We start from the raw sequence: 46,302 nt of genomic DNA, 5'->3' as shown, positions 1-46,302 counted from the left end.
GGCGCCAACACCAAGCCCGCATCAGTCACTACAAACGACGGGGCCACAGTCCCTGAAAACTGCCCAGCAATCAGAACAAACACCGTTGCAGTACTAGGGCGCGGCGGACGGTTCCATCGCGCGCGTCGTGCCCTACGAGTCGACGCTCGTAGGGCACGACGCGCGTGTCAGGTCACGCCGATATCATTCCGGCGAGTGTCAGACGCCGAAGGGACATTCCCGACCGGGTGAGCCCGAATCACAGGTACGGGCGCGTGATCAGCTCGATCGCGTGACCGGCCGGGTCCTTGAAATACACCCCGCGGCCGCCGTGCTCGTCGTTGATCTCGCCCGGGCGCTGCATCTGCGGGTCGGCCCAGTGCTCGATGCCGTTGTCACACAGTCGTTGGTAAGCCCGGTCGAACAAGTCGTCATCGACCAGGAACGCGTAATGCTGCATCTGGATCTCGACCGGCGGCTCGGCGAACTGGAGCAGCACGCCGTCTGCGAGCTGGATGTTGGTGAAGGGACCCCAGGACGGTGCTTCCTGTACTTCCAGCAATTCGCGGAAGAAACGGGCCGACTCTTTCCGGTCCTTGGAGGCGATGATGGTGTGGTTGAACGTGGCTGTCATTCAGCTGACCTCATGGTAGTTCGGCAACACTGCGGATTCGTCGAGGTGCAAAAGCACTGGGAGGTCCGCGTGCCGAACTGTCGGGGTGCCTTCTCCGCACCCACTGCGCGGTCAGTCGGCCACCGGGTGGCCAATCCGTGAGTGGCGTATCGCCGGTCCGGTGTTCACACCCGTAACCGTACTTGTGCGAGGTTGCCGTGACAACACCGGCCTCGCCCCCGGTGCCCTCCGCCGCGTCGACCGACCCGGGCCGACACCGGCGTCGAGGGAGTGGGTCACAGCCGTGCGAGGAGATCGTCGAGCGGTGCCGGTACCTGTTCGGGGTCGAGGGCCTCGACGAGGAGGCGGCCGTAGCGGATCTTGCGGCCCTTCTTCGTGCCGAGGAAGCGTCGCAACTGTTGCTGCCGGGGCCGGCCGAGTTGCGCGGGCTGGTGCAGGAAGGTCTGCCAGGCGCGGAGGTCGTTCTCGGCCTGGATGATCTCCTCGACTCCCGCTGCGCCCAGCGCGCGGATGAGTTCGTCCTCCAGGTCCCGCCGGCACACGAAGACGTGGGGGTGCGGGGCCGGGTCCCGTACCCGCTGCAGAGCGCGGTCGTAGAAGCGTTTCTCGTTCTCGTCGCACAGTCCCACGAGACGCAGGCCCAGGCCGGGCGGTCCGAGGAGGTCGGCATAGCGGCCGACGCTCATGGCCCCGCCCATCGGTACGACGCACACTCCCTCCGCATCGAGGTCCCGGCCGCGCCGTGCGGCCAACGCCTCGACGGCAGCGAGGTCGCTCGGGCCTTCCAGCAACACCGCCGCCCGCACTCCCAGTTGGCCGGCCAAGTCACGCGCCGGCCCGCCGGGACCACCGGCCGCCCAGCCGGTGACCGCATCCCGGAACGCTCGCATATCCGCCATGGAGCGAGTGTGCCTCTTCGACGACGGCACGGCACCGGAATAATCGACGGCCCCATTCGACGTGCCCGATGCCCTCGTCACATGGGTGGTCCCTGTCCTCAGGACCGCCAGGTGCGGCGCCCGGTCACCGAGCCCCGGCCACGGTCGAGGTGTCGGGGCGGAACGGAATGACGACGGGGCGCCCGGCGCGGGAGGCGGCCGGTCGCCCCGTCGTCATCCGAAGTGCACGGCGTGCGGCCCCCGAGCGCGTGACGCATGGCCGACTCCGTGCAGGGCCCGTGTGCCCCTCGACGCCGGAATCAGATGCGCCCGACCGGGTGATTTGCCGCGTCTGCCGCACCCCGCTCGCTCATCCGACGGTCTTACGGGCCACTTGGATGATCGTGTCGCCTGTCAGTGGGTAGGGAGCGCCACGATCCATGTATCCGAGAAACGGAGTCCGTAGTGCCGACGCCCCACCCGCCTGCTCAGTCAGCTCCGGAAGCAGGTACAGCTCTGGCCGCCCCCTGGTCGGGCTGGATGCAGGAACACACCGCCGATCTGGTCGGCATACCGCTGCGCATCGTCCTCATCATCGCCGTCCTCGTGGTGATCCGATGGGTGGCCAGGCGGGCCATTTCCCGGATCGTGCAGCACGTTCTGCAACCTGCCGCCGACGACTCCGCCGCCCAGTCACCGCGCTCGTCGGGTCGCGGACCCCTGGTCCTGCACCGCGACCGCTCCCGCGCACCGCAACGCCGCGAACAGCGCGCCCGCACCATCGGCGCGGTACTCAGCAGCGCTGTCACCATCATCCTGTCCCTGCTCGGCGTCGCCATGGTCCTGGACCAGGTGGGCATCGCGCTCGGCCCGCTGCTGGCGAGTGCCGGCGTCGTCGGTCTGGCCATCGGCTTCGGCGCGCAGAGCCTCGTGGCCGACTACCTGTCCGGCCTCCTCATCATGATCGAAGACCAGTACGGCGTCGGCGACTCGGTGGACCTCGGTGAGGCGGTCGGCGAGGTGGAACACATCGGCCTCCGGCTGACGCACGTACGAGACCTCAACGGCGGCCTCTGGCACATCCGCAACGGTGAGATCCTGCGCGTCCGCAACGACAGTCAGGACTGGGCACGTGCCGTGCTGGACGTGCCCGTCGCCTACGAAGCCGATCTCGACGTCGTCCACCGTGTCCTGGCGGACACCGGAAAGGCGTTGCGTCAGGACCAGGCGTTCACCGACATGCTGCTCGAGGAACCCGCCGTGTGGGGCGTGCAGTCACTGGACGCCGATGGTGTCGTCGTGCGCATCGCGGTCAAGACGGTTCCGTTGCAGCAGTGGGCAGTCACCCGCGAGCTGCGCCGCCGGGTCAAGACGGCCCTCGACGAGGCCGGTATCGACATCCACTTCCCCCAACGCACCATCCGGCTGCGCACGGACGACACGGACCACGACCCGGTGCCGACGCGCGGCTGACCCGCTCGATACTGCCGACGGAGCTGCCTCTCCCCATGCCGGTGGACGGTGGGGAGAGGCGCCGAGCGCGTACTCGCCCGTGGAGACGCATGCCGGCGGTGTGATCGGGCAGGGGAGAGGCCGGAGACCAGTAGACGAGGGGAGACGTCATGAATGTGGGTAGCGGCCAGTGGGTGCGGACCCGGAGGCCCGAGGACGCCGAGAACTTCCTGGCGGAAAAGCGCATGGAGGAGGAGCGCGCCGGCAGCTTCGGAGTGGGCGGTGTCATCCTCGGGGTGATCGCGGTGCTGGCACTCGTGGCGTGGGGCGTCTGGGCCATCGCGAGCTGACTGGCGCCGCACGCCCAGCCGTTCACCCGGCGATCGGTACGGCGTGGCCCGTGACGCGTACGCGGGTGTCGTTCGGGGCCGCCTCGACCGTCAGGTCGCTGGGCCGCCCCATGTCCTCGCCTTGGCGAATGGTGATCTCGCCAGTGGTACCAGCGGTGGGGACCAGGCCGAGCGTACGCAGGTAACCTCCGAACGCGGCGGCCGCCGCTCCGGTGGCCGGGTCTTCCAGGACGCCGCCGACGGGGAACGGGTCGCGCGCGTGGAAGTGAGTGTCGCTCTCGCGCCAGACCAGATGCACCGTCGTCCAGCCGTGAGAGCGCATCACATCGGCAAGAGCCTCGAAGTCGTAGTCGAGGTCGGCCAGTCGGGCGCGGGAGCCGACGCCCAGGACCAGATGCTCGTTGCCGGCGAAGGCCACGTGCGGTGGCAGCGCCGGATCGAGGTCGGCCCGCTGCCACCGCAGAGCGGAAAGAGTGGCGTCCAGCTCGTCGGCCCGCGCCGGACGGGAACGGGTGGGAACGCTGGTGAGCGTCGCCCGTACGGCACCGTCGGCATCGGCCACGGTCGTTACGCCGATCTCGCCGGCCGGGGTGTCGAAGAACAGATCGCCGGGGCCGATGCGTTCGGCGAGAGCCACCGCCGTGGCGACGGTGGCATGTCCGCAGAAGGCGACCTCGGCGAGCGGGCTGAAGTAGCGGAGCGTGAAACGGCGTTGCCGGTCGCCCCGGGAGTCCTGCGAGTCCCGGGAGCCCTGGGAATCCTCGGAGCCGCGTGCGGTGACGAATGCGGTCTCCGAGTACCCGACCTCGGCGGCGATCGCCAGCATCTGCTGCTCGTCGAGTCCGGCGGCGTCGAGGACGACGCCGGCCGGGTTCCCGCCGGCAGGGTGGGAGGTGAACGCTGTGTAGCGCAGAACAGTGACATCCGTTGTGTGCGTCATGCCTTCATACTCCTGCCCAGGGCACATCAATACCAACGATAGTTATTCATCGAATCGATCGGATTGCGTGATGGCTTGCTAGTATCCGGTCATGGACACCCGACTCCTGCAGACCTTCACGGCGCTCGCCAGGACGGGAAGCTTCACCGGTGCCGCCGCTGAGCTGCTGCTCGCGCAGTCCACGGTCACGGCGCAGATCAAGGTGCTGGAGAAGGCGTTGGGGACCCGGCTCTTCGACCGGCTCGCCCGAGGCGCCGTACTCACCGACGCCGGCCGGCGCTTGCTCACGTCGGCCGAAGAGGTACTGGAGGCCGAGTCGCGCTTGCTCGCGGCGGCTGCCGAGGACGGTCCGATCGCCGGGACCGTGGTGGTGGGCGCGGGCGAGACCCTGTGCTCGGCCCACCTGCCGGGCGTGATCGCCGCGCTGCGCAGCCGCCACCCGGATGTGGAAGTGCACCTGCAGCCGTGCAGCACCGCTTCCGCCGTGGAAGGACTGCGGGCGGGCCGACTGGACTGCGCTCTCCTGCTGGAGGACCGGGTCGACCATCCGGAACTGACGGCCGAGCGCATCGCCGGCCAGCCGCTGGCCCTGCTGTGTGCACCCGACCACCCCCTCGCCGGCCGCGAACGTCCCGTCACGTGGCAGGAGTTGGCGCAGGAGAGCTTCTTCCTCCACGAGCAGGGCTGTTCCTACAGCGACTGGCTCGCCCAACGCCTGCTGGCGGTCGCGGGCGCTGAGCCCCGCCTGACGCGGTTCGGCAGCATCGAGGCCGCTCGCTCCTGCGTCGCAGCCGGGCTGGGGCTGACCGTTCTCCCGCGTGCCAACGTCGCCGAAGCCCTACGCGACGGCCGCCTCACGGCAGTACACGGCCCCTCCCTGCCCGACGTCTCCGTCCACCTGGCGCGCCATCGCCGCCGCCATCCCTCCCGCGCGGCCCGCACCGTCGCAGCCGAGGTCGTACGTCACTTCCGTGGGGAGCGAGAGGTCATATCTGAGGATCGTGGGAATCGTTAGACGTACCGGCGTCGGTCACTTAGCGTTCGGCGTATGACAGAGAGACGTGCGATCCTCAGTGGCTCGACCTTTGAGGAGCAGATAGGTTATGCCCGTGCCGTGGTCGACGGTGAGTGGGTGCATGTGTCCGGGACGACCGGCTTCGACTACGCCACCATGACCATTTCCGACGATGTGGTGGAGCAGGCTGAGCAGTGCCTGCGCAACATCGAGGCCGCACTGGCGGAGGCGGGGGCCGGCTTCGCCGACGTGGTGCGGGTGCGCTATCTGCTGCCCGACCGAGCGGACTTCGAGCCCTGCTGGCCGGTGCTGCGCCGCCGCTTCGGCGAGGTCCGGCCGGCCGCCACGATGCTCGTGTGCGGGCTCGCCGACCCGCGCATGAAGATCGAGATCGAGGTCTACGCGAGGCGGGTCACGGCGTAGCGACCGCGGGGGAGAGCGGGGCGTGGGTGGTCCGCCCCCGCCGGTCGGCGTGACAGCCGCCGTCGCTGTGCTCCTGCTGGCCGTGCAACTGGTCGTGATCCGTCCCGTGCTCAACCGCCGGTCCGACCGGGTGCTCGCGGGGGAGACGCTGCCGCGCTCCCGCACCCATCTGTTCTACGTGGCCGCCGAGGTGGCCAAGGCCGTAGCCTTGATCACCCTTGGCGTCAGTGCCCTCGGGGCCTGAGATCTCCGGGACGGAACGGCACTCGGGCCGAGCCCCGGCAGGGACCGGCCCGAGCAAGACGTCCTTGCGTGTCCGGCGGCTGTTACGGCCGGACGAGGAGGATCAAATTGATCGGTGTCAGGTCCTTGTCGACGTAGTAGCCGGGCTGGATGAAGCCCTGGCAGTCCCCGGTTCCGTTGTAGCCCGTGCAGGTGCGGGCCGTCGCGCCGCCCGTCTGGTTGTTCAGGACGTAGTGCTGCCCGAACTGGTTGCTGAGGTTGTGCGCCCCGTAGCTGTAGAAGACCAGCGACGGGCGGTCGCCGTTCCACCCGGCATTCTGCGGGTAGACGCAGACGGCCCCTGAGGGGCAGCCGTGCAGGCTGCCCGCCGCGGGCGCGGCGTTGGCGCTGGACATGCCGACCGTGGCGAGCGCGCTCACGGCGAACGTCAGCGCAGCAGCCTTGGCTATCTTTCGCATGTATTTCCCCCTTGTTCTCCCCATGGCACAACAAGCCGCATAGTTCCGTCGGAAAGGCGCGGCAGTTGCGTCACTGTCGTACCAAGAATGCTGTACGGGATACCGTGTTTACAACACTTATTCGACTTTCGGGGGAATCGGGGACATAGTGGTACTGGCCCTGGTATAAGCAGGCCGGGGCGTTGCGCGCGGTGGTGTTCACGACGGACGATGGGTGCCGAATCTGCGGGCCCCCGCAGGTCGACCGGTGGGAGTCGCTGTGGATCCGTTGGAGAACTGGCTGGAGGGTATGCAGCCTCGGCTGGCCGGCCTGGTGGACTTCGAGTGGCCGGAGGGCTCGCTGACGGACTACTCACCGGCATTGCTGGCTCAGCTGGAGGCGGAGCTCGTCGCCCGGATCGAGCCTGCGGAGGACTTCGTCGAGCGGGTCGCCGGGTACCTGGGCGAAGCTCTGCTCTCGGTGGCCGGCGGGCGCTGGGCCTGGGACGAGCGGCGTGGACTGCCGGTCGTGCAGCCGGACCCGGAGCTCGGCCTGCCGGCGGTCTGCCCGGCGGAGCTGGTCGAGCGGGCTCGGCGACACCGGGACGGTGACGAGTTCGGCCGGAGCCGGCGGGACCTGGCGCGAGCGGTCGCCGAGAAGCAGGCCGCGACACCCGGCTGGACGCCGAGCAAGCAGCCGACCCCCGGGCTCGATCGTGAGCTGACCGTTCCCGGCTCGGCGTACCTGGACGGATGGCTGGCCGAACGCGCGGCCGCCCTGCCGGCCTGGCTCGACACGTACGCGGAGCGACCCGAACTCTGGGACTTCTCCCGGAAGTCCCTGGACGAGCTGGAGACGACGGCCCGTCAGCTGGTGGACGAGCCAGAGGAGTTGGCAGCCCACTCGGCGTTCGCCGAGGGTGCGTCCTGGTACCTCGGCGAGGTGCTGCGGCCGGCGATGCGCGCGCACTGGTGCTACCACGCCGGTGAACCGGACGGCGACAACATGTTCATCGGGCGTCCCTTCCTGGACCAGCTGGTTCCGGAAGGCGCGGTGGCGGTGCCGTTCCTGCTGCTGCGGCTGGCGCTCGCCGACCGCAATCCCGGTGTGCTCCGTTACGCGTACGAACAACTCACCTGAGCCTGTCTTTCGGTGGACGAATGACGCAGGTTGGTCATCGCCTGTGTCTGTCTCCCGGTGCGCAAGTGCCGTAGGTTGGTCGCCGTATTCGACTGCCTGCCGGGGGAGTTGGTAGTGAGCGGACATCGACGAGTCTTGGCGTGGCTGGCCGCGTTGGTGCTGGCGGCACTGTGCGGGCCGTTCGGCTGGCCGGGCTCGGGCCTGGCCGCGCCGAAGCCGGTGCCGCTGCCCAACTTCGAGGGGCCCGCGCCGGATCCGGGCACCCTGCCGGGTGGGTCTCGGCCGGCTCCGCCCGGGCCTCGGCAGACGTACGAGTACAGGAATCCCGCCGAGTCGCTGCGCGACCGACCGGAACCGAAGATCGACGAGTTGCAGGCGGCGTTACTCAGCCCGAAGGCCAAGGTGCCGGGTACGTGGGAGCACTGCCTGAAACGATGGCAGGACTATCAGAAGCGGAAAGCCGAGGAGCTGACGAAGTACAACGAGAACCCGAAGGGCAAGAAGCCGAGCAAGGCGCTGCCCTGGAACAAATGGCTCGGGAGATACATCCCGAATCAGGGCAACGACAACCAGGGCAAGGCCTTCGTCCAGCACGTCGTGGAACGGCTCAAGCTCGGTGCCAACCACGGCTGGCAGACCGAGCTGTACGTGAAGGAGGCGAACCGCTACTACGACCTGGCCAACGTGGAACTCGGCCTGCTCTACGAGGTCAAGTCCGGTAGGGGCATAGACGCCGGCGAACTGGCGCGGGACAAGGCATTCGTCGATGCCGAACGGGGAAAGCCCAATCCTCGGCAACTGGTGTACCTCTTCCCCACGCAGCCGACCAAGAAGGCCAAGAAGCTGCTCAAGGCGGCCGGCATTTCGTATGCCGTGGTGCCGGCGCAGAAGAAGGTGAGCAACCCGGGTGGGGACAACCCGGGTGGAACCGACTCGGACGGCAACAGCACGGGCGGGACCGAGCCGGACGGCGGTGGGTCCAACGGCGGTGGCAGCCCCAAGGACGGGCCGCAGGACAGCGGACCGCAGGGCGGTGCCGCCGCCGACGACACGCTGCGCGCCCCCGATCAGTATCAGGCCCCGGCGGCGGCCCCGGCGGAGATCGCAGATTCCGGTGACACCCCGGAAGAGGCAGCCGAGCTGCGCCGGGTCGACCAGCAACTCGCCACGGAATCCGGCCACCCCGACCTGGCCCGCAATCTGGGCGGCGTCGACTTCTCGACGCTGCAACTGCGCTACGTCGCCGACACCTACCACAACGGTTCCGGCGTACAGTACGCGTTCAAGGCCGACGCCCTCCCGGCCGACGAGCTGTCCTTCGGCGGGCGACGAGCCGCACAGCTCGCCTCGGACTCCTTCTTCGTCTGGTTGGAGCTGCCGCAGTCCGCGTTCACCGTCAACCTCAACCCGGACGAGCCCGAGCGGATCATCGACGAGAAGTTCGGCAGGACCGACGCCGGGCGGGTGCTGTTGGAGGCGGACCTGGCGATGAAGAAGTCGGTCGCGAAGTTCATCCGTCCCGACACCCCGGGCGGCAAGAAGTTCTGGGACTCCCTGCGGGGTGAGACCAAGTGCGTCTCCATGCGGCAGTGGATCGTGCCCGACACGGCCACCGTCCGCGACAGCGGCAACGAACTGCACATCCTGGATGCACCGCTGCTGGTGAAGATGGAGTCGGAAGTCATCAAGACCCCGGGCGCCGGAGGCCAGGCAGGCTGCGGGCAGCAGGACCCGGCCAGCACTCGGCACAACGAGTCGGTGTACCGCACGACGATCCTGCCGCAGGTCCAGAAGGCGGTGAACCACGCGCCCGAGTACGCCGATCTGCGTCGGGTCTATGCCAGCCGGGTCGCCGCCGAGTGGTTCCGCAAGCGCAGCGCCGACAAGCACACCGCGTACTCGAACCTCATCGGCAAGGGCGACATCAGCCGTTGGGCCTCCCGGGAGAAGTGGACGCCCCGCGAGGTCTTCGACCGCTACGTCAAGTCGTACAAGAACGGCGAGTTCAAGGTGAAGCGCACCACCACCAAGGGCAACGTCGTGTACACCCGTACCTACGTCTACGGTGGAGTGGATTTCAGTCACATCAACCAGAACAGGCTGGACGCGGCCAGGTTCGCCAAGGAGCATCCTGCGCTGTCCGCCACGGTGCGCGATGCGCTGAACGAGCCGAGCGGCGAGGGGCGTGACGTCTGGCTCGGCGGACAGACCACCGCGGTGCCCACGGCGGAGGCCTTCGCGAGCCCCGACCCGGCGACGTCGAAGCCGCTGTTCTACGTGCTGGGGGCCGTGCCGCTCGCTGCCTGGCTCGTCACGGGCGGCCTGCTGTTGTGGCGCCGCCGGGCGAACTCATCGGCAGGGGCGGGCCGATGACCACGACAACGGAGGAATCACCACTGGCACCGGCGCCTTCGGGTGCCGTGTTCGCGGCGAGCTACCTGTTCGCGGGGGTGGGCGCGCTGGCCCTGGTCTCCTCGGTCGGCACGTTCTTCGCCATCCCCGAGTTCCGCCACCAGCGGAGCGAGGAAGCAGCCGACGGTGCGGCAGGGGACCTGGCCGCCTACGGGCTGGCCGCCTTCGCTGTGCTCACGATCGTGTTCGGCGGAGCCTGCCTGTTGCTGTCCCTGCTCGACGGGCGGGGACGACAGGGGGCACGGGTGGCGACCTGGGTCGTCGGCGGACTGTCCGTCTGCTTCGACGTCGCGCTGCTCACCGTCGGCGGTGACGACTCCGTGCCCTGGTACGGCGTCATGACCCGGAGCGTAGCCGTCGGGATGCTGTTGCTGACGCTCGGTTCGGTCACCCTGTTGGCGCTGCCCGCTTCCCACGGATACTTCCGCGCCGTCCGTTCGGCTCGTCGGAGCGCGCCTCCCCTCTTGCCACCACCGCCGGCTCCCGGACCGCCGGTCGACCCGCCGGCCCCGACCAACCAGCCCTCTCCCACCAATCACCCATCTCCTGACACCCCTCCGTCGTTTCCTCCCGGCACACCGCCCCCTCCCCACTATCCGCCGCCACTGCCACCGCCGCCGTTCCGGCGCGTACGTCGGCCGGTCGCCGTCACCGCGGCCATGGCCGTCCTGGTGGGTATCGCGGTCGTCGCCCTCGTAGCCGCCGTCGCGGAGATCCGGACGTACCAGGCCACACTCGCCTGGCTCGACAACTATCAGCGGGCCTTGGAGAAACAGACCGCTCAGTACGGCGTCCACGTGGCCTTCCCCCGCCTCCCGGACACCGCCGCGGGACCGACCGTCATCGTGGTCGTGCTCCTGGTGGCCGTCGCGGCGCTCCTGATCGGCCTGGCACTCGCCATCCGGCTGCCCCGGCCGCGGGCACGCATCATGGCACTCGTCGCCACGGCACTGGTCGCCGTACTGGCCACGGGCCGGGGCCTCCTGACCGCGACCTCACAGGCCACCTTGAGCCGGCTCGGAGAGGAGTCGCAGCGGCTGAAGGAGAGCATGGGGGCGGGCGGGTACCGGGACCCGTTCCCCAGCTTCACCGAGATCTACCCTCAGTGGGCTTACCAGGCCGTCTACCTCACCACGACCATCGCGGTCCTCGGGTGCATGGCGGTCTTCGTCCTGCTGGTCCTGCGCGTCTCGAAGACCTGGTTCGGGGTGCCAGGACAGCTCGCGCACCAGTACGTCCCCCCACCGCCGTACCTCGGACAGGGGTACGGGCAGCATCCCGGCAGGTGACACCGGTACGGAGTAGCCGCTGCCACCTGGCCGGCCGAACGCCGGGCCCTTTCACCGGTCCGTGCCCATGCCGTATCGAGACGTGTGGTGTGGGTCGTCGGTCGCGGTGACGCTCTCGATCAGGTCGTCGACGACGTCGGTGAGTCTGTGTTGGCGACGGTAGGCCGTTCGCTGGCGGTCGGCGCCGTTTCCGTCGGTGCGCAGGCGGGCTCGCGCGGTGCGCAGGAGGCCGAGGCCGGGGGCGTCCGAGGTGTCGAGGGCGGGCAGTGCGGTGCGCCAGAGGCGGTCGAGTTGTGCCGCGGCGGGTTCGAGGCGGTTGGTGTGGAGGTTGAGGCTCTTGCCGGTCAGGCCGTCGCGGGCGGCGCGCCAGTATGCGGCTCGCAGCATCTCTGGCTGCGGGCGCGGGGCGGGCTGGGAGGCGCGTATGGCTGCCAGGGCCTGGGTGGCCATGCCTTGCACGGTGCCGGCGAGCAGCAGGGTGTCGTGCACGGTGGGGGTGGCGTCGGCGATACGGATTTCGAGGGTCGGTACGTGATGGGAGGGGCGGATGTCCCAGTAGAGGCCGCCGCGGTCCAGGAGGGTTTCGCTGGTGATCAGGGTGTCGATCAGGTCCTCGAAGTGGGTGGGAGATTCGAAGTACGGGGGCGGTCCCGCCACCGGCCAGCGGCACCAGGTCATGGTGCGCCAACTGGCGTAGCCGGTGTCCTGGGCGGCCCAGTAGGGCGAGTTGGCGGTCAGGGCGATGAGCGCGGGCAGCCAGGGGCGCAGGTGGTTGCTCAGCTGCAACGCTGTGGGCAGGTCGGGCACGCCGATGTGAACGTGGCAGGCGCAGGCGCTCTGCTCGTGATCCAGGGCGCGGAACGTGGCGGCGCTGCGGGCGTAGCGGGGGCCGGGGCTCAGCGGCGGGGGAGTGTGTTGGCCGAGGACGGGGGTGCCGCTGGAGATGATGCGCAAGTCCGACCGGGCCGCGGCTCGTGCGACGGCTTCGCGTGTTGCGCGGAGCTGGTCACCGAGGTCGGCGAGGCTGGTGTGCGGATCGGTGCGGACCTCGATCTGGTAGCGGGTGAGCTCGGTGGTGACCCGATCGCCGAGTTCTTCGGCGGCGTGCGCCACAACCCTGTCGGCTCGTGTGCTCAGTTGCCGAGAGGCCGGGTCCACCAGCAGGAATTCTTCTTCCACCCCCACCGTGACGGGTGTTTCCCCGAGCGCCGTCCGCCGGTGTGTGTCGGCGATGGCCACCGCGGGCCGCGCTGAAGCGCGCACCTCCACTTGACTACTCATAATGAGCAGTGTGTCACTGGTGGTGATGGACCGGAGTGCGTGTCGATCGCCCAGCAACCCGTCAGGGGGCTCAGTGCCGGAGCAAACTCAGGTTCTTGTCATCGGCGGCGGCCCGGCGGGCTCGACCGGTGCTGCGATGCTGGCCCGTCAAGGCTTCCAGGTGACCCTCCTGGAGAAAGACCGCTTCCCGCGCTACCACGTGGGCGAATCCCTGTTGCCTTCCCTGCTGCCGCTGTTGGACGCGATGGGTGCCAGGGACGTCGTGGAGCAGCACGGGTTCGTCCGCAAGACCGGCGCCTTCTACGGGTGGGGCGGTCAGGAATGGTCGCTGGGCTTCGACGAACCCGGCAGACCCGCCACCTACAGTTTCCAGGTCGTCCGTGCCCAGTTCGATCACCTACTTCTTCAGCACGCGCGGCGACAGGGTGCCGACGTGCGTGAGGGGGTCAGCGTGCGGCGCATCGCCCTGCAGGACGGCCGGGCCGCCACGGCCACTTGGTCCACCGATGACGGGCGCCATGGCGAGACCGCCTTCCAATACGTCATCGACGCCTCTGGACGGGCCGGCGTGCTGGGCGCCCGCCAGTTCCGCAGCCGCCGCTTCCACGATGTGTTCCGCAACGTGGCAACATGGGGCTACTGGCGAGGAGCCCCGCCCCTGCCGCAAGCCCCCCAAGGAGCGATCGGCGTCTTCTCCCTGCCGGAACACGGGTGGTTCTGGGCCATCCCGCTGCACGACGGCACCCTCAGCGTGGGCCTGGTCACCGACAAACACTCCTTCAACCAGGCACGCCGGCGCACAGGTTCCATCGAGGCCCTCTACCGCCAGGCCCTCACCCGATGCCCCCTGCTCGCCCGGACACTCCAGGAAGCCCGTCTCACCTCGGACCTGAAGGTCGAAAGCGACTACTCCTACGCCTGCGAAGGCTTCAGCGGCCCCGGTTACTTCCTCGCGGGAGACGCCGCCTGCTTCCTCGACCCGCTGCTGTCCACCGGAGTGCACCTGGCCATGTACAGCGCCACTCTCAGCGCCGCATCGATCGCCGGCGTACTGGACGGCGAGGTCCGGGAAAGCGACGCCCACCGCTTCTACCAAACCGCCTACCGCCGCGCCTATGAGCGGCTACTGATCCTGGTCAGCGCCTTCTATCGCATCCATGACGGCCGCGACTCCTACTTCCGCAAAGCTCAGTCGCTCAGCCACCGAGACCAGAAAGACCTGCATCTGCACGAATCCTTCCTCAACATCATCACCGGCACCGACGACCTCCACGACCTCCAGCAGGACGCAGTCGGCCGACTCCATCAGAAACTCACCCAGCCGCTCCCCGGTCATCCGGACCGTGGGCTGGGCGGACACGGAACCAGCCACATGATGCCGTTGCCCACCCACCCGGATCAGGCAACAGCGGGCTACTACCTGAACCTTGACCCGCACCCTCGGCTACGGCGGGTGTCCGGCCCGGCACCGGACCTGCCCCACGCCCCGAACGACACCTGAGAGCCCTGCCACTCCGCGGCCGGATGTTCACCCGAGCGGACTACGCGCGCGAGCGCCTGCCGACCGCGTCCTGACCGCCCCCTGACCCCCACCGGGTACCGGCCGGCCCGGCTTCGCGGTGCTGCCGCATGGCGCCCCGGGCTCCAGGACGCCCCATCGTGCGGCAGCAACACGAGGCGAGGATGCGCTGACATGGCGAATGCGTTGCAGATCGCGATGGCGCTGGCCGCCGTGCTGGTCGCCGCACTCCTGGCTCGGCAGGCGGCCGCACTGGTGCGTCAGCCACCGGTGATCGGTGAGATCGCTGTCGGCCTGATACTCGTGCCCGCCCTGTCAACGGCAGCCGGGCCTGACCTCACCACAGCGTTGCTGCCTCCAGACGTCCAGGAGCATCTGCGCACCATCGGCACAGCAGGGCTCGCGCTGTACCTCACGGGCGTCGGCCACAGCGCACGGCCGTGCCGGAGCGAGGTGCCGCCGCGCTCGTATGCCTGGCTTCTGGCGGGCTCCCTGCTTCCGGGGCTGGCGGCGGGGGCACTGCTCGCCGCCTGGGTGGTGTGGCGAGGCGACCCCGGGGAACGCGGAACCGCGCCCACCATGGCGCTCATCCTGCTCCTCGCCGCCGCGCTCGCGGTGACGGCCGTACCGGTACTGGTCCGAGTCCTCACCGACCGGGGCATGCGTGACACATCGGAGGGGCGGTTGTCCGTCCTGACCGCGGTGGCCATCGACGCCTTGACATGGTTGCTCGTGGCCGCGGCGTTGGCCGCTGCCTCGGGCGGCGGTCGGCACCTCGCCCGCGCGCTCGTCGTCATCGTCGGCGGCGCGGGAGCAGCCGGGGCCGCCCGACTGCTTCTTCGGCAGCCCGCGGTGAGCGTGTGGTGTCAACGATGGCCGACCGCCGCCGTGGCCGTGCTCGGCGTGGTCACGATCGCGGCAGCCCGGGCCACCGAGGCGGCGGGCCTCACCGCGATCTACGGTGCCGTGTTGGTCGGCCTCGCCATGCCCTGGGAAGGCAGGCAGGGACCGAGAAGCCACGTCGTCCACATCGTCGAGGGGATGGGGCGGCTGCTGGTCCCGGCATTCTTCGTGACAGCCGGCCTGACGCTGAGCACCAAGGGGCCGGTCGGCTTCTCCTGGTGGACGATGATCTTGACGGTGTTGCTCGCATCCGCGGCGAAGCTGGCCGGGGGATACGCCGGTGCGCGCGCCGCGCAGCTGCCGACCGGAACGGCGTTGCGTTTCGCGGTGCTGATGAACACCCGGGGCCTGACGGAAATCGCCGTGCTCCAGGCGGGGATGTCGGCCGGAATCCTCACTCCCGGGCTCTTCTTCGTCCTGGTGGTCATGGCGCTGGTGACCACTGCCGCCACCGGGCCGCTGTTGTCACTGACAGCACACCCCCCACTCCTGCAGCTGCGGCCCACTGACGGGTAGCCGAGCGGGCTGCGGTAGCCGTACGTCCATACCGGCCGCTCGGCAAGCGGCACTCCTCGCACTGGTTACCCATCGGAGAGTTCGAGTGGCAACGACGTAGGGGCAAGCGTCCCGAGACGCTTGCCCCTACGGAGTGTCGGACGTGTCAGCCGCGGCGGCGGAAGGCCTTGCGTACGAAGTGGACGATCAGCCAGATCACCAACACCACGATCACGATGAAGAGGATCACGAGCACGATCAGGAAGATGCCGAGCTTCTTGAAGAAGCCGCGCTTCTTCTTGGGCTTCTCCTTGCTCACCGACACCTTGTGGACGGTCTTGGTCGTGGGGCGGTGGACGGTGTGGGAGGAGCTCGTGTGCTTGTGTACGTGCGAGCCGTAGGGCGCGGCCGCTTCGGTGGTGGTGTGGACCGCCTGCCGCTGAACGGTGGGTTGCTGGGCGGCCATCGCCGTTGCGGGTGCGGCCAGCAGCAGCATCGTGCCGAGCAGTGCGCTCAGGATGGCGGTCAGCCGGCGGCTGGGTGTCATGTGGGCCCCCAAGAGGTGCATCGTTGCGGTGGTGATCGCCTCATTATCCAGGGTGGCAGGGGCGGGTCGCTCGCACGTCTCCGGGGTGAGCGGGTCTTGGGTGGGGCACGGGGTCAGGCCGTGGTGAAGCGGTGGGTGCCGGAGCCGGCCCGGAAGACGGCGCAGTTCTCCGCCGTGCGAAGGAACTCGGCGCCGTCGTGGCTCACGTCCTCCGCGCGCTCGGCGGGGACCCACACCTCGGCGGTGCTGTTGACCGGTACGGAGACCGTGAGGGTGAAGCGGCCCTTACCGTCGAGCGTCCAACGTGTCCGCACCGCTCCGTACGGCGAGTCGAATCGTGCGGACACGGTACGCACTCCGCCGCCGGGCCGTGGACGTACGACGACGGTACGGAAACCCGGCTCGCCGGCTGCGATGCCGGCGAGGTTCTGGTACATCCACTCGCCCACGCAGCCGTAGGCGTAGTGGTTGAAGGAGTTCATTCCGACGTCCTGGAAGCTGCCGTCCGGCTTGATGGAGTCCCAGCGCTCCCACATGGTGGTGGCGCCCTTGTCGATCTGATAGCCCCAGGACGGGAACGTCCGCTGGTGCAGCAGCCGGTGGGCGACGTCCACGTGGCCGGCTTCGGTGAGCGCGGGCAGCAGCCGCGGGGTACCGAGGAAGCCGGTGGACAGATGATCCTTCCGTGCCTCGATCAGCTCCACGAGCCGGTCGGCCGCGGCGCGCCGGGCGGCCGCCGACGGCAGCAGGTCCATGGACAGCGCCAGGACGTACGCGGTCTGGGTGTCGCCCTTGATTCTGCTGCCGTCCGACACGTAGGCGTCGTTGAACGCCTGCCGGATGCGGGTCAGGAGTGCGTCGTACGGTCCGCTGTCCTTGCCCAGCACCTTCGCGATGCGGGCGACGAGGTCGGTGGCATGGGCGAAGTAGGCGGTGCCGATGACGTCCTTCGGGGTCTCGTCGTCGACGTTCAGCCAGTCGCCGTAGCCCTCGGCCGGGCGCAGCAGGCCGTTGCTGTGCGCCTCCAGGTAGGAGATCCACTTCTGCATCGCGGGCCAGTTCTCCGACAGTACGCGCTCGTCGCCGTAGGCCTGGTACAGCGCCCACGGCACCGTCACCCCGGCGTCGCCCCAGCCCGCGACGCCGCTGCCGACCGGGCCGACGAGCGGGGCGACGTCGGGGAAGGCGCCGTCCGCGCTCTGGCCGTCGCGCAGGTCCCGCAGCCACTTGGTGAGGAAGCGGGCGGAGTCCATGGTGTAGGCGGCGGTGGGCGCGAAGACGTTGATGTCACCGGACCAGCCGAGCCGCTCGTCGCGGGCCGGGGTGTCGGTCGGTACGGCGAGGAAGTTGCCGCGCTGCCCCCAAGTGATGTTGCTGTGCAGCTGGTTGAGCATGGCGTCGTCGGTCGAGAAGTCGAGGGTGAAGGGGGCCGAGGTGTGCAACACCCGCCCTACGACGGCATTCTTCGGCGGTGTGCCGGGGTAGCCCGTCACCTCGACGTAGCGGAAGCCGTGGAAGGTGAAACGGGGTTCGTAGCTCTCCTCGCCGGCGCCCTTGAGGGTGTAGGTGTCGACCGGGCGTGCCGTGCGGAAGTTGGCGACGTAGAGCGCGCCGTCCTGGTCGAGGACTTCGCCGTGCCGCACGGTGATCTTCTGGCCCGCCGCACCACCGCGGACGGTGAGCCGTACGACACCGACCATGTTCTGGCCGAGGTCGTAGAGGAAGACGCCGGGGCGCTGTTCGGTGACCTTCACCGGCTCCACCTCCCGCATCATGCGGGTCGGAGCCTCGGTGGTGGGCACCACGGTGGCCGTGACGCCCTGCCGCGCCGTGACCGGCTGCCAGTCCGTGTCGTCGAAGCCGGGCGTCGTCCAGCCGGGCGTCTCGGCGCGGGCGTCGTACTGCTCGCCCATCATCAGGTCCGCCGTCACCAACGGGCCGGTGGCAGCCCGCCATTTCGTGTCGGTGGTGATCCGGTCGGTGCTGCCGTCCGTGTACCGGACCTCCAGCTGGGCCAGGAGGGCGGGGTGCGGACCGTAGGTGTCCTGTCCGAACCAGCCGACGTTGCCCGCGTACCAGCCGGTGGCCAGGGACACGCCGAGCGCGTTCTCGCCGCGCCGTACGGCGTCGGTGACGTCGTACGCCTGGTAGGGGACGCGCCGTTCGTAGTCCGTCCAGCCGGGGGCGAGGCGGTCCTCGCCGACGCGCTCACCGTTGAGGTGCGCCTCGTAGAGGCCGAGTGCGGTGAGGTGGAGTCGGGCAGCGGCCACCCGCTTGCGCGCGAGGGTGAACGACCGCCGCAACTGGGCCGGCGACTGCTCGGCCCGGACCTTGCCCCACGGATCCGCGCCCCAGGCGGCGACGGTACGGGCGGGCTGCCAGCCGCCGTCGTCCGCTCCCGGCTCCTGCCAGCCGTCGCCGGGTTTCCGGTCGGTGCTCAGCCAGCCGTCGCCCGTGCCGTGCCGGGTGGTGCCGGCGTCCGTGGTGACCTCCAGTACGGCGATCAGCCCCGCCGGGCTCGCACCGGCGTTCTCCGCGCTCACGGCGAGGGTGTTGGTGCCGGTGCGGAGGTCGTGAGTGAGGTCGAGGAGGGCGGGCCGACTCCAGCTCTTCTGTACGTCGAGAGCGTCGCGGTGGGTGAGTTCGGTGCCGTTGAGGTAGGCGGTGAAACCGTTGTCGGCGGCGATGACGAGCCGGGCGCGGCGCACCCCCTCGGGGATCTCGACGGAACGTCGGAACCAGCGGGTGCCCGCGGGCGCGTTGCCGCCCGGTGCGTCCTCGGGGAACCAGATCCAGGAGGTGCCCTCCAGGGACGGGGGCGCGACGAGTGCGGCGGGTGCCGCGACCCAGTCCCCCTGCCACTGCTCACCACCCGTCAGCCCGGTCTCCCACCAGGTGGTTCGCTCCATGCCGACGGCCGGCCGGCGCCGTCCCACACCCGTACCGACCAGTGGTAGCGGGTCCCCGGCTGCGGTGTGGGGCCCTCGAACGGTACGAGCAGGGACTGCCGCGAGGTGCGCCGTCCGCTGTCCCAGACGTCGGGGTCGGCCAGCCGCCCGGGAGTGGTGGCGACCCGTATCTGGTAGGCGTGCTGGAGCTGGTCGGGTGCGGAGGCGCCGAGCTGCCAACTGAACCGCGGGTGCGGTGTGTCCAGTCCGATCGGGCGGTCGGCGTACTCGGTCGTGGTGGACGCCACGTGCAGCACCGATCCGCCGCCCGCCTGGTCGCCTCCGGCCGAGGCGGGGTCGACGGCGGTGGCGGCGGCGGTGGGGGCGGAGAGCGAGAGTGCGGCGGTGGTCGCGCCGGAAGCGGCGGCGGTGGCGAGCAGATGGCGGCGGCTGATCATGTGCACCTCCAGAGGCAGGACGGCTGTCGCAGCAGCCCGGAGATCAGACTAAAAACGATTCAAGTCGCGCGCCAGGAAGGTAGGCTGCACGAGCCTCGGCGTCAAGGGGGCGCGAAGGCCTTCCGCTGGCATGGATTGAATCTTTTCAACCAGTCATGTCGGTCCGGCCCGCTACCGTCGACGCGACGGATTCGGGCTGCTGCCGTCGGACGAGGTGGAGTCGGCGGCCGGCTTCGCGCCCATCTCCTGGGCGGTAACGGGATCGCGGAGCAGCTGGATGAGGCGCTGGGCGACTGCTTCGGGGCGGCGGCCGTCCACGACGTAGCCGGTCTCGCCGTCGCGTACGGTCTCGGGCGCGCCACCCGAGTTGCCGGCGAGTACCGGGAGCCCGGCGGCGGCCGCTTCCAGGAACACGATGCCGAGCCCCTCCACCTCCAAAGTCCGTGCCGCCATCGCCAACCTCCAGGCCACGCAGGAGGAGATCGAGGTCGTCGGCGAGGCGGAGGACGGTGCGGAGGCGGTCCGGCTCGCGGACGAGCTGCGGCCGGACGTCGCACTGCTCGACATCCGCATGCCCGTACTGAACGGCATCGAGGCCGCCCGCACCATCCTCCCCCGACCCGGCACCGCGACGAAGGCACTGATGCTGACCACCTTCGACCTCGACGCGTACGTCTACGACGCACTGGCCGCCGGGGCGAGTGGGCTCCTGCTCAAGGACGCGACCTTTCCGGAACTCCGCCACGCGGTGCGGGGTGGTCGCCGCGGGCAACGCCCTGCTGGCACCGGAAGTGACCAAGCGCCTCATCGGGGAGTTCGTCCGTCAGCGCCCACCGACCAGCCGGCCGCACCGCGGAACCGGCGAACCCACCGCCCGGGGAACCGAGGACGTGGCGGAGCCCGCACCCTGATGGCGTGCCGGGCGCAGTGCACGGCCCCCGTCAGGGGCTGAGGCGGGCGTTGACGCGGGCCGCCTGGCGCGTCAGGTAGTCGCGCTCGGCGAGGTTGGCTGCCTGGTGCGCGGCCTCGGCGTACAGGCGTGCCGCCGTCGCCAGGTCGCCGTCGCGCTCGTGCAGGTACGCCGCGACCGCGGCGCGACGCGGGACGGTGTGTTCCCGGCTCGACGAGGTGGCGGAGGAGTCCAGGGCCGCGAGCGCCGCCAGCCCGGCGCGCGGCCCGTCGGCCTCGCCGACGGCCACCGCACGGTTGAGCCGGACGACCGGGCTGTCGGTCAGGCGCACGAGCTCGTCGTACCACTCGACGATCTGCACCCAGTCGGTCTCCTCGACGGTGAGTGCGTCGGCGTGCAGCGCCGCGATGGCGGCCTGGGCCTAGAACTCGCCCAGCCGGTCGCGGGCGAGGGCCGCCTGCAGGATCGCCACGCCCTCGGCGATCGCCCCGGTGTCCCACCGGCTCCGGTCCTGCTCGGCGAGCGGCACCAGACTGCCGTCCGGCGCGGTCCGGCCGGCACGCCGGGCATGGTGCAGCAGCATGAGCGCGAGCAGTCCCGCCACCTCGGGGTGGTCGATCGCGGCCGCGAGCTGCCGGGTGAGCCGGATGGCCTCGGCGGCGAGGTCGACGTCGCCGGAGTAGCCCTCGTTGAAGACCAGGTAGAGGACGCGCAACACGGTGGCCACATCGCCGGGCCGGTCGAAGCGGACGCCCGCGACGGTACGTTTGGCCCGGCTGATGCTCCCCCACTGCCTTGAGGGCGTGGGAGGTACCCCCAGCCATGGTCGCCTCGGGGACCAGGTACGCCTGCGCGATCTGGCGGGTGGTGAGCCCGCCGACGGCGCGCAGGGTGAGCGCGACCGCGGAGGACGGGGTCAGCGACGGGTGGGCGCACAGGAAGTAGAGCTGGAGCGTGTCGTCCGAGGAGGACGTGGGCCCGGGGGCCGGTTCCTCTTCGACGAGGTCCTCACGCCGGCGGCGGGCGGTGTCCGCCCGGGTCGCGTCGAGGAACCGGCGCCATACCACGGTGATCAGCCAGCCCTTGGCGTCCCGCGGGGGATCGGCCGGCCAGCCGCGGACCGCCTCCACGAGGGCGTCCTGCACGGCGTCCTCGGCCGCCGCGAAGTCGGCTCCGCGGCGGACGAGGGCGGCGAGGACGCTCGGCGTCAGGCTCCGAAGCAGGGTCTCGTTCAGCGGAGACGCCTGAGGCATCGAGGTCACCTGAGAGGTCACTCCGTGATGGTGGGCGGCGCGGTCAGGAACGGGCGCACCTCCAGCCATTCGTGGATCGGCTGCCCGCCCGCCCCGGGAGCGGCCGAGAGTTCCCCGGCCAGCTCGACGGCGCGTTCGTAGCTGTCGACGTCGATCACCATCCAGCCGGCGATGAGGTCCTTGGTCTCGGCGAACGGCCCGTCGGTGACCGGCGGACGCCCCGCACCGTCGTACCGGACCCACGCCCCCTCGGGGGCCAGCGCCTGACCGTCGACGAACTCGCCGGTCTTCTCCAGCCGGGCGGCGAAATCCTGCATGTACTGCATGTGTGCCGAGATCTCCGCCGGCGTCCACCTGTCCATCGGCACGTCGTTGACCGGAGCCGGAGCGCCGCGGTAGTGCTTGAGCAGCAAGTACTTGGCCATCGTGGTTTCTCCTCGGTGCTGGTGCGACCCATTGTGGTCACGTTCACCCCGGGGACGGAGCCGGTCACGCGTTCTCGACATCGCGGCGCGGAATATTTTCTGGATTTCGCGTACGAGGGGTCCGGGCCTGGTCGAGCGTGCGGGGGGGGGACGACGCCCGCAGTCCGTCGGCGCCACCCAGGTAGGCGGTGACCGTGACACCCAGTGGGCACCGCAGGGGCAGCGAAGAGAAGACACCCGACAAGATCGAGTGGTTGTACGAGGTCAGGGAGGGGTCCGCCGGCCGAATGCCGGGTCGTCAGTTGGGGAGGACGCCTTCGATGGCCGAGGTGACCTCGGCGGCCTCGGGGTCCGTCTGGGGAGCGAAACGTGCGGCGACGGTGCCGTCCGGGGCGATGAGGAACTTCTCGAAGTTCCAGCGGATGTCACCGCTGTGGCCGTCGGCGTCGGCGGTGTCGGCCAGCTCGGTGTAGAGCGGGTGCCGGTCGGCACCGTTCACATCGGTCTTCTGCGTCATCGGAAACGTGGTGCCGTAGGTGGTGGCGCAGAAAGTGGCGATCTCCTCGGGTGTACCCGGCTCCTGGCCCATGAACTGGTTGCACGGAACCCCCAGGACGGTGAACCCACGCGGTGCGTAGCGCTGCTGCAGCCGTTCGAGGGCCGCGTACTGCGGAGTCAGACCGCATCGAGACGCGACGTTGACGATCAGTACGGCCGAGCCCTTGTACTGGCCGAGGTGGGCGGGGCCACCGGCGAGGGCGTCGATTTCGATGTCGAAGACGGTCATGTCGCTCCTTGGGGTGTGCGGATGGTAGGCGGGTCCGGGCGCGTGTGGTGGGGCCCATCGCATCACAATAGTGCGGCCGTATCGACGTGGATGTGGGGGACGGTGGCGCCCCCCGCGTCGGGGGATATCCCCCTGAAGATCCACCTGCCCGTCGGATGTTCCGCGGGTGGTCGAGGCGGCGATGGTGAATTCCTCGGCGCAGAGTGCGCTCAGGGGAAGGATGACCGTGCGGAACAGAAGTACCAGGACTGCGGCGGCAATCGTGGCGCTGGCACTTGCGGGCGGGATGACGGGAACCGCCGCAGCAGAACAACGGCCGACCGTCGACGGCTTCTGGCGCGTGGCGGGTTACGGAACCGTGCTGTCGATCGCGGACGGGCGGCTGCAGGAATACCAGACGACGGCGGTGAGCTGCCTGCAGGGCGACTCCGCGAAGGAAACGGCGCGTGGTGTGTACCGCGCCGCCGACGGGACGGTTCTCACCGTTCGGCCCACCGGATCGCTGCAGGTGGCCGGCTCGGCGGGAGACCGGACACTGCGGCGGATCGCGAAACTCCCCGCGGCATGCGGGCACTCCCTTCCCGAGGACCCGGTGACGACATTCGACGTCTTCTGGCAGTCCTTCGAGGAGAACTACCCCTTCTTCGCCGCCAAAGGCATCGACTGGCACGCCGTTCGGGACGAGTACCGGCCCAAGGTGCACGCCGATACGACCAGGAGCGAACTCTTCACCCTCTTCAGCCGGATGGTGAAGCCGCTGTACGACGCGCACGTCGCCGTCTTCGACGGGGACCGCCACTTCGCCCGGGTCCGCCCGGGCACCAGCATGCCCGACGAAAAACTGGACGCGAAAGCCAAAGCCCATGTCGTACGGCGGGACCTCAAGGGCAACGAACCGCGGGAATTCGCGAACGGCCGGATCAGCTACGCGGACCTGCCCGGCGGGCAAGGCTATCTGCGTATCTCCGGCTTCGCCGCCTACGACAAGCAGGACCCCTCGTACGCGGCCCAGTTGGCGGAGCTGGACAAGGCGCTGGACGCCGTCTTCAGCACGCGGCGCACGGCTCGGCTCAAGGGGCTGATCATCGATCTGCGGATCAACGGCGGCGGCTCCGACGCCCTCGGCCTGCGCGTCGCCGAGCGGCTGACCGACTCGCCGTACCTCGCCTACCGGAAGCGCACGCAGTACACCCGGCCGCAGCCCATCCTCGTACGACCTGCTCGGGGAATGGCCCGCTACAGCGGCCCGGTCGCCGTCCTGACCGGCGGCACGACGGTCAGTGCGGGCGAGACCTTCACCCAGGCCCTCATGGACCGGCCGAGCCGCACCCTCCGCATCGGGGAGCCCACGCAAGGCGTCTTCTCCGACGTCCTGGACCGCCGGCTCCCCAACGGCATGGCGGTGTGGCTGCCGAACGAGGAATTCCTGACGAGCCGGGGGCGGACCTTCGACGGCACCGGCATCCCGCCACACCTCCGCACTTCGGTCTTCACCAAGGAGGAGTTCGCGAAGAACCGCGACTCAGCCTTCGACGCGGCAGTCGCCGCGCTCCGGGACCAGCGGCTCTCCTGAACCAGCGAGAGCGTGGCCGCGGTGGTCGCCGGTACGTGCGCCAGGCCCCAGCCGAAGAGCACGTACCCGAGGAACGTGGGCACCAGGGCCAGACAGGCGCCGACGGCAGAGTTGGACCAGGAGTTGAGACGCGGGGCGCCGGATGCTCCGCACAGCTCGCTGCCGGGTCAGGTGTGCAGTCCGAGCTCCCGGAGTACCTCGGCAACGCGGGCGCGGTCCTCCGAATCTAGGCCGCGCAGGGGCAGCGGAAGGTTGTGGGGCGAGGTCAGGCCGAGCTGTGCGACCGCGGTCGCGACGACGCGCAGCGAGCCGTGCCGGGCGAAGAGGTCCCACAGCGGCTGCAGCCGGTGGGATTCCGCCTGGGCCCGGTCGGGCTCGCCGGCCTGTGCGGCCCGCGTGAGGGTCAGGGCCGGCTCGGGGAAGGTGCCGGCGATCACCGAGTACCAGGTGTCGCATCCGGCGTTCAGGCCGGTCGCCGCGTAGGCGTCGCCGCTCACGCCCACGGTCACCGTCTCGGGCAGGATCCGCCGCAGCTCCCGCACACGGACGCGGGCGGCACGTCCTCGAACAGGCCGAAGACGTCGTCTTCGGTCAGGCGCTGGTACGACAACGGCGCCAGCAGCACGCCGGCGGCGCCCGCGTTCTGCGCGTCCTCGGCGGCTTCCCGTACCTGCCGGGTGCGCAGCGCGCCGATGCCCACGATGACCGGGGTCCGCTCGGCGTGCTCGACGGCGATTCGGGCGGCGCGGGCCCGTTCCTCGCGGGTGAGGTAGGCGTACGACCCGGTGGAGCCGAGCGCGCCGATCGAGTCGACCCCGGCAGCGCTGAGCCGACCGACCAGAGCGGCGAACGCCTTCTCGTCGATGCCGTCCTCGGTGATCGGGGTGAGCGGGAAGGCACTCAGGCCGGTGAACATGGAGTTCTCTCCTTCGTCCTGTCGTTGGCCGGCCGCGTGGGTCTGATCGACCCCGGCGACTCGTCATGGCGTACTGCCCTCGTCGTCACTCCCGCCAGGGCTGCGGGGCGAGCCCGGCATCCGGGAGGACGGGAGAGGCCTCAGACGGTGGCCTGGGGGTGCGCCGGGCTCAGGTGGTACACGGCGGTCTGTGCGGCGTGCGGGCCGAGCAGGCCTTGCAGTTCGTCGACCGCGGCCTTGAGAAGGTCACCGTCGCGGGTGGCGTGGACGGTTTCGAGGGCGAAGACGACGTGGGTGGAGTCCTCGGTGACGCGGGTGCGGTGGGCGTCGCGGTGGTTCCAGTGACGGGTCAGGACGCCGGCGGTGTCCGCGTAGACGATCTCGCCGGGCTTGGGGTGCTCGACGGCGTCCGGCTCGCCGAGCGGGGTGAAGGGTTCGGTGCCGTCCGCGTACCGGATGTCGACATCGCCGGTGACGCGGTCCAGGTCGAAGGCGCCGGCAGGCAGGCCGTGGCGGACCGAGACGGCGTTGTAGGAATCGACGGCCGCAGCGATGCGCGGCAGCGTGCCCTTCTTGGCCAGACGGCGGCCGAGCGCGTCGACGCTGGGGCGGACGCGGCGGGGGTTGGTGCCGAAGGAGCGGTACGCGGTGTGCCAGGCCTCGATGCGTGGATCGGTCTCGTCGGCGGGCCGCCAGGCGCCGTCGGCGAGCCGCTGCTCCAGCTCCGCCAGGGCGGCGGCGGTGTGCGGCCAGGGTTCGTGGCCGCGCAGCCCGGTGGCGGTGACCAGGGCGATGAGGGTGTCGGGGAAGGCGTCGGCGACGGCGGGGGAGAGGCGGAAGGAGGGCATGGGCGACTTTCCGTTTTCGATGGGGCGGGGGGTGTCGAGGACGGGCGTGTGGGGTGGCGGGGCGACTACGTCAGGGCGAGGAGGCTGACGGCGACGGCGGCGGTGCCCAGGCCGACGAGCTGGCCGCGGTGGATGCGTTCGGCGAGGACGCCGCGGGCGAGCAGGACCGTGCCGGCCGGGTAGAGGGCGGTGATCACCGCGACGACGGCGAGGTCTCCGTTGCGGGCGGCCAGCAGGAAGAGCAGGTTCGCCACCGAATCCAGTACGCCGGCGGCGGCCGACATGGCGTACGCGGGCCGCTCGGAGCCGAGCCTGCGGTACAGCACGCCGGCCGCGGCCAGGGTGACCGCCGAGGAGACCGCGCGGCCGATGATCAGCGGAGCCACGCCGCTGTCGGCGGGCGCCTGGTGCAGGCACACGAGTTGCAGGGCGATGGCGGCGCCCGCGCCGAAGGCCAGCAGCAGCGCCGTACGGGAGGGCCGTATGCCGCCCGCACCGTGCCCGGCGCTGACCAGGACGACCGCGACGAGCGCGAGGGGCAGGCCGATCAGCCCGGCGGCGGCCAGGTGCTCGCCCTGCAGCAGGCCGACGGCGACGGGCAGGGCGGCGGAGACCAGCGCGGTCACGGGCGACAGCACGTTCATCGGGCCGATCGCCAGCGTGCGGTAGAGCAGGACGAACGCGGAGGCCGAGGCGACTCCGGACGCGGCACCCCAGAGGAGGGCGCCGGTGCTGAAGGAGGCGCCGAGCACGGGCCACAGCAGCAGCTCGACCGCCAGGCTCGACGGAGCGGCGATCAACACGGTCCGCAGTACGTGTGCCTTTCGGGCGCCGAGGCCGCCGAGGAAGTCGGCGCACCCGTAGGCGAGGGAGCTGCCCAGGGCCAGCAGCAGAGCGATCACGGTACATCCCTTACTATCTCAACGGAACGACCGAACCGTACAATGGAGCGACCGAGCCGGTCAATCAACCGACCGGAAGGTTCATTGCACTGACCCACTCGCGAGGATGATGATCGGATGACCGAGACAGAGGCAGCCCTGCGGACGCTCGCGCACAACGTCAGAGCGGCCCGCAATCGCGCCGGCCTGTCCCTGGACGAGCTCGGCCGCCGTGCCAAGGTCAGCAAAGGCGCCCTGGTGGCATTGGAAAGGGCCCAGGGCAATCCGAACTTCGCCACCCTGGTCCGGCTGGCCGACACCCTCGGCATCTCGGTGTCGGCCCTGATGGAGGGGCCCGCGGAAGGCCGCGTCCGCATCGTCGCCGCCGATACGGTCATGCCGCTGTGGGCCGGAGCGCAGGGCAGCGAGGCGCGGCTCATGCTGACGACCACCGGCCCGGCGCCGGTCGAGGTCTGGCGCTGGCAGCTGGCGCCGGGGGAGGAGTACCCCAGCCATCCCCACCAGACCGGCGTCGTGGAAACCGTCAGCGTCACCGCCGGTCGGATGACCCTGATCGTCGACGGCACCGAGTACGCCGTCGAGGCCGGCCAGACCGCCACCTTCGACGGCGACGCGCCGCACACCTACCGCGGAGCGGGCACCGAGACCTGCCACCTGATCATGACGGTCCACCTGCCGCCCGGCCCCGCTTCAACCGCCTGACCCGCGCCCCACGAGGCGAGGAAGCGCGACGGCCCGCCGCCCTCGCGGACGGCGGGCCGTGCCACTCCTGGCTACTCGGTGGTCGGCGGCGTCCGGCGCGGGGGACGCGCGGCGCGCGGACGGAGGTGATGGTCCACGCGGGGCTGCGGCCCGACCGGGGGAGTGGCGGACTGCAGGTGCCAGCAGTGCTGCTGGGCGACGACCGCTGCGGGCACAGGGCAGGTCGTCAGCTGAGCTGCGGCGGTCAGCAGATCGACGACCTGCCGAAAGACGGCCAAGGGGACGGCGAGGACGGTACGTGCGCGCACAGTGCTCCATTTCGAGACGCGGATGGACGGACCGGGAAACGCGAGCGAAGGGGGGCGGCTCGCCACTGGTCCTGGCGCACTACAGCGAACCGGTGAGCGTTCGGCCCGCACAACGGGTCACGGGGCACGCACACCCGGAACTGGCCACCGCGAGGCGACCAACTTGCGCCACACCCATACCGGTGCCCTGGTCAGCGCCTGCGTCGACCGACACCGCACGCGAAGCCAAGAGACCGGGCACGCATCACTCCATACGGTGAACGGACACGTTCAAACGCACTCCCGGTCGATGGCCGGTTACCTCGTCTCCGGCCTGCTCGGGCAGGTCAGGGCTTGATGAGAACCTTCAGGCTCTTGCGGTCGGCCATGTCCTGGTACCCGGCCGGCACGCCGTCGAGGTCGGTGGTGGCGTCGAAGACCCTGCCCGGCTCGATGGTTCCGTCGAGGATGTCGGGCATCAGCTCTTCGATGTACGCGCGGGCCGGAGCGGGGCCGCCGGCCAGCCGGATGTTGTGGCCGAAGAGGCTGCCGAAGCCGATCGGCGCTTCCTCGTACTGCGGGACGCCGACGCGGCTGATGACACCGCCCGGGCGTACGACGCCGAGGGCCTGTTCGTAGGCGGGCATGTTGCCGACGGCTTCGAGGACCACATGCGTACCGTGGCCGCCGGCCAGCTCACGGACAGCGGTGATGCCTTCCTCGCCGCGCGCGGAGACCACGTCGGTGGCGCCGAACTCGCGCCCGAGATCGGTGCGCGCGGTGTGGCGGCCCATGAGGACGATCTGCTCGGCACCCAGGCGCTTGGCCGACAGCACAGCCATCAGGCCGACGGCGCCGTCGCCGATGACGGTGACGCGGGTGCGCTCGTTGACACCACCGGCGACGGCGGCGTGATAGCCGGTGCCGAACACGTCCGAAAGGGTGAGCAGGGACGGCATCAGCGCCGAGTCGGCGGCGACGGGGAGCTTGACGAGGGTGCCGTCGGCGAGGGGGACCCGGACCGCCTCGGCCTGGCCGCCTTCCTCCGGTTCGACGTCCCAGAAAGCGCCGTGGACGCAGGAGGTCTGCAGGCCCTCGCGGCAGAATTCGCAGGTGCCGTCGGAGTAGGCGAACGGGGCGACGACCAGGTCACCTCTCTTGACGGTGGTCACCTCGGAGCCGGTGTCCTCGACGATGCCGATGAACTCGTGCCCCATCCGGGCCGGACTGTCGGCCGGTGACATCGAGCCGTAGGGCCATAGATCGCTGCCGCAGATGCAGGAGGTGGTGACGCGGACCAGCGCGTCGGTGGGCTGCTTGATGACGGAGTCGGGGACGTCCTCGACGCGGACGTCGCCGGCGCCGTACATGAGGGTTGCGCGCATCAGGTGCTCCATTTGCCGGTGGTGCGGCGGGCGGTGGTTGCCGTACGGATCAAGCGTCGTCGCCCCGAGCGGGACCGGCATCCGCGATACCCCGGGTGGCGGGTACTGCGCTGGACGCCGCCCTTCGGCGATAAGGTCGCCGTCGTGGTGAGCGCGAAGATATCGTCGACGAAGTCGGTGCCGCGGCGAGGCCCGCTGCGCCTCAGCGCCGCGACCGGCCGGTGCCGCCGGTACGCCGGTCCGCTGCCCAGCCGCAGCAACCCCGCTGCCGAGACGACTACCGCCTCGGCTGCCGAACCGATGGCTGAGCCGCCCGCCGAACCGATGGCTGAACTCGCTGAGCCGACTGCCGCCCCGGCACATGGGGAGGCGGCGTGAGCGCGCAGCGGCGGGTCACCATCCGGGACGTCGCCTCCCGTGCCGGGGTCTCCCGCGCCGCGGTCTCCCTGGCCTTCAACAACAAGCCGGGCGTCTCCGACGCCACCCGCGCCCGCATCATCGAAGTCGCCCGGACCATGGGGTGGGAGCCCAACCGCTCCGCGCGGGCACTGAACCGGCACGGCACGGGGGCAGTGGGACTCGCCATCTGCCGCCCGGCCCGCCAACTCGGCCTGGAACCCTTCTACATGGAGTTCATCTCGGGGCTGGAAAGCGTCCTGAGCGCACACTCCAGCGCGTTGCTGCTGCGCCTCGTACGGGACGTGGACGAGGAGATCGAACTGCAGCGGCACTGGTGGCAGTCCGGCCAGATCGTCGGGTCCGTCCTGGTCGACTTCCAGGAGCATGACCCGCGGGTGCCGGCACTGTCCCGGCTCGGCCTGCCCGCGGTGGCGGTCGCCCACCCCTCGCTCGCCGGGCCGTTCCCCGCACTGTGGACCGACGACGGTGCCGCGGTCGCCGAGGCCGTACGCTACCTGCACACTCTCGGGCACACCGCTATCGCCCGGGTCGGTGGCAGGGCTGAACTGGGGCACAGCGCCCTCCGCGGCGCGGCGTTCCAGGACACCATGGCCGAGCTCGGGCTGTCGCCCGGACGGCAGGTCGACACCGATTTCTCCGGCGAGGACGGGGCCCGGGCCACCCGCTCCCTGCTGGCCGGCGCCGCCCGCCCCACGGCGATCATGTACGACAACGACCTGATGGCGGTCGCGGGGATCGCGGTGGCCAGTGAGATGGGGCTTCGCGTACCGCACGACGTCTCGCTGCTCGCGTGGGACGACTCGCAGCTGTGCCGGCTGACCCACCCGACACTGTCTGCCATGGGACACGACGTGCACGCGTTCGGTGCGGATGTCGCGCGCAGGCTTCTGGCACTGCTCACGGGGGAGACGCAGCCTTCGCGCGCGGTACGGGCTCCGGCGCTGACGCCGCGCGCTTCCACGGGGCCTGCGCCGCATCGGGCCGACTGAACTTCGGCCGGGCCGAACGGAGTTCGGTGAACTGCGCGGGGCGCCGAAGTCAGGGAGGCGCCCCGCGGCCAGGTGGTGCGATGGCCGGAAGAAGCTGCCGCGCGTCTGTCAAGTGGGCTGAGATTAGGCCGCGTTGGTGGTGAGGTCAACGTGCCGGGGCGGAAGAAGTACATCGTTTTCCTCGCTCGGTTGTGTTAAGTAAATGTTTAGTCATACTCGGGCTTGGTGGCTGTACTTCACGGGACTTTCCACTTGACCGGTCTATGGACGTGGAATGGGCGGCGCACTACCGTGGGGGCGCGGTCGACCGGAGGTGTCAGGGCTGAGGGACGTCCGTACGGGAGTGCATGCCGTGCCCCACCATGATGGGAAGAGGCACCCATGCGCACATCACGACGCAGCAGGCTGTTCGCCTGCCTCACCGCCGCGGCCGCAACCACATCCGTGCTGGCCCTGACCGTGGCGTCCGAAGCCGCGGCCGGCCCAGCTCACACGGGCAGCGCGAGCACGGGAAACAGCAAGAGCAGCAAGAGCAGCAAGCAGGACGTGCTCTCCTACCTGAACTCCCTCAAGGGCTCGTACATCGTCTCCGGTCAGCACAACAAGGAACCGGCGAACCAGCCCTCGCAGTACACGCAACAGGTCAAGGACGTCACCGGGCAGTACCCGGGGCTGTGGGGCGGCGACCTGCTGTTCCGCGCCGAGGACGTGGCCAACCGACAGCGCATCGTCGATCAGGCGAAGACCGAGTGGGCCAATGGCTCGCTGGTCGCCCTGACGTGGCACGTGTGCACGCCCACCGGCGGCAGCACGTGCGAGTTCGACGGTGGCGTCAAGACGCAGATCTCCGACCAGCAGTTCCGGCAGATCGTCACCGACGGCACCGCACTCAACAATGCCTGGAAGCGACGCCTCGACGAGGCCGTGCCGTACCTCAAGCAGCTCAAGGACGCGGGCGTGCCGGTGCTGTTCCGGCCGTTGCACGAGATGAACGAGACGTGGAACTGGTGGGGCCACCGACCCGGCTCCGAGGGCGGCGCCAAGCTGTACCGGATCACCCACGACTACCTCGCCGGCAAGGGCCTGGACAACCTGATCTGGGTGTGGAACGTCCAGGACAACCCGGCGGGCGGCTGGTCCAGCTACTACCCGGGCGACAACTACGTGGACGTCGTCTCGCTGGACGCCTGGTACAAGAACTATCCGAGCCAGGCGGACTACCAGCAGCTCAAGGGCATCGCGAAGACCAAGCCGATCGCTCTGGCGGAGCTGGGCAAGATGCCGAACGACGCGCTGCTGACGAGCCAGCCCGACTGGACCTACTTCATGATGTGGTCCGAGCAGCTGCGCGGTAACAACACCAACGCCGAGATCCAGAACACCTACTTCCACCCGCGCGTGCTCAACCAGGGTGAGGTGAAGGTGGGGTGAGCGAGGGCAGCACCCGGTGACCGGTGGTGCGCCGCACCCACCGCGTGCTGCGCGCACGGGGGAGCCGGGCCAGGCGTACGCCCGGCCCGGCTCCCCCGCGGTGTCACGCGTCGCGCTGCGCCACCACGACGCCGTACGCGCCGAGGGTGATCTCGGTCAGGGGTGTGCCGCCGTCCAGGCTGCTCAGCGCTCCCTTGCCGACCCGGGGCACCACGGTCAGCTCTTCGGGGTGCTGGCTGAGGAACCACACGAACCGGCGGCCGTCCTCGTGTACCATCTCGCCGGTGACGACCCGCCCGTCGTCGACCGTGACAGGCGGAGTGACGCCGGCCTCGGCGGCGAGGGCCGCGTACAGCCGCCAGGTGGGCTCCGGATTGACGGCCGGGGCGTGGGCCGCCATGTGCTCCAGCGGGTACGTGGACAGGACCAACTGCCCGGCGCCGGTGCGGTGTCGCACCAGGGCGGGGCGGCCGTGGGTGTCGGTCGCGACGACCTCCGCGCCGTTGGGGACGACGGGCAGGTAGCTGCGGGAGTGGGCGTTGCCCGCGACCGGGAACACCAGCTCCGTGCCGGCCGCGAGGGGGCCGAAGTCGCGCTGGAAGACCATGCGCAGCTCGCTGTCCTGGACGGTGTCGACCAAGCCGTAACGCAGCTGCTTCGTCACCCCGAAGGTCTCGTCCAGCTTCGGCCACCATGCGCCGCGTTGGGTGCCGTGTGACCCGGCGTAGTACGAGGCGTACACGGTGGCGCCGCGCTCGGCGTGCGCGCGCAGCTCCCGCCAGGTGGGGGCGGTGAGTTGCTTGGTGCTGGGCAACAGGTACAGCGCGCTGTCGGCGGGCAGTCCGTCCGCCTCGCGGGCGACTCCGACCGGCAGGTCGGCCTCGCGGGCCGCGACGTACGCCTGGCGGGTGGCGGTGAGGACGTCGGCGGCGTCCTCGCGCTGGGTGAACGGGTACTGCTTCTCCAGATAGGAGGAGACGACCAGGGTGATGTCCGTGTCGGGGCGGGAGAGCCGGGTGAACTCCGTACGGTCCAGGATGTCGGCGAAGGCACGCACCTCACGGAGTTGTGCCTTGGGCCGGCCCTGGTCGTCGGTGAGGCCGAAGTGCATCTCGAACGGGTGGTGGGAGTACGGCTCCTGGTCGGCGAGGGCGTCGTAGTCGGTGTTGTTCCAGGGGATCCAGCCCGTTGCCCCGGCCAGCAGGGTGTGGTGGAGGCTCTGGCGGTAGTAATGGGCGGCGTTCTCCTCGGAGGTGTAGTCGGAGGAGACGCCGAACTCCTCCATGATGACCGGCTTGCCGCCGATGTCGAGGAGCTCGCAGACGAACGCGGCACCGAGGTTCTGGCGGACGGGGTCGTCCTCCATGCGGTAGACGTGCGGGCCGTGGAAGTCGACCAGCGGCTCCAGGTCGCGGACGCGGAAGCCGTTGTCCTCGCCGCTCATCTCCAGGCCCCAGGCCCCGTCACCGAGGGAGACGGGCTGGCGGGCCCCGGTCCCGCGCAGTGCGGAGGTGAGCGTACGGGCCCATTCGGTGACGTGCCGGTGGTCCACGGTGCCGATACCGCGGGACTGCCAGTCGGCGTAGATGGGAACCTCGTTGGTCAACAGCCAACCGGCGACTGCCGCGTGGTTCTTCCAGCGGGCGGCGCACTCGCGTACGTACCAGGCCTGCCGCTCGACGAACCACTCGTCGGCGAACACGTCGCGGCCCTCGCGCCAGGCGGGGTCCCAGTTCTGCCCGGACATGTGGCCGACCAGGAAGGTCGGGATCGTCGTCATGCCGAGGGCGTGGTGGCGGTCGAGGAAGTCGTCGAAGCGCTCCAGCATCGCCTCGTCGAGGCGCTCGGGCTCCGGCATGAAGTCCGGCCAGTACAGGAAGCTCCTGGTCACAGTGATGCCGTGGTCGTGCAGGGTGCGCAGCTCCTCGTCGATGACGGCGCCGTCGTAGTGGCGCCACATCAGCGGGCCGCCGGTCCGCGACCAGAAGTTGACGCCGATCCAGGCGGTGGGCCGGTCTGCCGGGCCGAGCTTGGCTGAGTGGCGATGCATGGGGCTCCTGTCGGTGGTGGAGGGACGGTCGGTGGTGTGGAGGGACGGCCGGTGGTGTGGAGGGACGGTCGGTGGGCTGCGAGCACACCGGGAATCCGAAGTGACGCCAGTAGGTATATCGATTGACCGAGCAACTGTCGAGGGATTGCGGAGAGTTGAAGGCGCTGTTAAGGTCCGGCGCAATCACAGGTCAAACGTTTTCTCGTCAGGTGTCGGAGGCGGGGGTGTTGGCCGGGGCACGGATGCCTCAGGCGACGTGGATGGCGATGACGCAGACAGTGCAGCTGGCGATGGGGCGGACGACGCGGACGGCGTGGCTGACGTCGATGACGCGGGCGGGAGCGCCGATGAAGAGCAGACAGGAGCGCCGATGAAAAGATGGCTGACCGTGGGGGTGGCGGGGGCCGTCGCGACCGCCCTGGCGACCGCGTGCACGGGGTGCGGCGGACCGCTGGATCCCGGAACCGACGACCCGCACACCCTCGTCGTGCACAGTCGGTTCGCCCCCGGCACGTACGGCGCGGACACCTACGCCTCCGTCGTCGCGCAGTTCGAGCGCGAGAACCCCGACGTACACATCAAGAACCTGTACAACGGCGACGACATCTTCAACTCGTTCGAGACCGCTCGGCTCGCCGACAAGGAAGCCGATGTGCTGCTGATCAACCTCTACGACAAGGCGTACTCCTGGACCGGACTGGGTGCCACCCCGCCGGTCAACCGCTACCTCGAGGAGTGGGGCCTGAAGGACCGCGTCGAGTCGCGGGCCCTGAAGGCGTGGACCGACGACAAGGGCCGCGTGCGGGCGTTCCCCTGGACGGGTTTCACCTGGCCCGTCCTGGTCAACAGCAAGCTCCTGCACCGGGCCGGCATCGAGAAGCCCCCGCGCACGATGCCGGAGCTGCGTGCCGCCCTCAAGGCGCTGCGGGCCGCGAACATCCCGGCCATGACCATCGGCGGGAACGACTGGTCGGGCCAGAAGTTCCTGATGCAGGTGGCGCAGGGCTACATGGAGCCGGCGGTGGCCAAGCGCGTCTTCAGCAAGGGGGGTTACTGCGCCGAACCGCAGGCGAGGAAGGGGCTGCGGCTCTTCGCGCAGCTGCGGGACGCCGGGCTGTTCGTCAAGGGCGCGCAGGGCCTGAACGCCGACCAGATGAACGCCGACTACCTGGAGGAGCGCGCCGCGATGATGCCGGCCATCTCCTCCACCATCGCCGCCGTCCCGGCCCCGCTCGCCCGGCACACGAAGATCGCCGGATTTCCGGTGCCGTCCGACGGCACGTACGACAAGCCCACCGTCTACAACGGCGCGACCTCCACAGGTATCTGGCTCACCCCGAACGGTACCGAGAAGCCGGACCTGACCGAGAAGTTCGTGAAGTTCCTGTACCGCAAGGACGTGGTGCAGAAGTTCATCGACAAGTCCGGTTACGTGATGACCATGCGCGGCCAGCGGCCCTCCAAGGGACGGCCGTTGGTGAGCGAGTCGTCGCGGGTCACGCACGGCGACACCGTCAGCGAGGTCGTCATGCCGGACGACTATGTACCCCCTGCGGTCTCCACCCCGCTGAACCGCGCCACCTCCCTCGCCTACACCCGGGGCACCGACGTGCAGGCGATGTGCAAGGCCCTCGACACCGCCTACCGCAGCTGACCGGAGCGCGCCACGATGACTCTGACAACGATGTCTACGCCTCCCACGCCCACGACCCGCTCCGGACCGCGCTCCGGCCGGCCCTCGCGCCGCGGCCCGCGCACCACCGTGATGGCCGTGCCCGCGCTGCTCTGGTACGCCGTCTTCATGATCGGGCCGATCGGGGCCATCTTCGTCATCTCGGTACTGCGCTGGCCCGGCATGCTCGCGGAGATCGATTTCGCCGGCCTCGACAACTACCGCGCCGTGCTGGGCGACGGCCTCTTCTGGCAGGCCGCCCGCAACAGCGCCGTCCAGCTCGTCATCGCCGTACCCATCATGATCGTCGGCGCGTTCATGCTGGGCTACTTCATCTCCACCAAGCCCCGCGGCTACCGGGTCCTGAAGGTCATCATCTTCACCCCGGCCCTGATCTCCGCCTCCGCCAAGGCCATGATCTTCTGGGGCATGTTCGCGCCGCAGGGCGTGATCAACAAGCTGCTGGGCAGCGTCGGCCTCGAAGCGCTCCAGCACGCCTGGATCGCCGACACCGCCACGGCGTTCGGCTGCATCATCGCCATCGACATCTGGGGCGGCATCGGCTACACCGCCACGCTGTACGCGGCCCGCCTGGATGCGCTGCCCGCCTCCGTCCACGAAGCCGCCGAACTCGACGGCGCCGGACACTGGCGGCGCATGTGGGGCATCGCCTACCCCATGGTGCGCGACTACGTGGGCGTCACCGTGATGCTGCAGTTCCTGTGGACGCTGTTCACCTCGGCCCAGAACGTCCTGCTGCTCACCCAGGGCGGCCCCGGGAACAGCTCGACCAACCTGTCCTTCCTCGTCTACCAGAAGGCGTTCGTCCAGTCCGACCTCGGCTACAGCCAGGCCGCCGGCGTCCTGCTCTTCGCCATCGGCCTGGTGGGAATGCTGACGATCCGCCGCGCCTTCCGACAGCCGTACTGACGTCGCCGCGTCGCCCGGTCGCCGTACTCACCCAGACCCAGGGAATCCGTCATGACCACACTCCCCGCAGCCACCCGTCCCGCGCCCCGCATACGCAGCAGAGGCCCACGCCGCAGGATCGGCATCGGCCGGGCCGCCTCCTACCTGGGGGCCTGGTCCTACGCCCTCATGCTGCTCCTCCCGCTGTACTACCTGCTCGTCTCGTCCTTCAAGGACAACAGCGACATCTTCGCCTCGCCCCTGGCCCTGCCCGACTCGCTGTCGCTGCGGAAGTTCACCACCTCCCTCCACGACGCCCGACTCGACCTGGCCATCGCCAACTCGGTGATCGTCACCGTGCTGTCCCTCGCCGTGATCCTGCTGCTCGCCGTGCCCGCCGCATACGCACTGGCCCGTGCGACCGGCAAGGTCGCCGCCGTCATCGAACGAGCCTTCTCGCTCGGCTTCCTCATCCCCACCTTCGCCGCGCTGGTGCCCACCTTCCTGCTCGCCGCGCAGCTGGGGCTCTTCCACACCCGTACGTTCCTCGTCCTCTTCCTGCCCGCCACCTCGCTGCCGCTGGCCGTGGTGCTGCTGACGCAGTTCATGCGGACGGTGCCCAACGAGGTCGAAGAGGCCGCTCGGATGGACGGCGCCGGCAACTGGACGGTGCTGGTGCGCATCTACCTGCCGATGGTGGTGCCGGGCATCGTCACCGTCCTCATCCTCAGCTTCCTGGCCTTCTGGAACGAGTACCTGTACTCGCTGGTGATCATCGGCCCGGACGAGGCGCAGCGCACCATCCAGGTCGCCGTGCCCACCCTGCGGTCCTCCTTGTCCACCGATTTCGGTGTGCTCTCGGCTGGTACCGTGGTCACACTCATCCCCGTGTACGTCGTGTACGCCGTTCTCCAACGGCGCATGGAAGGTGCCCTCATGGGCGGCGCGGTGAAGGTCTAGTGGTGGCAGAGGGAAGGACGCCCTCCGCGGTGAGAAGGACGGACGTGGCCCAGCGCAAGACCAACCGGACGACGATCAGCGACGTGGCGGCGCTCGCAGGGGTCTCCGTCTCCGCCGTCTCCAAGATCGTCAACGGCAAGGGGAGCTTCCCCGAAGCCACCCGGGCGCGGGTGCTGTGGGCCGCCGACCGGCTGCGCTGGTCGCCCTCCGCCGCCGCCGTGGCCCTGCGCGGCGCCAAGACGCGAGCCATCGGCATGGTCGTCAACCGTGCCCCCGACCTCCTCAACGCCGACCCCCACTTCGCCCTTCTGATCGCCGGCATGGAGAGCGAACTCGCCCCGCGCGACTACGGATTGCTGCTGCACATCGTCGGCGAACACCCCGAGGCGGAAGAACGCGCCTACCGGCGCCTCGCCGATGAGCGCCGCGTCGACGCCGTCGTCCTGACCGAGAGCCGCGTGAACGACCCGCGCGCCGCTCTGCTGCACGACCTGCGCATGCCCGCGGTCCTGATCGGCACTCCCTGGCGGACCCACCCGATACCTGCCGTGGAAGCCGCGGACCGGGACCAGGGCATGAAGGACGCCGTCGATCACTTGGTGGACCTCGGGCACCGGCGCATCGCCTATGTTTCCGGCCCCGAAGACCGCGTACACACCGGGCACCGCCGCCGCACCTTCACCGATCGCCTGCACCACCACGGCCTGCTGCCCAGCCACACCCTGGCCTCCGACTTCGCGGCCCGCACCACCGGTGCGGCGGTGACCCAGATGCTCCTGGACGACAGCCCGCCCACGGCCATCGTCTTCGCCAACGACATGATGGCGCTGGCCGGCATCTCCGCCGCCCGCCGGCTGGGGCGCGACGTGCCCGGTGACCTCTCCGTCGTCGGCCACGACGACCTGCCTCTCGGCCAGCTCCTCCACCCGCAGCTGACGACCATCCGCCAGGACCTGGACCACATGGGCCGCGCCGCCGCGCTCAGCCTCCTCCGCCACCTCGGCGAGGAGGACACGCCACCACCGCCGACCGTGACCCCGCCCCAGCTGATCATCCGAGAGTCCACCGCGAAGGCGCGCTGACGAGATACCGTCGACGACAGACCGAGTCGCCTCTCCTTGACGCGTCATCCTCTCCTTGACGCGTCGTCCTCCCCTTGAGGGGCGCCCTCCCCTTGAGTCGTTCTTCCGATGGGTCGGAGAGAGATGCAGCCCGGACAGCATGAACAGCATGCAGAGGCGGTCGACGTCGCAGAGCTTGCGGCGAGGCTGCGGCACGTTTTCTGGCTCGGGGGCGGGCCCGGCGCAGGGAAGTCCACGATCGCCCGCCGACTCGCCGACCGCTACGGATGGCGCCGCTACGCGACCGACGACGTGATGCGGGACCACGCAGCGCGCACCACTCCGGAGGAGGCTCCCTTCCTGCACCGGTTCATGGCCATGGATATGGATGAGCGATGGGTGAACCGGTCTCCCGAGGTCATGGTGGACACCTTCCACTGGTTTCGCGGCGAGGGCTTCGGACTGATCGTGGAGGATCTCCTTCGCCTTCCGGACGAGCCGTGCATCATCGTCGAGGGATTCCGACTGCTGCCGCGCCTCGTGAAGCCGCTCCTTGCCCTTCCCGAACGTGCTGTCTGGCTCCTTCCCACCCCCGCATTCCGTGCGGCCGCCCTCCGGAACCGATCGGCACCAGGGGACGGGTTCGTCCGGAGGACCAGCGATCCCATGAGGGCCGGCCGTCATCTCGCTGAACGGGATCGCATGTTCAGCACACGGCTCCAGGAGGAGACCGAGCGGCTCCGTCTCCGCACCATCCCGGTCGACACCGCGATGACGGAAGACGGTCTCACGGCGCAGGTGGCCAGGGCGTTTCGACTCGACTGCCGACCCTGAAGCGGGGGGCGCAACAAGCGGCCGCGATCAGCCGCAATCACTCAGGCTGTGGGAACCGCGCGTACCCAGGTCCGGTCGTCCGTCAGGTACCTGTCCACCTTCAGGTCCGCCCCGGTCAATATCTCCTCGAACTGTTCCCTTGCCAGCGGCCGAGAGAGGAACGTCTGGGTCCAGGTGGCGTCCGGGAACTCGTACTCCGCATGCACCGAGTGCGCCCCGTCACCGGTCGGCTCCGACGACACGATGCGCACGGTGAAGCCACTCGGGTCGACCCGTTCGCGAGGCACGTCGGTATGCCAGTCCTCGCCCTCCCGCTGGATCAGCACGCAGCCGGCCGGCGCGACATGCCGCACACAGGCCCGCAGCAAGGCCTGTCGGACCTCGGCGTTTCCCGCATGCACAAGGAACGAGCCCAGCATCACGACGCCGAACTGCTCACCGAGGTCGAGGTCTTCGATCGGGCTGCATATCGTGCGTGCCCCGCTGACGCGCTCCAGCATCGCCGGTGACTCGTCGACCGCCGTGACGGTGAAGCCCCGCTCCAGGAGCGGGTGGGTCACCCGTCCCACGCCGCAGCCGAGCTCCAGGATGTGTGCCCCCGCCGGTACCGCCGAGGCGATCACGTCAGGCTCGGTCCCGACCGGCAGTCGCGAATACAGCTCCACCGCACAGCCGTCGGGAGTGATCGCACCAGGTCCCGTCGCCTGGTGCCCCGCCCGCATCTTCAGCTCCATATCCGACCAACGGCCCGCACCCCGCGTCCGTTCCCACACGTACCGGGCGCGTGCGACGACTTCCGACCGCATGCTGCGCCGCGGCTTCACCACCGTCCGGGACGTGGGCGGCGCGGACCACGGCATGGCCCGCGCCCTCGCCGAGGGCCTGCTGCCCGGCCCCCGACTCGTCCACGGCGGCAAGGCGCTCTCCCAGACCGGCGGCCACGGTGACCTGCGCCCGCTCTCCGACAACAGCACGTCCTGCTGCGGCCACGAGCCCGGCTTCGCCCGGATCGCCGACGGTGTGGACGCGGTGCGCGCCGCCGCCCGCGACGAGTTCCGCAAGGGCGCCCAACACCTGAAAATGCTGCTCTCCGGAGGCGTCGCCTCCCCGCACGACGAAGTCTCCGCCGTCCAGTACAGCGACGAGGAGGTGCGTGCGGCGGTCACCGAGGCCGCGCACCACAACCGGTACGTCACCGTGCACGCCTACCATCCGCGCGGCATCAACCGCGCCCTGCGCGCCGGCGTCCGCTGCGTCGAGCACGGCAACCTCCTCGACGACGAGACCATCGAACTGCTGCTGGCCAACGATGCCTTCCTCGTCCCCACCCTCATCACCTACGAGAAGCTGGCCGAGGCCGGCAGGCAACACGGGCTGGGCGAGACCTCGTACCGGAAGATCGGCGACGTACGGGAGGCCGGGCTCGGCGCCCTGGAGAAGGCGCACAAGGCGGGCGTGAACCTCGTCTACGGTTCCGACCTCCTCGGCCCGATGCACCGTCACCAACTCGACGAGTTCACGCTGCGCGCCCAGGTACAGCCCCACGCCGACCTCATCCGCTCGGCGACGACGACCGCCGCCCGTCTGTTGCGTAAGGAGGGGCAGATCGGGACGCTCGCTGTCGGTGCGCACGCCGACCTGCTCGTCGTCGACGGCGACCCGCTGGCGGACATCTCCGTCCTGACCAGGCCGCAGGAGTGCCTGCGGCATGTCATCAAGGGCGGCACACCGATCTGACGCCGGTGCATCTGACGCCGGTGCATCTGGCGCCGGTGCATCTGGCGCCGGTGCCGTTCAGGTCCGGCCCGGCCCGTACTTGTCCCGTCGGGCCGGGGGATCCTGTGGGTCACACGAAGGCGGAGATGAGCAGGGCCATCAGCAGGCCGCAGACGCTGACCAGCGTCTGGATCATGGTGTGCGACTTCGTCGCCTGACCGAGCGTCATCCCGAAGGACTCCTTGACCAGCCAGAAACCCGCGTGGTTCACGTAGTTCAGGCCGATCGAACCGGCGCCGATCGCCACCACGAGCAGGGACGTGTCGATGCTTCCCAGGTGCTGCGCCATCGGTGTCAGGATGCCGGTCGCCGCCACGATGCCCACGGTCGCGGAGCCCGTTGTGAACGACAGCAGCAGGGCCAGCAGCCAGCCCAGGACGAGCAGGTTGAGGTGGGCACCGGAGGCCACCGACTCGATGGCCTTGCCGATGCCGGAGTCCTCCAGGACCTGGTTGAACGTCCCGCCACCAGCGATGATCAGGAGGATGCCCGCCACGGACCTGATGCTGTCCGTGAGCGCCTGACGCGTGGCCTCCGGGGGCGTACCGCGGCGGTAGCCCAGCACGAACAGTGCGAAGAGGAATCCGGCGAACATCGCGATCACCGGCTCGCCCGCGAAGTCCACCACATGGCGCAGCGCGGACGACTCGTCGAGAGTGAGCTCGCCGAGGGTGCGGAGGAGCATCAGGACGGCCGGTACGAGCACGGCCGCCAGCGCCCGGCCGACCGGGACGCTGCCCTGGCCCGCGGACTGATCGGCTGCGTGCCCCGCGGACTGATCGGCTCCGTGCCCCGAGGACTGATCGGCTGCTTGTCCTGAGGACTCCGCCGTGCCACCGTGCGCGGACCCGCCGCCGGTGAACTGGGCGACCAGCTCCCGGTCCGGGTCCACCGCCAGCCGCGGCGCGATCCATCGCCCGTACACCGGGCCCGCCAGGATGACCGTCGGTATCGCGCACACGAGGCCGACGAGGATGGTGGTGCCGAGGCCGGCGTGCAGGCCCTCCACGGCGATCAGCGGACCCGGGTGCGGCGGCACCATCCCGTGCAGCGTCGCGAGCGCCGCGATGGCCGGGGTGGCGAGGAGTACGTACGGCGAACCGGTGTGTTTCCCGCTCGCCCGCAGCCGCTGGGCCACGCTGAAGATCAGCGGCAGCAGCACGATGAGCCCGATCTCGAAGAACATCGGGATGCCGATGACGAACGCGGCGCCCGCCATGTACCAAGGGAGCGCGCGCTCTCCTGCGCGGTCGATGACGGCCCGGGCGATCCTGTCCGTGGCGCCCGAGGACGCGAGCAGTTTGCCGAGCATCGCACCGAAGGCGAGGGTGATGCCGACATCGCCCAGGATGCCGCCGGCGCCCTTCTCGATCGATTCGGCTATCTGCTCGGTGGACTCGCCCGACACGACGGCCACCGCGATGGAGACCAGCATCAGCGCGATGAAGGGGTGGAACTTCAGCCGGGAATTGATCAGCACGATCAGGGCCGCGATGGCGCCCGCCAATGTGATCAGCAGGGTCCAGGTATGCGTCGTCACCATCGGTGCGCCCCCTCGGCGTGGGCGCGTGCAGCACTCGCGCGCGGCTCTGCGCGGCGTGTTGTCATTCGCTTCTCCTGCTGATCACGGTTCTGTCCGACCTGCGGGAAGCTATCGGCCACCGCAACGGCGCTCCAGAATTCGTGCACAGCCCGCGATAGCCGCGTACTGCCAGTTCTGCTCATTGTGTGCACGGGAGCACGGGTGCGCGGTGCGCATGGTGGTGTGCAGTGCGCATGAAGGTGTGCGCGGACGTGCGGGTTCCGCTCGCGTCTACCGTGGGGCCGGTGAAGCCCTACCCGTCCCACTCCCGCCGCCGGTCCCGACCGCCGGTGCCGGGCCCCGGCCGTCGCCCGAGACCGCGCGTACGACTGCGGACCCGGATGCTGCTCCTGCAGTGCGTGGTCGTCGTGGCCGTCCTCGCCTCGGCCTTCGAGGCCTTCGCGCACGACACCGATCAACGGCTCGTCAGCCAGTACCAGCAGCGCGCCCTCGCCATCGCCCGCACCGTCGCCTCGGAGCCGACCGTCCGGGCCGGGGCCGCCCGGTACTCCGATGCCAACGACCGCCCGGGGCGGGGCGCCGCTCACGAAAGCCCGGCGACGCTCGCCGCGAACACGGTGCGCAAGCGGGCCGAGACGGTGCGGCAGAGCACCGGATCGCTGTTCGTCGTGGTCACCGACGACCGGGGGATCAGGCTGGCCCATCCCGACGTCTCTCAGCTGGGCAAGAAGGTGAGCACGGACCCCAGCCGCGCGCTGTCCGGACGTGAGGAACTCGCCGTGCACCGCGCGCACCTCGGCGAGGAGGTGGTCGCCAAGGTGCCGGTACGCGCGCCCGGCTCGACGCGGGTCGTCGGTGAGGCGAACGTCGGTGTCTCCGTGGCCGCCGTCCGCGCCCAAGCCGCGCGCGTGCTGTGGGGCGGGGTCGGCTGGCTCGTGGCCGCGCTGCTGCTGGGCATCGGGGCATCGGTCCTGCTGGCCCGGCGGTGGAAGCGGCTCACCCTCGGTCTGGAGCCCGAAGAGCTCGCGGGCCTGGTCCAGGAGCAGGAGGCGGTGGTGCACGGCATCGGGGAGGGGGTGCTCGCCGTCGACGGTCACGGGCAGGTGACGGTCGCCAACGACGAGGTACGCCGCCTGCTGGGCATCCCGGCCGAGCCCGGCACCCGGCTCGACCGGCTGGGGCTGACACCGCGCGTCCTGGAGGTGGTCGGCGAAGCCGAGGGGCGGCCCGTGATGGCCGTGGTGGGGGAGCGGGTGCTGGTGGTGTCGGCCCGCCGGGTCGAACACGACGGCCTCGACCTCGGCACACTGCTGACCGTCAAGGACCGCACCGACGTGGAGTCCCTGACGCGCCAGCTCGACGCCGTACAGACGTTGAGTTCCGCGTTGCGCGCGCAGCGGCACGAATTCGCCAACCGCCTGCACGTGCTGTCCGGACTGCTGCACCAGGGACACATCGAGGGGGCCGGCGACTACCTCGACAGCCTGCTCGGCACCGGCGGCAGTGGCTCCCTCGACGCTCCCGGTGCCGCGCTTCCCGGCCTGGACACGGTCAAGGACCCGTACCTGAGCGCCATCCTGTCGGCGAAGGCCGCCCAGGCGCGCGAACTCGGGGTCACGCTGCTGCTCGGCGGTGCCACTTGGGTCGACGGGCCGGTGACGGCACGCGTCGACATCACCACCGTGCTCGGCAACCTGATCGACAATGCCCTCGACGCCGCTCGCGACGGGGCCCGCCGTCCGTCGCGCGTCGAGGTGGAGCTGATGACGGTGGAGTCGGACCTGCACATCACCGTGGCCGACAGCGGCGACGGTGTACCGGCAGATCTGGCCGACGCCCTGTTCGAGGAGGGAGTCTCGACGAAGGACCACGCGGCGGCGCCGGGCGGACGAGGCGTGGGCCTCTCCCTCATCCGCCAGATCGCGCGCGGGCGCGGCGGAGACATCCGGCTGACGGACCCCGGAGGACCACCGGCCGCCGCCGAGGACGCCGAAGCCGCCGGCATGTCCGCAGCCTCCGCCCCGTCGGGCGAGGCCGACCGGGTCACCGGCGGCGCCGTCTTCGTGGCCCGCCTGCCGCACGTCCTACCCGGCCCGACAGCCCCTCGGCCCGACCCGCCCCGCCCGTGAGAGTTCAGACATGAGCGAACACCCCGACCGCCACCACCCCTTCTCCGTACTGTTCGTCGACGACGACTTCCGCGTCGCCGACCTGCACGCTTCGCTCGTCGCCGATACCCCCGGCTTCACCGTCGTGGGCACGGCCCACTCCGCGCGCGCCGCGCTGGAGGAAGCAGCCACGCGCCCGATCGACCTCGCCCTCGTGGACCTGTACCTCCCCGACCGCTCCGGCATCGAGCTGATGGCCGAGCTGTCGTGCGATGTCTTCGTCCTCAGCGCCGCCGCCGAGGGGGCGACCGTCCGCAGGGCGCTGTCGGCGGGCGCGCTCGCGTACCTGATCAAGCCGTTCCCGCCACACCTGCTCTCCGAGAAGCTGCGCGGCTACGCCCGGTTCCGGCAGCTGACGGACGCGGAGATCCTCGACCAGAACGTGGTCGACAACGCCTTCGACGCCCTCAGGAGTCCGCGCGCGAGCCGCAGCCGGCAGGCCGCCGCGCAGACCGTGACCCGGGAACTGGTCCTGGCCGCCGTGGACGACTCCGGCACCCCGCTCTCCGCCGGCGAGGTCGCCGCGCAGATCGGCGTCTCGCGCGCCACGGCGCAGCGTTACCTCGCCGACCTCGTCACCCGCGGCCGACTGCGCATGCGCCTCCGCTACGGCGCGGCGGGCCGCCCGGAACAGGAGTACCACCAGCTGTGACGGCAGGAGTACCACCACCGTGCAGGCCCGTGAGGGAGCCGGGCCGAGCGTCGGTCCGGCCGGCCGGCCAGGGCCCGGACCTGCGAGACTGCACCCATGACCACGGAGCAACGCCGCATTCTCGTCATCGGTATCGGAGCGGGCGACCCGGACCACCTGACCCTGGGGGCGGTCAAGGCCATCCGCCGGGCCGACGTCTTCTTCATCGTCGGCAAGGGACCGGACAAGTCCGCGCTGACGGACCTGCGCCACCGCATGCTGGCGGAGCACGCGCAGGCCGGACACCGGGTCGTGGAGGTGGCGGACCCCGATCGGGACCGGCGTCCGATGGACCGCTCCGACTACACCTCGGCAGTCCATGACTGGCGGACGCGGCGCGCCGACATCTTCGAGAGGCTGATCCGCGAGGAGATGACGGCGGGGGAGACCGGGGCGTTCCTCGTGTGGGGCGACCCCTCGCTGTACGACAGCACGCTCGGGAGCCTCACCACCATCGAGGAACGCGGCACCGTCGCCTTCAGCGTGGATGTCGTCCCCGGCATCAGCAGCGTCTCGTCGCTGGCCG

Annotated in this window: 39 protein-coding genes and 5 pseudogenes (1 of these 44 cut by a window edge); 24 read left to right on the top strand and 20 right to left on the bottom strand. The window is 70.1% G+C overall.

The window, feature by feature from the left end; all coding sequences use genetic code 11:
- Positions 1-238 precede the first annotated feature (238 nt).
- Both IF20_RS33200 and IF20_RS33195 read right to left on the bottom strand, forming a co-directional pair.
- Positions 239-613 (bottom strand): VOC family protein, encoded by a 375-nt coding sequence (locus IF20_RS33200; RefSeq protein WP_052869130.1) that lies wholly within the window; start codon positions 611-613, stop codon positions 239-241.
- A gap of 275 nt (positions 614-888) precedes the next feature.
- Entirely contained in the window at positions 889-1,512 is a 624-nt protein-coding gene (locus IF20_RS33195; RefSeq protein WP_052869129.1) for a TOPRIM nucleotidyl transferase/hydrolase domain-containing protein, read from the bottom strand.
- 519 nt (positions 1,513-2,031) lie between these two features.
- On the opposite strand from IF20_RS33195, the gene IF20_RS33190 reads away from it, so the two are divergent.
- Positions 2,032-2,964 carry a mechanosensitive ion channel family protein gene (locus IF20_RS33190; protein ID WP_110944780.1) on the top strand — a complete coding sequence of 311 codons (933 nt, stop codon included), beginning with the start codon at positions 2,032-2,034 and terminating at the stop codon, positions 2,962-2,964.
- 149 nt (positions 2,965-3,113) lie between these two features.
- Positions 3,114-3,293: a hypothetical protein gene (locus IF20_RS33185; protein WP_052869127.1), complete on the top strand. Its 180-nt coding sequence runs from the start codon at positions 3,114-3,116 to the stop codon at positions 3,291-3,293.
- A gap of 22 nt (positions 3,294-3,315) precedes the next feature.
- Here IF20_RS33185 and IF20_RS33180 read toward each other — a convergent pair whose 3' ends face one another.
- Positions 3,316-4,233 (bottom strand): PhzF family phenazine biosynthesis isomerase, encoded by a 918-nt coding sequence (locus IF20_RS33180; RefSeq protein ID WP_052869126.1) that lies wholly within the window; start codon positions 4,231-4,233, stop codon positions 3,316-3,318.
- A gap of 91 nt (positions 4,234-4,324) precedes the next feature.
- On the opposite strand from IF20_RS33180, the gene IF20_RS33175 reads away from it, so the two are divergent.
- The 3 genes and pseudogenes from IF20_RS33175 to IF20_RS33165 form a co-directional block, all read left to right on the top strand.
- Positions 4,325-5,248, top strand: a complete 924-nt coding sequence (locus IF20_RS33175; RefSeq protein ID WP_052869125.1) for a LysR family transcriptional regulator — start codon at positions 4,325-4,327, stop codon at positions 5,246-5,248.
- Positions 5,249-5,281: 33 nt separating this feature from the next.
- Positions 5,282-5,671 carry a RidA family protein gene (locus tag IF20_RS33170; RefSeq protein ID WP_052869124.1) on the top strand — a complete coding sequence of 130 codons (390 nt, stop codon included), beginning with the start codon at positions 5,282-5,284 and terminating at the stop codon, positions 5,669-5,671.
- 25 nt (positions 5,672-5,696) lie between these two features.
- Positions 5,697-5,915, top strand: a pseudogene (locus IF20_RS33165) (hypothetical protein); the annotation flags it as partial.
- Positions 5,916-5,997: 82 nt separating this feature from the next.
- Here the strand turns inward: IF20_RS33165 and IF20_RS33160 are convergent.
- Positions 5,998-6,372, bottom strand: coding sequence for a hypothetical protein (locus tag IF20_RS33160; protein WP_052869123.1), 375 nt, complete (start codon positions 6,370-6,372; stop codon positions 5,998-6,000).
- A gap of 259 nt (positions 6,373-6,631) precedes the next feature.
- Here IF20_RS33160 and IF20_RS33155 point away from each other — a divergent pair, with 259 nt between their 5' ends.
- The 3 genes from IF20_RS33155 (at position 6,632) to IF20_RS40625 (ending at position 11,193) form a co-directional block, all read left to right on the top strand.
- Positions 6,632-7,492 carry a hypothetical protein gene (locus IF20_RS33155; protein WP_052869122.1) on the top strand — a complete coding sequence of 287 codons (861 nt, stop codon included), beginning with the start codon at positions 6,632-6,634 and terminating at the stop codon, positions 7,490-7,492.
- A gap of 135 nt (positions 7,493-7,627) precedes the next feature.
- The gene (locus IF20_RS33150; protein WP_052869121.1) at positions 7,628-9,865 is read left to right on the top strand and encodes a hypothetical protein; all 2,238 of its coding nucleotides are present in this window, start codon (positions 7,628-7,630) and stop codon (positions 9,863-9,865) included.
- Positions 9,862-11,193 (top strand): hypothetical protein, encoded by a 1,332-nt coding sequence (locus IF20_RS40625; protein WP_199896868.1) that lies wholly within the window; start codon positions 9,862-9,864, stop codon positions 11,191-11,193. The genes IF20_RS33150 and IF20_RS40625 overlap by 4 nt, the downstream gene beginning before the upstream one ends.
- A 51-nt stretch (positions 11,194-11,244) precedes the next feature.
- Here IF20_RS40625 and IF20_RS33140 read toward each other — a convergent pair whose 3' ends face one another.
- Entirely contained in the window at positions 11,245-12,474 is a 1,230-nt protein-coding gene (locus tag IF20_RS33140) for a carboxylate-amine ligase (protein ID WP_110944778.1), read from the bottom strand.
- A 73-nt stretch (positions 12,475-12,547) separates the two neighbouring features.
- On the opposite strand from IF20_RS33140, the gene IF20_RS33135 reads away from it, so the two are divergent.
- On the top strand, positions 12,548-13,975 hold the full coding sequence (locus tag IF20_RS33135; protein ID WP_234426924.1) for an NAD(P)/FAD-dependent oxidoreductase: 1,428 nt from the start codon (positions 12,548-12,550) through the stop codon (positions 13,973-13,975).
- Between the two features lie 192 nt (positions 13,976-14,167).
- Complete coding sequence (locus tag IF20_RS33130) at positions 14,168-15,412, top strand: cation:proton antiporter (protein ID WP_052869119.1); 1,245 nt, start codon at positions 14,168-14,170, stop codon at positions 15,410-15,412.
- 145 nt (positions 15,413-15,557) lie between these two features.
- Here IF20_RS33130 and IF20_RS33125 read toward each other — a convergent pair whose 3' ends face one another.
- The 3 genes and pseudogenes from IF20_RS33125 to IF20_RS40790 all read right to left on the bottom strand — a co-directional run.
- Positions 15,558-15,938, bottom strand: coding sequence for a 2TM domain-containing protein (locus tag IF20_RS33125; RefSeq protein WP_052869118.1), 381 nt, complete (start codon positions 15,936-15,938; stop codon positions 15,558-15,560).
- 113 nt (positions 15,939-16,051) lie between these two features.
- A pseudogene (locus IF20_RS33120) lies at positions 16,052-19,284 on the bottom strand (alpha-L-rhamnosidase).
- A gap of 222 nt (positions 19,285-19,506) precedes the next feature.
- Positions 19,507-19,740: pseudogene (locus IF20_RS40790) on the bottom strand (glycosyltransferase); the annotation flags it as partial.
- On the opposite strand from IF20_RS40790, the pseudogene IF20_RS33110 reads away from it, so the two are divergent.
- Positions 19,700-20,171, top strand: a pseudogene (locus IF20_RS33110) (response regulator); the annotation flags it as partial. The pseudogenes IF20_RS40790 and IF20_RS33110 sit on opposite strands and share 41 nt — an antisense overlap.
- 54 nt (positions 20,172-20,225) lie before the next feature.
- On the opposite strand, the pseudogene IF20_RS33105 reads toward IF20_RS33110, so the two are convergent.
- The 3 genes and pseudogenes from IF20_RS33105 to IF20_RS33095 form a co-directional block, all read right to left on the bottom strand.
- Positions 20,226-21,429 (bottom strand): annotated as a pseudogene (locus IF20_RS33105) (RNA polymerase sigma factor).
- A gap of 35 nt (positions 21,430-21,464) precedes the next feature.
- The gene (locus IF20_RS33100; protein ID WP_052869116.1) at positions 21,465-21,872 is read right to left on the bottom strand and encodes a YciI family protein; all 408 of its coding nucleotides are present in this window, start codon (positions 21,870-21,872) and stop codon (positions 21,465-21,467) included.
- A gap of 298 nt (positions 21,873-22,170) precedes the next feature.
- Positions 22,171-22,659: a glutathione peroxidase gene (locus tag IF20_RS33095; protein WP_052869115.1), complete on the bottom strand. Its 489-nt coding sequence runs from the start codon at positions 22,657-22,659 to the stop codon at positions 22,171-22,173.
- 220 nt (positions 22,660-22,879) lie between these two features.
- Here IF20_RS33095 and IF20_RS33090 point away from each other — a divergent pair, with 220 nt between their 5' ends.
- On the top strand, positions 22,880-24,232 hold the full coding sequence (locus IF20_RS33090; protein ID WP_052869114.1) for a S41 family peptidase: 1,353 nt from the start codon (positions 22,880-22,882) through the stop codon (positions 24,230-24,232).
- 167 nt (positions 24,233-24,399) lie between these two features.
- Here the strand turns inward: IF20_RS33090 and IF20_RS40260 are convergent, their stop codons facing one another.
- The 4 genes from IF20_RS40260 to IF20_RS33075 form a co-directional block, all read right to left on the bottom strand.
- Positions 24,400-24,729, bottom strand: coding sequence for a dihydrodipicolinate synthase family protein (locus tag IF20_RS40260; RefSeq protein WP_234426923.1), 330 nt, complete (start codon positions 24,727-24,729; stop codon positions 24,400-24,402).
- A gap of 8 nt (positions 24,730-24,737) precedes the next feature.
- Positions 24,738-25,148, bottom strand: coding sequence for a dihydrodipicolinate synthase family protein (locus IF20_RS40255; RefSeq protein ID WP_234426922.1), 411 nt, complete (start codon positions 25,146-25,148; stop codon positions 24,738-24,740).
- A gap of 140 nt (positions 25,149-25,288) precedes the next feature.
- Entirely contained in the window at positions 25,289-25,996 is a 708-nt protein-coding gene (locus IF20_RS33080; protein ID WP_052869113.1) for a B3/B4 domain-containing protein, read from the bottom strand.
- A gap of 65 nt (positions 25,997-26,061) precedes the next feature.
- Complete coding sequence (locus tag IF20_RS33075) at positions 26,062-26,898, bottom strand: DMT family transporter (protein WP_052869112.1); 837 nt, start codon at positions 26,896-26,898, stop codon at positions 26,062-26,064.
- 117 nt (positions 26,899-27,015) lie between these two features.
- Here IF20_RS33075 and IF20_RS33070 point away from each other — a divergent pair, with 117 nt between their 5' ends.
- Entirely contained in the window at positions 27,016-27,600 is a 585-nt protein-coding gene (locus IF20_RS33070) for a helix-turn-helix domain-containing protein (RefSeq protein ID WP_052869111.1), read from the top strand.
- Between the two features lie 71 nt (positions 27,601-27,671).
- Here the strand turns inward: IF20_RS33070 and IF20_RS33065 are convergent, their stop codons facing one another.
- Entirely contained in the window at positions 27,672-27,908 is a 237-nt protein-coding gene (locus IF20_RS33065) for a hypothetical protein (RefSeq protein ID WP_052869110.1), read from the bottom strand.
- A gap of 326 nt (positions 27,909-28,234) precedes the next feature.
- Positions 28,235-29,272 (bottom strand): zinc-binding dehydrogenase, encoded by a 1,038-nt coding sequence (locus IF20_RS33060; RefSeq protein ID WP_052869144.1) that lies wholly within the window; start codon positions 29,270-29,272, stop codon positions 28,235-28,237.
- A 374-nt stretch (positions 29,273-29,646) separates the two neighbouring features.
- On the opposite strand from IF20_RS33060, the gene IF20_RS33055 reads away from it, so the two are divergent.
- A complete protein-coding gene (locus tag IF20_RS33055) occupies positions 29,647-30,681 on the top strand; it encodes a LacI family DNA-binding transcriptional regulator (RefSeq protein ID WP_052869109.1) in 1,035 nt (344 codons plus the stop codon).
- A 381-nt stretch (positions 30,682-31,062) separates the two neighbouring features.
- Entirely contained in the window at positions 31,063-32,112 is a 1,050-nt protein-coding gene (locus IF20_RS33050) for a glycosyl hydrolase (protein WP_110944777.1), read from the top strand.
- A 103-nt stretch (positions 32,113-32,215) separates the two neighbouring features.
- On the opposite strand, the gene IF20_RS33045 is transcribed toward IF20_RS33050, so the two are convergent.
- Positions 32,216-34,162, bottom strand: a complete 1,947-nt coding sequence (locus tag IF20_RS33045; protein ID WP_052869108.1) for a cellulase family glycosylhydrolase — start codon at positions 34,160-34,162, stop codon at positions 32,216-32,218.
- Between the two features lie 370 nt (positions 34,163-34,532).
- On the opposite strand from IF20_RS33045, the gene IF20_RS33040 reads away from it, so the two are divergent.
- The 5 genes from IF20_RS33040 (at position 34,533) to IF20_RS33020 (ending at position 39,598) form a co-directional block, all read left to right on the top strand.
- On the top strand, positions 34,533-35,816 hold the full coding sequence (locus IF20_RS33040; RefSeq protein WP_052869107.1) for an ABC transporter substrate-binding protein: 1,284 nt from the start codon (positions 34,533-34,535) through the stop codon (positions 35,814-35,816).
- Between the two features lie 21 nt (positions 35,817-35,837).
- The gene (locus tag IF20_RS33035) at positions 35,838-36,764 is read left to right on the top strand and encodes a carbohydrate ABC transporter permease (protein ID WP_052869142.1); all 927 of its coding nucleotides are present in this window, start codon (positions 35,838-35,840) and stop codon (positions 36,762-36,764) included.
- Between the two features lie 168 nt (positions 36,765-36,932).
- Positions 36,933-37,703, top strand: coding sequence for a carbohydrate ABC transporter permease (locus tag IF20_RS33030; protein WP_052869141.1), 771 nt, complete (start codon positions 36,933-36,935; stop codon positions 37,701-37,703).
- A gap of 29 nt (positions 37,704-37,732) precedes the next feature.
- Complete coding sequence (locus IF20_RS33025; RefSeq protein WP_234426920.1) at positions 37,733-38,785, top strand: LacI family DNA-binding transcriptional regulator; 1,053 nt, start codon at positions 37,733-37,735, stop codon at positions 38,783-38,785.
- A 123-nt stretch (positions 38,786-38,908) separates the two neighbouring features.
- A complete protein-coding gene (locus IF20_RS33020) occupies positions 38,909-39,598 on the top strand; it encodes an AAA family ATPase (protein ID WP_052869105.1) in 690 nt (229 codons plus the stop codon).
- Between the two features lie 41 nt (positions 39,599-39,639).
- On the opposite strand, the gene IF20_RS33015 is transcribed toward IF20_RS33020, so the two are convergent.
- Positions 39,640-40,332: a class I SAM-dependent methyltransferase gene (locus tag IF20_RS33015; RefSeq protein WP_052869140.1), complete on the bottom strand. Its 693-nt coding sequence runs from the start codon at positions 40,330-40,332 to the stop codon at positions 39,640-39,642.
- Between IF20_RS33015 and IF20_RS33010 the strand changes: the two genes are divergently transcribed.
- Positions 40,280-41,335: a metal-dependent hydrolase family protein gene (locus tag IF20_RS33010; RefSeq protein ID WP_267881153.1), complete on the top strand. Its 1,056-nt coding sequence runs from the start codon at positions 40,280-40,282 to the stop codon at positions 41,333-41,335. The two genes, IF20_RS33015 and IF20_RS33010, sit on opposite strands and share 53 nt — an antisense overlap.
- Before the next feature lie 109 nt (positions 41,336-41,444).
- Here IF20_RS33010 and IF20_RS33005 read toward each other — a convergent pair whose 3' ends face one another.
- A complete protein-coding gene (locus tag IF20_RS33005) occupies positions 41,445-42,917 on the bottom strand; it encodes a GntP family permease (protein WP_052869104.1) in 1,473 nt (490 codons plus the stop codon).
- A gap of 380 nt (positions 42,918-43,297) precedes the next feature.
- Between IF20_RS33005 and IF20_RS33000 the strand changes: the two genes are divergently transcribed.
- From IF20_RS33000 to cobF, 3 genes are all read left to right on the top strand, one after another.
- Positions 43,298-45,046 carry a sensor histidine kinase gene (locus IF20_RS33000; RefSeq protein WP_110944772.1) on the top strand — a complete coding sequence of 583 codons (1,749 nt, stop codon included), beginning with the start codon at positions 43,298-43,300 and terminating at the stop codon, positions 45,044-45,046.
- 10 nt (positions 45,047-45,056) lie between these two features.
- The gene (locus IF20_RS32995; RefSeq protein WP_052869103.1) at positions 45,057-45,737 is read left to right on the top strand and encodes a response regulator; all 681 of its coding nucleotides are present in this window, start codon (positions 45,057-45,059) and stop codon (positions 45,735-45,737) included.
- Between the two features lie 96 nt (positions 45,738-45,833).
- Positions 45,834-46,302 carry the 5' portion of a precorrin-6A synthase (deacetylating) gene (gene cobF, locus IF20_RS32990; RefSeq protein ID WP_052869102.1) on the top strand. Its footprint extends 326 nt past the window's final position, so the window shows 469 of its 795 coding nt (coding positions 1-469); its start codon is at positions 45,834-45,836; its stop codon lies beyond the right edge, outside the window.

It is taken from the genome of Streptomyces niger, from assembly GCF_000718305.1.
Classification (GTDB): domain Bacteria; phylum Actinomycetota; class Actinomycetes; order Streptomycetales; family Streptomycetaceae; genus Streptomyces; species Streptomyces niger.
Note: the sequence above shows the minus strand (reverse complement) of the source record. Positions and strands in the feature narration are given on the sequence as shown.

Coding starts and splice junctions, on each gene's coding strand:
- IF20_RS33200 (WP_052869130.1), bottom strand. CDS start 613: ATGACAGCCACGTTCAACCACACCATCATCGCCTCCAAGGACCGGAAA.
- IF20_RS33195 (WP_052869129.1), bottom strand. CDS start 1,512: ATGGCGGATATGCGAGCGTTCCGGGATGCGGTCACCGGCTGGGCGGCC.
- IF20_RS33190 (WP_110944780.1), top strand. CDS start 2,032: ATGCAGGAACACACCGCCGATCTGGTCGGCATACCGCTGCGCATCGTC.
- IF20_RS33185 (WP_052869127.1), top strand. CDS start 3,114: ATGAATGTGGGTAGCGGCCAGTGGGTGCGGACCCGGAGGCCCGAGGAC.
- IF20_RS33180 (WP_052869126.1), bottom strand. CDS start 4,233: ATGACGCACACAACGGATGTCACTGTTCTGCGCTACACAGCGTTCACC.
- IF20_RS33175 (WP_052869125.1), top strand. CDS start 4,325: ATGGACACCCGACTCCTGCAGACCTTCACGGCGCTCGCCAGGACGGGA.
- IF20_RS33170 (WP_052869124.1), top strand. CDS start 5,282: ATGACAGAGAGACGTGCGATCCTCAGTGGCTCGACCTTTGAGGAGCAG.
- IF20_RS33160 (WP_052869123.1), bottom strand. CDS start 6,372: ATGCGAAAGATAGCCAAGGCTGCTGCGCTGACGTTCGCCGTGAGCGCG.
- IF20_RS40625 (WP_199896868.1), top strand. CDS start 9,862: ATGACCACGACAACGGAGGAATCACCACTGGCACCGGCGCCTTCGGGT.
- IF20_RS33140 (WP_110944778.1), bottom strand. CDS start 12,474: ATGAGTAGTCAAGTGGAGGTGCGCGCTTCAGCGCGGCCCGCGGTGGCC.
- IF20_RS33130 (WP_052869119.1), top strand. CDS start 14,168: ATGGCGAATGCGTTGCAGATCGCGATGGCGCTGGCCGCCGTGCTGGTC.
- IF20_RS33125 (WP_052869118.1), bottom strand. CDS start 15,938: ATGACACCCAGCCGCCGGCTGACCGCCATCCTGAGCGCACTGCTCGGC.
- IF20_RS33100 (WP_052869116.1), bottom strand. CDS start 21,872: ATGGCCAAGTACTTGCTGCTCAAGCACTACCGCGGCGCTCCGGCTCCG.
- IF20_RS33095 (WP_052869115.1), bottom strand. CDS start 22,659: ATGACCGTCTTCGACATCGAAATCGACGCCCTCGCCGGTGGCCCCGCC.
- IF20_RS33090 (WP_052869114.1), top strand. CDS start 22,880: ATGACCGTGCGGAACAGAAGTACCAGGACTGCGGCGGCAATCGTGGCG.
- IF20_RS40255 (WP_234426922.1), bottom strand. CDS start 25,148: ATGTTCACCGGCCTGAGTGCCTTCCCGCTCACCCCGATCACCGAGGAC.
- IF20_RS33080 (WP_052869113.1), bottom strand. CDS start 25,996: ATGCCCTCCTTCCGCCTCTCCCCCGCCGTCGCCGACGCCTTCCCCGAC.
- IF20_RS33070 (WP_052869111.1), top strand. CDS start 27,016: ATGACCGAGACAGAGGCAGCCCTGCGGACGCTCGCGCACAACGTCAGA.
- IF20_RS33060 (WP_052869144.1), bottom strand. CDS start 29,272: ATGCGCGCAACCCTCATGTACGGCGCCGGCGACGTCCGCGTCGAGGAC.
- IF20_RS33050 (WP_110944777.1), top strand. CDS start 31,063: ATGCGCACATCACGACGCAGCAGGCTGTTCGCCTGCCTCACCGCCGCG.
- IF20_RS33045 (WP_052869108.1), bottom strand. CDS start 34,162: ATGCATCGCCACTCAGCCAAGCTCGGCCCGGCAGACCGGCCCACCGCC.
- IF20_RS33040 (WP_052869107.1), top strand. CDS start 34,533: ATGAAAAGATGGCTGACCGTGGGGGTGGCGGGGGCCGTCGCGACCGCC.
- IF20_RS33030 (WP_052869141.1), top strand. CDS start 36,933: ATGCTGCTCCTCCCGCTGTACTACCTGCTCGTCTCGTCCTTCAAGGAC.
- IF20_RS33020 (WP_052869105.1), top strand. CDS start 38,909: ATGCAGCCCGGACAGCATGAACAGCATGCAGAGGCGGTCGACGTCGCA.
- IF20_RS33015 (WP_052869140.1), bottom strand. CDS start 40,332: ATGGAGCTGAAGATGCGGGCGGGGCACCAGGCGACGGGACCTGGTGCG.
- IF20_RS33005 (WP_052869104.1), bottom strand. CDS start 42,917: ATGGTGACGACGCATACCTGGACCCTGCTGATCACATTGGCGGGCGCC.
- IF20_RS33000 (WP_110944772.1), top strand. CDS start 43,298: ATGCTGCTCCTGCAGTGCGTGGTCGTCGTGGCCGTCCTCGCCTCGGCC.
- IF20_RS32995 (WP_052869103.1), top strand. CDS start 45,057: ATGAGCGAACACCCCGACCGCCACCACCCCTTCTCCGTACTGTTCGTC.